Source organism: Maribrevibacterium harenarium, assembly GCF_006385675.1.
GTDB classification, from domain to species: domain Bacteria; phylum Pseudomonadota; class Gammaproteobacteria; order Pseudomonadales; family Marinomonadaceae; genus Marinomonas; species Marinomonas harenarium.
The window spans coordinates 1-48,774 of record NZ_VFRR01000024.1 but is presented as its reverse complement, the minus strand read 5'-3'; the positions used below and the strand labels follow the sequence as shown (position 1 = coordinate 48,774).

Below are 48,774 nucleotides of genomic sequence, written 5' to 3'. Positions count from 1 at the left end.
ACAAGGTTCTTGTTGAATGAAGAATTCTAGTACTTTGGAGCGTTTAATGGTCTTCCTAATTAATACTTTTTCATCCTGATCAACAGCAAACACTTCAAAGACATTTTTTGCTAAATCCAAGCCGATACGCATACTTTTCATGGTGGACTCCCGCTATTTAATTTATTATCTCGCCTTCAATATGGCACAAGATGCTGGGATTGGGGGAGTCCATCCCATTTTCTTAGGTGGGATGACACTACTATTCGGCTGCAAAATTCTGCCTACCAAGCGCAGTTAAATCTTCCCACCGGAAACGATCTTGCCAAGTAGTTTCATAATGCTCCTCGGGGAAGTCATCCGGTGAACGACCAGCTTTGAAATCGTCAGCACACCGTTTGGCATACTGGCTGTTTTTCTCACACCCTGGTGCCGCCGGAATGTACATCACATTGCCCCAGCCTTGTTGATGTTCGACTGGGTCCACCCCATGAATCAAATCACAGTGCCACCACACTGAGTCCCCTGCGTTAAGATCTGGAATCAAAGCTTTAGCCCTTAATAAAAGGCTGTGCCATTGCTCATCAATCGGCAGGACTTTACGGGGCGCGACACCACACAACGCCTCGTCAGCAACATCATCAAGCAAAGGACGAATCAAGAGGTACGCCATGGCCGCTGGCAATGGAATCGTGAACAATACCCCTTGATCACGTTTTATATTGCACAGCGCCGTCCAACCTTGGAAAGTTCTAAACGCCGAGCATTTGGTAGTGCCTCCCACGTACTCATCCACATCAGGACGATAAGCGGCATCCCACGGATCATATTTTTGAAAATCTCCGTTTAATATATGGCGAAAGACTTTCTGATAAGCGGGCAATAACCAACGCTCCAAGGCGCCAGAATCCGTATGGGGGCCTAAGCCATTTGAAGTGGTACCCGGTGGGCGTCGGCGCACACGATCGGGGTAAATATAATTGATGCTCGGATCAAACCACTGTTTGCCTTCGGACTCTACTTTCCAAAAGCTGTTGAGAAAGCACTGCACATGATGCATGCGCTCGCTTTGACGCGCTTCCATCTGTGGTTTTGACCAATAAATAGGAAAAATTTCAGGTCGTGATGCGTTTAACGTACCAAAGAAATCGTCCCCTGGGCCGCGGTACTGGTTGTCAAAGTCGTTGCGCTCCACATATTCCACCAGCTCCCTATCCCATTGCTTTGCTTGTTCTGAAGAGAAATGCTCTCTGACCACCACACAGCCACGGCGCTTAATCAACGCCACGGTCTCTGATGAAACCATTCCATTGGCGATATCGTGATAGGAGACCTCAGGCCAAGCACTTTTGCCCGCTTTTTGAGTGGCTTCGATGTCTTGTATGTCTTTTTCTAACGCCGAAACAATCTGCGCCATCAATTCAGGTACATCGCCAATTGATTCACGCCACTGCGCTTTCATCTCAATGATGGCCTGGGAGACGTCCTCTGGCAAAGTGTGTTTTGAAAGATGGTTTGTTGTTGTCATTGTGACCTCCAAATTAAATAAGTAAAGTTTCCTAACTTGTTAATTCAGATTAATCTCAGAGCACTATCTTGTAAAGTCATTTATTGAAAGGAATTCTTCTGTGCCGAAACACTCAGCTCATAAACCCAGTAGTTTGGCGGTCAATACGGATCGTGCGTTTGTGGCCTGTTTGCGTGAACACAGGGCTTTATCCAGAGCGGCAATTGCCACACAAACAGGCATTTCTAAGCCCACTGTTTCAGAATCGGCCCAACGTTTATTAGCTCGCGAATTGATTACTGAATGCGCTGTGAAAGATACGCAGACCTCAAAACGTCCTGCGGTTCTTTATGAGGTCAATAAAGATCGTGGCATCTCCATTGCTATCGTTCTAGAGGAAAACCGCAGCCAACTCTGTGCAACAGACTTGCAAGGCAATATTCGCCTGCTTGAGAGCAAAGCCTTTCCTAAAGGACGATCCGTGGCACAGTTTTCTGATGACTTAGTCGAGTTCATTCACTCTACAATTGAACAAACAGGTTTATCGTTGCTAGCGATCGGGCTATCCATTGCTGACCCTGTACATCCTCGTACCGGCCGTGTTGTACCAATGCCCCACTCGCCTTTTCCTACCGCGCAACATATTGATTTTATTGAACTGCTGACATCAAAATTTCAATGCTCATTAACCATCGATAACGATGTGAATTGGGCCACATTACACGAGCAACAAACGACCGGGTTAAATAATTTTCTCTACGTCTTTATGGGGCGAGGCATCGGCTGTGGTTTGTATTTTGATCAAACATTGATACGTGGCCACAACGGTATGGCCGGCGAGATCGGCTACCTAACCCTTCACAACGGTCAGAATTTGCTCGAGAGTGTCTACACTGAAGCCTTTTACGAATTGGCAAAAAACCAGCCCGAGCAGGTTCATCAAAGTGACCTCGCGGACATTGTTAAAGCGCTGCGCTCAGTATGTGAGATCACTGCACCGCAGACGATTGTTTTGGGAGGTGAGCTGTCTCAAAATGAGTGTTTTAACCAGACCCTGATCACAACAGCTCAGGCTTTCTTACCCAACACGTCCATCAAAACAAGTTACAGCCCTGAAGCAGCGTCTCTTCATGGTACCGCTCATGCTGCTCATGCATTGGCATTGATTTCACTCGGTTTGTTAGACGAACTATCCGCTTCGTCGCTTTTAGGCTTCTATAACATGATCCAAGTAAAGGATGCTGTGTAGCATGATTCAACCGACTATTTCACTGGGTGGCCTGTTTAGCGAAACGTATTTTGGTTATGTAAAATACCCCGCAGACAGCAGTTTGGGGCCACGGATTCAGCGCGGCATCGAGTTCGTTTATTTGATTTCAGGTCACATTGACATCACGGTCGATGGGAAGAAACACCGCTTGCTGCCGGGCCATATGGCGCTGATGCTACCTGGACGGCAAGAGCACTATCAATTTCACAAAGAGCAACCAACGATTCATGCTTGGTGCCAATTAGACTTTGATAAGTGTCCCAGTGACATTGTAGAGGTGTTTGCCAAACTGCCCGCGACGCTGCCCATGCCCAAAGATGTGGAAGAGTTGATGAATGTGGGACTTGGCATCACGAACTCCCAAAATTTCGCCAATCAATCAGTGTTGTTAAGACTTGCCGAAACTCTGGCGCAATATTATGTCGACATGGCAGAGCTGCCCGATCAGCGTCGACCGCAGCCTACCTCTCGTATTGTTCGTAATGCTATCCACTGCATGCAAAATCGCCTGGCTGATAACTTGCAGCTAGAGGATTTAGCCGCAGCCAGTCACTGTTCCGTCAACCACCTCATCAATCAATTCAAAGCGACGGTTGGTACGACCCCAATGCGTTATCTATGGCGCCTCAGACTTGACCGTGCTGAAAGCCTACTGCGCCACACCCCACTCTCCATCACACTCATTTCAGAGCAATGTGGCTTCGCCTCACCCTTTCATTTTTCACGTTTATTTAAACAAAGGCACGACCTCTCGCCCCGCCAATATCGCGATAGCATTTCTAAACCTGTGTGATTTCAGATAGGTTTTAATCAATATCAGCTATGTACCCTTAAGCCTGTTTCTTAGGACAATCTCCCTATGAGATTCGCCAATGACTGCCTTTGAGGTTGGCGTTTCGATACTAAAAATAACAACGACAAATTGGCCATATGCTGGCCCATTATCATTCATAGGACCATTATGACTATGCGAGATTACAGCTTAACGGGCGCATCCAGCCGCCTTGCGCAAGAACAAGGCCTGGCATCCGCCACTTGGTATCAAACCGATATTCCACGTAAAACGATGAAGGCGCTGATGAAGCGTTCGGATGGCCCCGCCATTCGCGACACGGCGATTTGGTTGCTCTGCCTCGTCTCATTCGCTGCGGCACTGTATCTGACATGGGGAACATTTTGGGCAGTTCCTGTGTTCCTATGCTACGCCTTGCTATACGGCACGGCGTCCGATTCCCGTTGGCACGAATGCAGTCATGGTACTGCGTTTAAAACCCCATGGATGAACAACAGTGTGTATTACCTTGCCAGCTTTATGGTGATACGTGAGCCCAAGGTATGGAAGTGGAGTCATGCCCGTCATCACACCGATACAATTATCGTTGGACGAGACTATGAAATAATGGGACATCGTCCAACGCGAGTATTACGCCATATCTTAGCCATGGTTGGACTGCCACAAACGTGGGGCACCTTAAAAAGTCTCGTGCGTCATGCAAGCGGACGTTTGTCCCCGGATGAGCAGAGCTTTATTCCTGAGATGGAGCACAATTCCGTATTTCGGACCGCACGTATCATGCTAGCGCTTTATGGGTTGAGTATTGGCTTAGCGGTAGGGTTTCAATCATGGTATTTAGCACTGATCATTGGCCCTCTTCCCGCTATGGCTGGTGTTTGGTTAGCCTATGTCTTTGGCCTAACTCAGCATGCTGGTCTCGCGGAAAATGTGCTCGATCATCGTCAAAACTGCCGCACTATTTATATGAATCCGGTGTTTCGTTTCTTGTACTGGAACATGAATTACCACATCGAGCATCACATGTTTCCGATGGTGCCCTATCACCAGCTACCGGCATTGCATCAATTAATGAAGGAAGATTGCCCACCGGTATACCACAGCACTTGGTCGGCATTCAAAGAAGTAGTAGCAGCCATGTGGCAACAGCGAAAAGACCCTGAACACTATGTACGTCGCGAGCTACCTCAGACACCAACAGCTGATACTGAAACCACGACCATGGCGGCTCAAACCGCTTAACCACTTACAACTCAATAGACACGTACTATTACAATAATAAGGGAGACTATTATGTCGAATTGGATCGAAGTTTGCGCCCTAGATGAAATTGACGAAGAAGATGTGGTGCCGTTTGATCACGCGGGTCACACCTATGCCATTTACCGTTGTCCGGAAGGCAATGTGTTTGCCACCAGCGGACTGTGTACCCATGAACGTATTCATCTTGCAGATGGTTTAGTGATGGATGACATCATTGAATGCCCGAAACACAATGGCCGCTTTAACTATAAAAATGGCCAAGCCCAAGGGGCGCCAGTATGCGAGCATTTAAAAACCTTTGCGACAAAAGTAGAAAACGACACCATCTACATTGAGGTAGCGCCATGAGTCAGACAATGATCATCATTGGCGCAGGGGAAGCGGGCGTTAGAGCCGCCCGTACCCTACGTCAACATAATTCGGAAATTGCGATTCACCTGTTTGAAGGTGAGCAAGGCTTGCCTTACGAACGCCCACCGCTTTCAAAAAACGCCTTATTGGATGACGCGTTCTCACGCAAGTTGATCATTTCTGCAGAGGAGTTAGCACAGCTTTCGATTCACTATCATAGTGATACCTGTGTAGAAGCGCTGTTAGCGGAGACGAAACAAATACGCTTAACGAATGGTAAGCTGTTCGGGTTTGATAAGTTACTGATCGCCACCGGTGCCAAAGCACGGACATTGCCTTTGCTGCAACAAAAGGGCTTGGATCAACACCCTTTACTGTTTTCATTGCGAAGCGCTGCTGACTGTCAGCGTATTCGTAATCAAGCCTCAGCGGGACAACATGTGGTCTTAGTCGGTGCAGGATTTATTGGTTTAGAGCTTGCGGCCAGTCTTCGCAGCAAGGGCTTAAAAGTCACTGTCCTTGAGTCTCAAGCACGTATTCTACAACGTGCCGTACCCGCCCCCATCGCAGAAGTGTTGGCGCAGTCCCATGCAGAGCACGGTGTAGATATCCGCTTAAACTGTCAGATTGAAGATATTCGGCTCAACAATGAGGTTGAAATCGACCTTGCTGGACAAACCAGCCTAAAAGCCGACTGGCTGGTGGTAGGCATTGGTGCAGAGCCAAATATTCACTTAGCCAACCACGCAGGTTTGGCCCTTGAAAATGGCATACAAGTAGATGCTGCAATGCAAACTTCCCACCCCGATATCTTCGCTGCTGGGGATGTCTGTAACTTTCTGCTCTCCCGTTATGGCACTCAAGTGCGACTGGAATCATGGCGTTGTGCCCAAGAACAGGCGGAAGTTGCTGCCCTCAACATGTTGGGAGGCGCCGTTCAATATGTGCAAGCCCCTTGGTTTTGGTCCGATCAATACGATTTAGGACTTCAATCTGTTGGCTTATCGATTAATCCGGTTACTAAGATAGAGCGTCGTTACGATGAGCAAACACGCCTGTATATTGAACTGGATTCACAACAACGAATTCTATGCGCCTGTGCCATTGGCCTAGGCAACAGTGTCGCCAAGGATATTAAGGTCATCGAGCGCCTCATTAACCAAAACAGCATAGTCGATATCACCACTTTGGGGGATGTAAACGTGCCACTTAAAAGCTTATTAAAGCGAGCTAAGGAGTGCGTATGAGTTTAGTTATATTGCAGTCCATGTGGGCAATGGAAAATATCCTGCCCAACAGTGAAACACTGCCTATGCCTGACGCCATTGCACAGATTAAAGCGCACGGCTTTCATGGTGTCACAGATCATATGATGCAACGACAGCAGGTACTGCCACTGATACGAGAATTAAAAGCCCATGGGCTAACGATGGAGGGCCAATGTTTCCCAACCAGCGTGGACGCGTTACAACCCACGCTGGATCTGGCGGCAGAATTTCGCCCCCACCATGTGACCATTCAACCGAATGTACGCACCCATGATCTCAAACAAGCTATGGATCTATTGGAAGGCTGGCAACGGTTAGCGGAGCAAATTGATGTGCCAGTTTATATTGAAACCCATCGTTACCGCTTAACCAATGATCTGCTGTTTACCCTAGAAATCCTGAAAGAACTGCCAAATTTACAGCTGCTCGGGGATCTCTCCCATTATGTGGTCGGCTATGAAATCCCCTTTGATGAAGGTGCCGATGAGGAAATCAAGCAACTGCAAAGCATTATGCGTCATTGTCATGCCTACCATGGTCGTGTTGCCAGCCGCGAGCAAGTGCAAATCCCACTCGGCTTCCCGCAGCACCAAGTATGGGTTGAGGCGTTTCGCGCCCTGTGGCGTTGGGGCTTTCAAAACTGGCTTGAACGTGCGAACAAAAATGACACTCTGTCCTTTACCTGTGAACTGGGCACACGTCCCTACGCCATCACCGGAGCAGACGGCCACGATATCAACGATCGCTGGCAAGACTCATTGCGCCTCAAGCAGATGGCGGAAGAGATCTGGCAGGAAGTGACTTCTTGAAGACTGGATACACAGAAACTGGAGGACTTTCATCTTCTTAAAGCATTTTTGCAGTCGCACAAGAATGAATAATAAGCTTATAAAGGTACAGTAAACTTTGCTTTATAAGCTTTTTAAAACACCAGCTATTTAATGTAAGAATCTATTACTTTCAAGATGACTTGCATGTCCTGTTCGCGTTCTTGAGCATCTTCTTGCTCGGCGATGTGTTCTACTAAATGCCCTTTAATCAGCTCGCGCATCACGCCATTCACCGCACCTTTTACTGCGGCCACTTGTTGTAATACGGCTTCACATTCGCCGTCTTCCTCTAGCATTTTTTTCAAACCATTCATTTGGCCTTGGATCTTACTAACACGTGCAAGCAACTTCTTTTTGTCTTTTATCGTATGCGACATAGCCAAACCTATTGATGAATGAACAGTGCCTATTGTACTGGCAAAGATAGCAGGATAATTATACTCCCCCATAGTATTTTATACTAAGAGGGAGTATAGTTTTCTCAACATTTACTTTAAAAGACTTTTCTATGGACTTTGTTTCACTTCTACAAAATGGCAATGCATGGCTCTATATCCCTAGCGCGATCCTGTTGGGGGCTTTGCATGGCTTAGAGCCTGGCCACTCAAAAACTATGATGGCGGCTTTCATTGTCGCGATTCACGGCACCGTCAAACAAGCCATTATGCTCGGATTGGCGGCGACGATTTCACATACATTGGTAGTTTGGTTGATTGCTTTAGGCGGTTTATATGTCAGTAATCAACTCACCGCCACCCATGTTGAACCATGGATTCAGTTGCTCTCAGGAGGGATTGTGTTGATCATGGGTAGCTGGATGATTTGGCGGACTCAGCGCAGTCACGCACATCATCATCATGACCATGACCATGACCATGACCACCACGATCATAGCCATGAGCCAGAAGAACTCTACTTTGATGAGCATGAGCGTGCCCATGCAATGGAAATCAAACAGCGTTTTGAAAATAAACCTGCCACTAACCTGCAGATCCTTATTTTTGGCCTAACGGGTGGGCTTATTCCATGCCCTGCCGCGGTGACAGTGCTTTTGATCTGTCTTCAATTGAAAGAAGTAGCCCTTGGTTCAACCATGGTTTTGTCTTTCAGCATAGGACTGGCTCTGACATTAGTATCGGTCGGAGTCATTGCTGCGATTGGCGCTCGTAAAGCCCAGCAACGCTGGTCAGGGCTTAATAGCATTGCAACCCGTGCGCCCTATCTATCGGGCGCACTGATCTGTGTTGTCGGCGTTTACATGTGCTGGCATGGAGCCAGCGTACTATTTTTCTAATGCGTCTTTGACTTGCTCTGCTGGTGCTTCGATCAAGGCTTTTTTACGCTTTGGTCGAAGTTCACTAAGCAATAGTCCAATCACTACCAATACGCCGCCTAGTAGTGCCATCGCAGGTAGTCGCTCCCCCGCTATACGTCCAATGATGCCAGCCCAGACAGGCTCACCCGCATAAATAATGGCAGCAGTAGAAGAATCCACACTGCGTTGTGCCCAGTTCATGGTGAGCTGAATAATGGCGCTGGCCATACTCAACCCGCCAATAATGCCCACTAACGCCCAAGAGAACTCAGGAAGCTCTGTTTCCCCGACGATTGGCATGCAGATAAAGGCAAACACCGCTGCAAAGAACAATTGTAAGATCGTGACGTTTTTAAGGTTCACGTTGGGGGCAAAGTGACTAATTAAAATAATCTCAATCGCCAGCGCGATGGTGCTGAGCGCCGTGATGATGTGACCAATATTCATAGTTTGAGAACTGGAGCCGCCGCCAGATAACACTACCAATCCCATAAATGCGACCAAGGCACCGATACAGGTCATGTAATGGGGGACCTTTTTGAACACCAGAAACAAGATAAATGGCACCAAAGGAACATACAGAGCCGTAATAAACGCCGACTCACTACTAGTAATGTATTGCATACCCACAGTCTGTGCGCCGTAGCCCCCAGTAATGGACAAACCAATGGCCATGGCCGCTATTAAGTCGGCTTTGGTGGTGCGTTTTAGCGACTGATAGGACAACAGCCCAATCGCCAAAGCGGCTACAAGAAATCGGCACGCCACAAAAAACATGGGAGAGCTTAAAGTCAGACCAAATTTCACCACCACAAACGTCCCACCCCAGACCACTGTTACCATAAGCAAAGCGGTTTTAGGGCCTATCCAACGGGCCAACCATGGCAATACTGTGTTTTGAAACATAGCTGTTCACTCTTATTGATTTGTGTAATATAGTGCACAAATTAACACTCATTCGCTTATTGTGCAATATAATGCACATGCAATTTTATGGAGTTTGCTTTGTCCGACTCACACCCTGCCGAAACTCCTGCTGTCTTGGAGTTCGTGGCTGAAAATGTAAAGCGCCTTCGTAACGAGCGCCAATTGACCCAGCAACAACTGGCCGACCAAGCTGAGGTTAGCCGCAGAATGGTGGCTTCCATTGAAAATGGTCAAGCCAACATCAGCCTCGCAAAATTAAACCAATTGGCCATGGTGCTTGGGGTAACGTTCTCTGAAATTGTTCGCCCTGCTATCGACAACACGACTCAGCCAGAGCAGATTTTGACTTGGAAAGGTGCGAAAGCGGGCAGCGAAGCCTATTTAGGTTGCTCAGTTATTGCTCAAAATGAAGTGGAATTGTGGTCTTGGAAACTTGCTGCTGGCGACTTCTACCAAGCAGAACCGGATCCGACAGGATTTTTTGAAATGCTCTACATCATTGAAGGTGTTTTGCATCTAGAGCTTAGCGATAAAACCCATGTTCTTCAGGCGGGTCAATCTATCAGCTACCCGAGTGATCAACGCTACCGCTATGTTAATCAGCAAACGTCCCCAGTTCGCTTCATTCGTAATGCGATAGTCAACCGTTAAAAAGAAAACCACCCTCACTGGTGAGAATGTGAGGGTGGTTTTTGAGTCATCCAAGAGGGCTGCCTATCGCGCTAGGCAACGTATTTTCAATCATCCTTGCCAGTATTCTGAATAAAGTCGGAGAACTTTATCCAGCATTAAGTGGTCAAGGTAATATCATGCCCGGCGTTAAGATCGAGGAACAAAAGCAGGAGCTTAGTTTACAAAAAATGGGCATTGGATTAGTTATCGCCATCGTATTTTATCTTGTCGGTGCGATACTTAGCCATTTCATCAACCTACACACTTACGCATTAATGATAATTGTAGTCGCGTTAGTCAAAGTGACAAATATCGCTCCTAAGATCATTTCAGACTCCTCCGCGCAATGGTTTAGTTTTGTGGCCAAAAACCTAACGCTCGCACAACTGTTTGGCATTGGCATCGCTTACACCAACCTAGATACGGTAATCAACGCTCTCTCTATCCATTACGTATTAATTGTTGCAGCAGTTGTTTTTGGGGCAGCCATCGGCGCCGGGCTCATTGGTCGTTTAGTCGGCTTCTACCCAATCGAGTCTGCCATCACCGCCGGTCTTTGTATGGCGAATATGGGAGGTACAGGCGATGTCGCAGTGTTATCCGCTTCTAAGCGCATGAAACTTATGCCCTTTGCGCAAATAAGCTCACGCTTAGGCGGAGCATTCGTATTGTTAATCTCCGGAGTGATTGTATCCATTCTGGTATAGCTAGCGAGCAGCACAAGCCTACGGATTCTCGTAGGCTTCTTAGCCCTCTTTTGAGGGCTCTTTTGCCAGAAAGCACGATGACATTTATGCCTATTATCTATCTTACCTGCTCAATGTTAACAATGTATGCTTGGTTTTTTATAAGCAGTCACTGGTTGTTTGGACCTTAGCCTATTATTGATAATCTGGCTTATGTACGAATTAATCTAAGCAAGGTTCGAAAGGTGTTCGGATGACTATGCTGCCTGGAAATACCTGACATTTGAATCCACTCACTAACAAGATACTTAGATAGAGCCTCAACATTTTTGCAATTTGGACTTCCCAGCATTTGCTAGACAGTAGTCTTGTCTAAAAAGTACTTTTCTTCGAACTTTGCAGGTGAAGGCCACCTATATGCTACCTAAGTCGATCAGCGCCTTGACGCTTTATCAGCGAGCATTACAGCAACGCATTCTAATTATGCCTGGCATCGTATGCTCACCTAACCCTCACTGTAAAAACTGCATTAGGGTAGCGGCCTGCTGTGAATTCAATGACAAATTTATCCATGCCTTAAAAACAATAGGCACATTAGCGTATGAACAACAGGTGTAAAGAAATCACTAATTCTAGTTCTGCGTCATTAAGAGCTTTAACATATGAAAAATCAAGATGACATTTGCAAAACATATCCCTATTGAACTCAGACATATTCGCTACTTTTTGGCGGTAGCCGATAAAAAAAACATGACCCGTGCTGCGGCTAATTTAGGCATCAAACAACCGCCGTTAAGTTAGCAAATCAAGGATTTAGAACGAGAAGTGGGCGCGGCTTTATTTCATTGCATCCCGCAAGGGGTGGAACTAACATAAGTCGGAGAAGTGTTTTACCAAGCCGTTAAAGATCTACCCACCGCAGCTCAGCATGCATTACGCATGAGTCAAAGAGCGGCAAAAGGCTTATCCGGTAGTTTACATCTCGGCTTCACTGGAACCGCTGCTCTGAATCCTAAAATCCCAGACTCCATCAAAGCCTTTCAAGCGGTGTATCCAGAGGTCGAGTTGGTAATCAAGGAAGCCATTACCTTGCAGAAGCTAGCCGCTTCCTCCTTTATCATGACCGCAAGAGAAGATGCCATCAGTCTGCATGATACGGTACTGGAAAAATGTAGGATTGCAGGATTTGATCCCTCAATCAGCCCCGCCGCGCCACAAGTCGCCTCCATACTCTCCCTTGTCGCAGCGAACCTAGGCGTGTCTCTTTTGCCTGATGCCATGCGATAGCTATCTATTGCAGGCGTTACGTTCCGATCCATTGTTGCCCCGACACCAAAGATCTGCATCGCTTTGGCTTATCGTCAACGCCAGCCAACTCCAACGACCTTAAATTTTGCGTCGATCCTTCGAAAGCTCAGCTCAGATTAATGATTAAACAGCTGCTCTAGCTCTCGTAATAACCATTGTCCGGCTTCACCAAAGTGCTGATCACGTCGCTTTATCACACCCACTTCCACAATAGTAGACTGCGGGATGTTTTGCGTGGATAAGCTAATCAGAGAATCACGATACCAAGGGGAAAGCGCTATGTGTTCTGGCACCAGCGCCCAACCGAGCCCCATGGCCACCATTTCAGAGATTTGATAATAACTGTCAATGTGCCAGTAGTTAGACGTCAGCGGTGCCGCTCGGTTTTCTCCTAATCGGTCACAAATCACCAACTGACGAAATGCTTGCAGCTGGGACAAATTAGGTTCAGCGTTTCTGCTTAATGGATGATCTTTAGCCACAATTAGGGTTTGTCTAAAATGCCCAACTGAGTGAAATTCTATTTCATCGTCTAACTGACTTGATCGGAACAATACCCCCATAGTGGCTCTACTAGATAGAACCGCGGCAGCGATATCGTTTCTGGAACCATGCGTGAGCGTTAGTTTTAAATTTGGAAATTGCTCAGCCAATCGCGCAAAAATGGTTTGAAAGCCAACGAGTGGGACCGCTTCATCTCCTGCGATGACTAGTTCAATATCTTGACCTGACGCTGCAGCCATGGCCCTAGCATTCAGTCTATCTCGCTGAGCCAGTACAAACCGAGCCTCTGTTAACATTTCCTGGCCAAAAGGCGTTAATGTCGGAGTATGCAGCGAGCGGTCGAATAATTCAGCCCCAAGATCTAACTCTAGATCAGCGATCGCAGTACTCACCCGGGATTGGGCTTTCCCAAGTTTCCGTGCTGCGGCTGAAAATGAACCTTCTGATGCGGCCATTTCAAAGATCTTTAGTTGATCAATTGTCCAATTCAAACTCTTACTCCTGCTTCACTCCATCTCTTTTTAAGATGAATGCTAACTTTGGTTCATCTTATTTTCATTTAATAATAAATGGATATCAACTTCAGGTGACAACATGGAACACGCATCTCTTTCCATCACAGGCTCTGTTCAGCGAACTTTTTGGCGGTTTGCCATCCCATCGGTAGCGGGCATGCTGGTTAATGGTCTTTATCAAGTCATTGACGGCTTGTTTGTTGGACACTTTGTCGGAGCAAGTGGACTTGCAGCCATGAATTTGGCTTGGCCAATCCTTGGTCTAATCATTGGTTTTGGGATTTTAGTGGGCATGGGGGGCGGTGCCATCATGTCTCAACAACGTGGTGCAGGTGACAACGCAAAAGCGTCCAGTAGTCTAACCGCTTCTTTATGGCTGATCCTATTACTTTCCATCGTTTCCAGTGGCTACTTAGCATTTAGTGGCAGCTATCTACTTTCCTTACAAGGCGCTGAGGCAACAGCTTATCAATGGGCGCTTGATTACATTAATGTTTTTCAATGGGGAGCCATCATGACCATTGCATCAGGGGCTCTGCCCATGCTGGTTCGCAATGATGATCGCCCCAACCTAGCTACGTTATTGCTAGGGATAGGTGCGCTACTCAATATCGTTTTAGATTATTTAATGCTCGGCTACTGGAATCTAGGCTTAAAAGGTGCGGCGATAGCTACGGTAATCTCTCAAGCCACTGTTGCTGTGTTTACTATGCTTTATTTTTGTTCAAACAAAGCCAGCATTCGCTTAGTGCTGGAGTTTATTAATTTTAAACATCTGATGCAGGTACTGAAAACAGGCAGCTCTGGACTGGTGATGTTTCTATACTTTAGTTTTATTGTTGCTGCCCACAACACATTATTACTTAAATACGGCTCCGTTGAGTATGTGAGTGCCTTCGCGATTATTAATTACATTGCCCTGCTCTATTACTTGATTGCAGAAGGATTAGCGAATGGTATTCAGCCTCCTATCAGTTATTACTATGGGGCAAAGCAGCCTAAGCACATAAAAACCACTATGACATTGGCTTTAAAAATCGTCTTAGGTCTAGGCTTATGCACCACGCTGATCGCCAACGTCTTTTCGGAGCAGTTAATCGGATTTTTTACTACTCAGCAAACTGGGCTGGTTCAAATTACGATTGAAGGCATGCGACTGCATTTGTTTGCTTTGTGCTTGGATGGTTTTCTATTTGTCGCATCGGTGTATTTCTTATCAGTTGGACAAAACCGTGAAGCCATGCTCGTCGCATTGGGAAATATCGTGATTCAAATCCCATTCCTGTTGGCCTTTCCTACAGTGTTGGGGACACAAGGAATATGGTTGGCGCTGCCACTATCCAACGTCGTGCTTAGTATTATTGTCGCACCAATATTGATAAGGTCTTTAAGTCACCGTACGGAGCCGGTCGTCGAAATCAAAACCAAACATGGACTACCCTTCTTTTAAACATCATGATTCAGAAAAGTCCAAGGAATATATGAACAAGTCAGAGAAATTTGGTCTGACTTGATTCACTCACCTGCAACGCTTTAAAAAGGTTAATTGGTAACAGTTTCCCACATTCATGGTGCTTCAAGCATTATAAACCTGTTATTTCGAGGTATTAACCTCGTGCGAACGTATCGTCTGATCACCTTGTAACAAATTTCCAAGCGTAAACAGCATCGCAAGTTTTTTGTCATTTTTAGACTGGCCTTTGTAGATAACTTTTCCGAATCCAAACTGGCATTTCAAAATTCTAAATAGGTGTTCCACTTTCGCTCTAATGCTCGCTATTATAAATTCCGTCCGGATGGGTTGCGTGTTATTACTCGGAGCTTTTCCAAGCGTTTATAAATAAAAAAAAACATCAAATATTCATGTTTAAGCTACTCCTTAGTTCCCTAAATTGCCTTATTTATTCGCATAATACTAAACACTTAATGACTTGATTATTAGTCTCTATTACAGTGCCAATTCCAACCCAACTTTGGCTTTGGACATGGCGACGAGGGTTTTAAAGCGCTTGACGTTGGGCTTTTGGAAAAACAGTTCGCGAGTTAAGTCGTTGTATTGATCCATGCTTTTGACGGCAAAAATCAGCACAAAATCCCACTCGCCAGTTACGTAGTAGCATTGCTGCACATAGGGACAATTTTCAAAATCCCGGCGGGTGGCGTCTAACTCGTGAATCTGCTCGGATTCGACTTCGATATTGGTAATAATGGTGAGACCAAAGCCTAGCGATTCTTGGTTCAGCAAGGCGGTGTATTGTTTGATCACGCCATTCTCTTTTAGCTTCTTTAAACGCCGATTGACCGCTGCTGTTGATAAATTCACCACTTCCCCCAACTCACTTTGGGGGATACGCGCATCCTTCTGAATGGCCCGCAATATCTGAAAATCAAAATTATCCACTTCAAACATAAATTTTTCCAGAAAATCGGCATAACAACGCAACAAATTTGCGTTAAGCATACCGCTTTAGAGAATTTATACCTAGTAGCTTCTTTATACTGATCCTATCGAGATCGTTTTTAAGAACAACAGAATTCTCAAGTAATAGGACGGTGAACATGACAACCCTCTCTCTGGATGCAGCAACACTGTTGCAACACATCGAAGCGCTCGGTCAAATTGGTGCTGACGCCGTACATGGCGGTCGCTCACGAATTGCTTTGACCGATGCCGAAAAGCTCGGCCGCGACCAAGTGGTGGCATGGATGACAGAGTTAGACCTCACCATTCAAATCGATGAGATCGGCAATATCTTTGGTATTTTGCCGGATCAAGAGGGCAACACGCAGCATAACGCCTTGATGATGGGCTCTCATATCGACAGTGTTTACAACGCTGGCGCGTTAGATGGTTGCTATGGAGTATTGGCAGGATTGGCGGTCACTAAAGCTTTCCGCGACCAAGGTATTCTGCCGACACGCCCTATCATTGTCGCTGCCTTTACCAACGAAGAAGGCGTGCGTTACCAACCGGATATGATGGGTTCCTTAGCTCATGCTGGCGGCCTTAGCGCCCTGCAAGTGCTCAACACCATTGGCACAGACGGCACCCGCCTTGGAGATGAATTAGCGCGCATTGGCTATCACGGCGATATGCCGTTAGGCACTTTAAAGCCAAGCCAATACCTTGAATTGCATATTGAACAGGGGCCGATTCTCGACAAAGAAGGCATTCAGATCGGTGCCGTGGCGAATCTTCAAGGCATCTCGTGGCAGAAAATCTACATCAAAGGCAAGGCCAACCATGCGGGTACGACCCCAATGTCCATGCGCCACGATGCGGGCTATGCCGCCGCGTCGATCATAACGTTTTTGCGTGAGCACACTCAGCAAAGCCCCGGCACTCTTGCCACGGTGGGCAGCATTCAATTTGAACCAAACGCTATCAATGTGATTCCCCGCGCGGCAACCATCACAGTGGATTTACGAAACCCTGATAACAAGAGCCTTTGCACAGCGGAACAAGCCCTAGCGGAACACTTAGATACGCTACGCCAAAGCGAAGGCGTAACCATTGAAAGCGAAGTCCTCGCACGCTTTGACCCCGTCATTTTCGACGAACAGTTGGTCAATGTCGTCGAACAAGCAGCCAACTCGTTGAGTATTGCCCATAAGCGTATGACCTCAGGCGCTGGACATGATGCACAGATGATCGCACGCATCGCACCATCGGCAATGATTTTCGTACCGAGCAAGGACGGCATCAGCCATAACCCGCGCGAGTTCACCAAAGACGAAGACTTGATTCAAGGGGCCAAGGTACTGCTGGCAACAGTTGAGTCACTTTTGAGCCACTAATCCCTACCCCCTATTTTTACCTTGTGATTGTATTGAGAGAAAACATGTTATTGAAAAACCCAAACGCCGCCTTTACCGCGTACCCAACGGAACTTGCCAAAGTACTGAACCAAGAAACCGCACAACAAAGTAAACAATGGCTATCAAGCTGGCCGTTGCTAAATCCACAAGGCACGCCGTTTTGGGATATGACAGGCACCGCCAAAGCGCTTGGCATTCAGTCACTTTGGATTAAAGACGAGTCGAAACGCTCGGATCTGGGTAGCTTTAAAGCACTTGGCGCACCGAATGCTCTGATCAACTTAATCTTAAAGCACTTCCCTACCCTTGATCCTAAAAAGATCTTCTTGGGTGAATACCGCGATCAGCTCGCCGAGTTTGCGGTGGTCAGCGCCACCGATGGCAACCATGGCCGAGCATTGGCCGCAGCGGCACAGGCCAGTGGTTGTCCATGTACCATCGTGATTCATGCTCAAGTGAGTCAGGAGCGCGAAGAGGCCATCGCCGCTTACGGTGCCAACATGGTGCGCATTACTGGAAACTATGACAAGTCCGTCGAAGAAGCCGATCGCATCGCCAAACAACATGGCTGGACGGTGGTATCGGATACGTCTTATGAAGGTTACACCGAGATCCCTCGCGATGTAATGCAAGGCTATGGGGTCATGGCTGCGGAAACGGTGGCACAATTGGACGCCCAACAGCAAATACCAACCCATATTATTCTTCAAGGTGGGGTTGGCGGCTTAGCAGCCGGAGTATTCAGCTACTTTTGGGAGCAATATGGCGCGAATCGCCCCATGTTTATTGTGGTCGAGCCAAGCCAAGCAGACTGCTTGTACCAAAGTGCTATTCAGGGCAAACCAGCGTCAGCGACCGGCTCAGTGGATTCAGTGATGGCAGGATTGGCCTGCGGTGAAACCTCTCAGATTGCTTGGGAGTTTTTGCAACCCAGTGTCGACTTCTTTGCCTTGATTGACGACCAAGATGCCATTGAGGCCATGAAGCAACTGGCCCATGGCGAACACGGCGACACGCCAATTGTTGGGGGTGAATCTGGTGTGGCGGGATTGGCGCTATTGAACCAACTTGCTAAACAAGATCAACTGCAAGCAATCGGTATCAACAGCGACTCTCGGGTGCTGATTTTTAACACCGAAGGTGCCACAGCCCCAGCGCTATTCCAAGAATTCACAGGCCTTACGGCACAAGAGATCGTCGCGAAACAAGTAAAGTAAATCATTGAATTAGACCATTATCCATAGGGGGATATGACATGTTTGGCATAGAAAACCTAATGCTTTTCATCATTTCTGGGCTCTTGTTAAACATGCCCCCCGGATCTGACGTTCTATATATTCTGAGTCGTTCAGCTTCAAATGGCTTCAAAGGCGGTGCCGTTGCAGCCTTAGGTATCGGCGCAGGCTGTGGTGTTCATGTGATCGGCGCAACCGTCGGTATTTCAGCGCTTATCGCTTCGTCTGCGACATTGTTCACCGTCGTAAAATGGCTGGGCGGCGCCTATCTGGTTTATATCGGTTTCAAAATGATTTTTTCTCGACAGAAGAATCTACAACAAGCGAATGTGGTTGCTGAAACCAGCCTTAAGAACATTTTTTGGCAGGGCTTTATGACGAATGCTCTGAATCCCAAAGTAGCCATTTTCTTTATTGCTTTTCTACCGCAGTTTATTTCCGCCAGTACCGATAGCTATCCACTGGCGATGCTAACTCTAGGCATTATTTTTAATGTTAATGCCACACTCTGGAACCTATGTGTTGCTTGGACGGCATCAGCCATCGCAAGCAAACTTAACCACTCAGGAATCATTAAAACTTGGCTAAATCGCTTTGCTGGATCCCTCTTCCTTTATTTTGGACTTTCTTTAGCCATTACAGAGCGTTAAGTAATCACAGATCGCAATAAGGAGTTGTGAATGTTACAGGAACAAACTTTGAAAACGCAGACGAAAGAGTGGCGTCATTATTTATAGTCAATTTAATCAAGCTAACTACGCTCATATTTGTTCAGACGCTCCGTCGTCCACCAAAGGATCAAAGCGAAGAAAAACAGCAGGTAAGGAAAGGCCGCAAACGAGATGCCTTTCAACACGATCCCCATAGTGGGTGGCACAAGGGTATTGCCAATATAAGCGGTCGCCATAGAAACGCTAATGATCGCTTGGGATGCCCGTTTGCCAAACCGAGCCGGTGTTAAATGTAGTGTGTTTGGGAACACCGGCGCACAACCTAAACCAATCAGCAATAACCCTAGATTTGGCAATAATCCCCCGATGGGCAGGAGTAATAAAACCGCACCGGCGAGGATCAACAAGGCACCGACTCGAATCATAAGGGCCTCGTTTAATCGATCTGCGATCGCCCCGCACAAAAAGCGCCCCGCGGTGATACCACCGTAATAAATGGCAACCCAAAGGGCAGCCACATCGGCGAAAGCCCCCTTTTCCGCGATCAAGAAACTGGCCGCCCATAGCCCCGCGCCAAGTTCAATGGCGCAATAGCAAAAGAACATCAGCATTTGGATTTTTACACCGGCAATAGATAAAACTGCACGGTTGCCTAGAGGGGCTGTCGATTCATCGGAATCATCTACCGTCACATCGACGGCTTTTTTCCACAGTGGTAATGCCGCGAATAAGACCACGACTAACGTGAATTGAATACCGCCTAGTAGCTGATAGCCATCGCGCCAGCCTTCTTGTATCAGAAGATAGTTCGCCATCAACAATGGACCAGACGTTGCCCCAACGCCCCAGAACGAATGCAAATAGTTCATGTGCTTTGACTCATAGTGAGTCGCCACAAAGTTGTTTAATGCAGAATCGACAGCGCCGGCACCTAAGCCCAATGGGATCGAGAGAAGCATCAATCCCAGCAGTCCGTGGCTCTGAGAAAAACCTATCAGTGCCATGGCTGTCAGCGCGACACTCCCAGCAACCACTAACCCGACTCCAAAACGTTTGATTAGCGTTACCGTCAACAGACTGGAGAGAACGGTTCCCACACTGATCAACAGCGCCACAGCGCCGGCGTACTCAACACCAACGCCCAAGTCTTGATGCATCATCGGCCACGATGCACCCAATACCGCATCCGGCAAACCCAGACTAATAAACGCAAAATAGATGATGACCAACAGTAACAACATAACTACACTCACTTCATAGAATACTAAAACGATACTCTATTTTATTAATTTCAATTATGGCCATCCCGTCAATTTCTATAATGATTCTATCGAAACCACATGCAGATTTATAAAATTGAAACAGATGAACTGGGGCGCGAAGTCACCACCCACGGCAGCCCAGATTTTCCCTGTGGCACGTATAATGAGTGGTTTTCGCTGTTTTTTAATCATGAAGTGCCGTGGCATTGGCATGAAGAGATCGAAGTGGTGCTGGTGGTATCCGGCGCAACACGGGTGCAAACCACTACCCAAGAAACCATCGTTCGTGCCGGGGAAGCGGTTTTTGTGAATAGTAATATCCTTCACCGTCTGACGAAATCTGGCGAAGAGGATTGCCATATTCTTAATGCCGTTTTTCACCCGACTTTGCTCTCTGGGCAAAGCTATAATCTAGTCTATAAAAAGCAAGTTCTGCCGCTTACACAGCACCCTGAACGTGCTCTTTTTCATTTCAAAGCAGATCAACCATGGCAGCAAGTGGTGATCTCCACACTGGGCAATGCCTTCTCTGACTGGGAGCAAAACACCGCAGATAAGGAAATGGTGTTGACCATGGCGCTCATGTTCCTGTGGCAGCAACTTTCCCGTCACACCGCGCCGGTGACAGCGCCCCAAAAGCAAAGCACCAAACAGGAACATCGCCTACATAAGGCCTTAAACTATCTGCACCAACACTTCGCCGAACCCTTATCCGTCAAAGCCGTGGCCGACGCCGCCAATATGAGTGAAAGCGAGTGTTACCGGCTCTTTCGTTCCCTACTCAATACCACTCCGATCGGCTACCTCACTGAGCACCGATTACGCCTTGCAGCGGAAACCATCAGCACCACCGACTTACCTATCGCCATGATCGCCGACAACACTGGATTCACCTGCCCGGCGTACTTTGCAAAGAAGTTTAAACAGCAGTTTGGCGTAACGCCGAAGGGGTTTAGAGCTAAATGCTAAGACGGCATATGTGCCATCAATTCGGCCATCATTTCCTGCATATTGGCGTTGCCACCCATGTCTTTGGTAAGTGCTTTACCCGCTTTTAAGGTGCTTTCTACTGCCCCCATCATAACGTCATGGATATCATCATGCCCTAAGTGTTGCACCATCATAGCCGCCGACCAGATCGCGCCGATAGGATTGGCAATGCCAAGCCCTGCAATGTCTGGTGCTGACCCATGTACGGGTTCGAACATGGACGGAAATTGACGCTCAGGGTTGATATTGGCACTTGGCGCAATGGCAATAGTGCCAGTACAGGCAGGACCAAGATCGGACAAAATATCACCAAATAGGTTAGAGCCCACTACCACGTCAAAGTGTTCCGGCTTCAACACAAAATTCGCCGTCAAAATGTCGATGTGATATTGATCCGTCTGAATCTCGGGATAATGGTTTGCCATGTTTGCAAAGCGTTTATCCCAGTATGGCATGGAATGGTAAATGCCATTGGATTTGGTTGCCGACGTGACGTGCTTTTTCTCACGCTTCATGGCCAACTCAAAAGCGTATTTCAAAATTCGGTCGGTGCCGGTACGCGTAAAGATATTCTGCTGAGTAACGATCTCGCGCTCTGTTCCTTCAAATTGAATGCCACCAATGGCGGAATACTCCCCTTCAACGTTTTCACGCACCACATAAAAATCAATATCGCCGGGCTCTTTGTGTGCAAGCGGGCACGCAATCCCGTCAAATAAACGTACTGGACGTAGGCTTACATACTGATCAAATTGACGACGAATCGGTAACAACAATCCCCAAAGAGAAACGTGATCTGGTACACCGGGGTAACCTACTGCCCCAAGGTAAATCGCGTCAAATTTTGCCAGTTGTTCAATACCGTCTTCAGGCATCATGGCGCCTTCTCGATGATAACGCTCGCATGACCAATCAAATTCTACCCACTCAAAGGTGACGTCAAAGGGCTTTGCCGCCGCTTCGACCATTTTGATCCCTTCGGGGATCACTTCCTGACCAATTCCATCTCCTGGAATAACCGCAATTCGATAATGTGACATGGCGACGACCTCAATTTAATTAGCGACAGCCCATAGTAACCTTTACAATTTGAGTTAACAGATAGCAAATTATAGTCTTGAGATTTACGAATCGTGAACAGTATTCCCCCTATTGATGATCTAAAGGTCTTTTTGGCTTTAACGCAGCAGCAATCATTTAGCAAAACAGCCAGACAAATCGGCATGTCACCAGCGTATGTGACCAAGCGCATCAAGCTGTTAGAACAACAACTGGGCGTGACGTTGCTGACGCGCACCAGCAAAATCGTGTCGCTCACACCAGAAGGTCGTATTGCAGAGAAATGGGCACGAAGTCTATTGGAGCAATCAAATCAATTTTTAGCCGAGTTAAAAAATCAGCAAAGTGAGCCAGAAGGCACGTTGCGAGTCGTGACCAGTAGTGGCTTTGGTACGCAGAAACTCGCCCCAGTTCTTTCAAAGTTGGCGCGTGATTTTCCAGCACTGTCGATTGAACTGGATCTGCTTGATCGGCCAGTGGATATTCTGGCGGAAGGCTATGACCTAGAAATCAAAGTCGGAGGCAACCCGGCGAATCACCTTATCGCCAAGCCACTGATGAAAAATCAACGCATTCTCTGTGCATCACCTGATTATCTGGCACGCCATGGCGAACCAACGACACTGGCTGAGCTGAGTCAGCACCCGCTTATCGTGATCAAAGAGCGCGACCAATTTTATCAACGCTGGAAGTTACAGCACCGAGGACACATCATCAGCCATCCGGTGTCAGGCCAACTCACCACCAACAATGGTGAAGTGGCCAAACGTTGGTGCCTTGAGGGCCACGGCATACTGTTGAGGTCAAAATGGAATGTGGAAGACGAACTTCGCGCCGGGGATCTCATTCATATCCTGCCGGATTACGACCAAGCCGCCGATGTGGTCGCGGTCTATTCCCAACGAATTGAAACATCCGCTAAGTTACGAGTGCTGATTGAGGCGTGCATTGCGTCTTGGGGGAATGGGCGCGACTTGTTAAGCACAGATAAACATTTTTAACCGATGTAATTCCATCTTAAGTGTTTCTAACCATGTATAAAGTTGTAGTACATAAGCGTGCAACCATTTATAACCGATCATGCTCTCGCCGTAGTAAGTTGGTTAAAAAGCGATTTAAGCGGTCAACAGCGAGCTGCCCTTTTGAGGACTGGCTCCGGTATAACACTACATCAACGGATTCGATTGGGCTTAGATGATGTTCAATACCAAGAATCTGGAGCGAGTCAGGGACACAGCTCTTGGTTAAAGCCGCGATGGCAAGTCCACTCTCTACCGCCGCAATTTGACCTGCCAGACTAGAGCTTTGATAAACCACCTTATAGCGTCGCCCTTGATGTGCCAAAGAGTTGATTGCCAAGGTTCGTGCAAGGCTAGTTTCATCGTAAAATGCCACGGGTAGTGGGTCAGACGACCATAGTTCGAATTTTGCTGACCCTGCCCAGACCATGGGTTCACGAAATAACGTCACGCCCCGCTTTTTTTGATCCCGCGAGACGAGTGCCAAATCCAGTTCACCACTTTCTACTCGGGGAATGAGTACATTAGACTGTTCGCACTGGAGTTCAATCTCGACTCCCGTGTGACGAGGGATAAAGCGCCTTAATGCCGGTGTTAAATACTTCGCCACGTAGTCCTCTGCCACACCCAACCGAATACGACCGGTAAGCTGTTCATTGAAGGCCGCTTGCGTTTCCGCATGCAGTGCCAACATCTGCCGAGCGTACCCTAAGAGCATTTGCCCATCCGACGTTAATTCGAGACGATGGGGAGAGCGAATAATTAAGGTTCTACCTATTGCTTGCTCCAGCTTTTTTAGCTGCATACTAATTGCCGATTGGGAGCGGTTCACTTCAGCACCCGCATTTGAAATCGAGCCCGTATCCACGACTGCGACAAAGCATTTTAGCCAATCAATTTGCAAATCACGCAATGCCATTTTTTCTTCCAACTTACATTTGAATATCGAATATTAAAACGCAGTTAAATGCGTTTGCCTAATATTTTTATACCCATTAAATTCAAGCGTATACAGCAAAACATGGGCGACTACGGAGGCCAGTCATGCCATTCGATACTTGGTTAGTTTTTCTTATCACCTGCGTTGGTATCGCCGTCGTCCCCGGCCCTAATGCATTTTTAGCGCTTTCCCACGGTGCTTTACATGGCCGGAAAATGGCACTTTATACGATTGCTGGAGGCGTATCGGGATTGAGTTTGGTAATGGGAGTTTTTGTTCTAGGAGTCGGCGCGATTATTCAATCTTCTGCCACCATACTGACTTTTTTAAAGGCGTTTGGTGCGGTATATCTGATTTGGATTGGCTACAATCTATGGCGCCCCGACGCCTTAACCATGGATATTGAAAACTTAGCCCATCCTTCCGGCGGGGCGATGTTTACTCAGGGGCTCTTCGCCGCCCTATCTAACCCGAAGGCACTGTTACTTTACACCGCATTTTTACCGCCTTTTATCAACCCGGAAGCGAACCTACTGATACAAGCGCTCATCATTGCCTTGACCTATGCCGTCGTTGAGTTTTGCGTCGAGTTCCTCGTTGCCGTTGCAGCACACATAGTAAAACCTTGGCTGGCAAAGGCCGGCAAGCGTTTCAATATGGCCTGTGGCGGCTTCTTCATCACCTTTGGTATTATGATTCCATTTCAATAGGGGCAAGTCATTTGCTGGCTCGCCCCAGCTATAACCATTAAAGTGAAGTGGAGTGAAAACCCATCTAGACAGTAATCTCTCCCTTCACTACCGTCACCGCGCCGCCGCCCACTTTTATCTGATCTGGCGAGATTGACAACGAAATTCGTCCTGCTCGTCCAACACTCTGCCCTTGTGCTGAGGAAAACCGGTCTTCATCAATAGAGAGACACTGCTGCAAGTAGGCAGCAACGGCACCATTTCCACTTCCGCATACAGGGTCTTCATTCACCCCACATGATGGAGCAAAAGTACGAACCTCAAAATCACATGCAGAGCCTTCCATGTATCGGGCGAAAAGTGTTACGCCGGTAACCCCCAAGCCTTGTTCGAAACAAGCAAGCTGGGCAAAATCTGGAGTAATCGCCAGCAAGGCATCAAAATCAGCAACTTCACCGACGATCCATTTTGGGCCAACATCAACGATAGCAACGGGCTGAGTTTGAACACACGAGCAACCCAACACACTCTCCAACGACTGGCGCTGATCCACACTTAACTCAGTAATATGCGCGGCCGGTAACACAAACTCAATACGTTCCACGCTCTGGTCTTTATTTGTGGATACAGAAAGCTCAATTAACCCTGCCCTACACTCTTGGATCAACCGCCCCTGATTTGCCGCCACTCGCCCGGCTTCTAGCAACGCGAATGCGGTGCCGATTGTTGGATGACCTGCGAAAGGTAGCTCATTCCCAGGCGTAAAAATTCGCACATGATAATCCGCATCAGGGTGACTGGCACGAGACACGAAGGTCGTCTCCGATAGATTTGTCCACCGGGCAATCGACTGCATTTGATCCGATGTCAGGTTATCGGCATCAAAAACCACAGCCACCGGGTTACCTTGAAACGGCATGTGAGTAAAAACATCAACTTGTTTAAACGGGAAATTAGGCATCTAGAGCTCCAAAAGTTGGGTTTCTTTAATGCCATCATATAGTAGTGTTTCGAGATCGTAAGGAGGCAAGATAAACTCATTTTGTCAGTACAGATTGATGTAACGATACAGATTGAGCTAGGTAACGCCATACAACTAAGAATAATCAAATCTACGCAGAATCCCGCAGAATGAGTTTGGCATCGAGCCGAACGTTGTCAGGGCCGCATAAAAAATGCCCATCAAACAAAGATTTGATGGGCATGGTTGTTTCGATGGATAAAGAATTATTACTTAATCGCAGCCAGTAATCGACGCGTTGCTTCCTCGACCGTGCTACGTGGGCAACCTAAGTTAATACGCATGTACCCGTGACCTTCTACACCAAATTTTTGCCCTTTATCCAACCACAAACGTGCTTGGGTTAGCATAAAGTGGTCAAGATCCTGTGCAGTCATGCCAAGCGCTCGGCAATCCATCCAACTTAAATATAAAGAGTCGGCTGGCAACACTTTAATCTTATCGGTTGCTGAGTTGATGGTTTGTTCAAGATAACGATGATTACTACGTAAGTATTCCAGCATTTCTTCGAGCCATTGCTCGCCGTGTGCATAGGCCGCTTCTGCGGCAACCATGCCAAGAGTATTTACTAATGGGAACATGTTGCGCTCGTATTGACGCTGGAACTCAGCACGTAATTTGGCATTTGGAATGATTAAGGTTGCGCTTTGAAGGCCCGGCAAGTTAAACGTCTTGCTTGGCGCGGTGCAGGTGATGCTATTCTCTGCAAAGCGATCTCCCAATGATGCGAAAGGAACATGCTTTTTAGTTGGGTTAATAATTAAATCCTGATGAATTTCATCAGCAATGACTAAAACACCATGTCGCTCACAGATTTCCCCCATGGTTCGAAGCTCAGCCTCGGTCCACACGTTTCCCGTTGGGTTGTGTGGGTTACTCATGATAAAGACTTTGGTATTGGGTTGAATCGCATCCTCAAATACTTGAGCGTCAAACGCATAGCCAGTTTCCGTTCGAACCAGTGGCGCAAAGGCTAAATGACGACCATTCATTAACATGTCATTGTGAAAATGCGCGTAGACAGGTGGCTGAATGAGAATGCTATCCCCTGGGTTGGAGAACGCTTGAGCAGCTGTTTTTAAGCTGGTAATGATACCTGAGGCTTGCACTAGCCATTCAGGCTGAACCGACCAACCAAAACGCTTCTTCTGCCAGTTAATGACAGCTTGCTGGTAACTTTCCGTCGCGCCACCAGGATAACCAAAGACGCCCTCATCAACCGCCTCATGCAACGCATCAATCACCGCTTGAGGTGCTTTAAAGTCCATATCCGCTACCCACATCGGTAACGGGTTAGCGGCTGCTTCGTCTGCTTTCAGTAACTGCTTACTATAAGCCCATTTCATGGAATTGGTTTTGGTGCGATCAATAACTTCATCAAAAATTGACGCGCCTAGGGTGGTTTGAGTCATGTTTACTCCAATGATGCGATACGCTGCATTATTCAATCAAAGCCCGTTGCGTTGGGCTGTAAAAACTGATGTATTTGTAACACGGCCCACTTAATGAAATTAAATGCTTTATTCTCATAGAACGATGATCTCAACTCATCAATTAAGCCCCTAAATTATGATCGACAGTAAATATCTAACCATCTTGCGTGAAGTTCACCGTCAAAACAGTGTCACAGCGGCCGCTGAAAAGCTTAATGTCAGTCAATCCGCTTTGTCCCATATGGTAAGGAAGTTTGAAGAGCGCCATGACATCAAAGTCTGGATTAAAAAAGGGCGTGGACTGCAGTTCACTCACTCAGGGCGTTTCCTATTAGAGATGGCTGAGCGAGTTCTACCGCAATTAGAGTACGCCGAAACCGTTCTGTCGGAGCATGCTCGAGGCTCCGTTGGCGAGTTGCGAGTGGGTATGGAATGCCACCCCTGCCAACAATGGTTAATGCAAGTAGCCGCTCCTTTTTTATCGCAATGGCCAGATGTGAGTTTTGAAGTTCGCACAGCATTCAGCTTTGATGGCGTAAAAGCCTTACAAGATTTTGAAATTGATATGCTGGTAACGCCTGATCCTGTTAATGTAAAGGATCTTCGCTTTGAACCTGTATTCGACTACGAATTAGTGCTTGTTGTCAGTGATCATCACCCGCTAAGCAGTCAGTCGGTCGTTACACCGCAAGAGCTCATCGATCAGGATTTAATCACCATTCCAGTGGATACTGATCGCCTGGATGTGTTTACTCGCTTTCTCATTCCAAACGACTGTCGCCCAAAACGACACATTACCGTTGAGACCGTCGGGTTGATTCTCCAATTCGTAGCGGCCAACCGTGGAATTACTGTGCTGCCCGATTGGCTTGTTGCATTAGAGGGCGCTGCACTTCCCATCAAAACCCTAAAACTTGGCAACCAAGGTTTGTTCAAAAGCATTCATTTGGGTGTCCGACAAGGCGATGAGGCCATCTCTTACGTTTCAGGATTTATTGATTTAGCACGTCAGACTTATGCATAGAGGACAGAGTACATCAGGAAAGTTTTTGTTTAGCGTTATGCAAGAAAACCTTACTTGCTGCCTAACCCACTAGTGTGAACAATCTTAATCATTCATTTTATGACGAGATAGGTTCAATTATGCCAGCTATGACTCGCCGTCACTTCCTAACATTATCAGCCCTAGCCGGAGGCGCAACCGCCACTGGTGGGCTGTTACTCTCCTCTTCGAGTCATGCTGGAGCAAATCCACTTTTAATACCGCCACTGATTAGCAAAATAGTCCAATAGAATTAACAGCCCAAGCTGGACAAACCTATTTTTACCCAAACACTCTCAGTTCAACTGCGGGCTTCAACGGTCATTTTTTGGGCCCTACCATTCGTGTGCATAACGGGGAGGATGTCAATACTTACCTTTCATTTTCTACCTGAACAAAGAGCGTCAAGCTCCTGAAGAAATGTATCTAGTACTAAGTTCGATACGCCAGTAGAACGAGTGATGGCAGAAAATTTGGTCTGATAACTCATTTTATCGGGAAGTAATGCCTTCATTTCGTTAGCATCTACCCAACGTTTTGCATAGTGATCCGGCAAGTATCCAATATACTTGCCCGTTAAAATTAAAAATGCCACGCCTTCCCGATCGGTTGCGCTGGCGGAGCCTTTAAGTTGCTGCTGTCTAATCTTAGTTTCTGCAGCCTGGGCATAGGCTGGCACAACAGCGTCATGAGTTGATATTAATGTTTGCCAGTCGTCTCCAAACTCAATATCAAAAAAGGGATGCTGCGCACTGCAATATAAGTTTGAGCGCTCATCGTAAAGTGGACGATACAGCAGACCATCCAAGATTTTTAATGCAGGGATGATACCAACATGCAATTTACCATCTAGTATTCCACGTTCCACTTCATTTGGCGGAATCATTCGAATATTGATGCGTACATCTGGACCTTTTTCTTTTAACTTAGCCAAGGCCTGTGTAACTAACATGTGTGGCATTGAAACTAAGTTATCGGTGATACCAATGGTCAGCTCGCCTTTTAAATTGGCATGTAAAGCGTTGACCTGAGTACGAAAATTTTCAATAGAAGAAAGTAACTGCAAGGTGTAGTCATAGACCTGCTGACCTTCAATGGTGAGGGCAAAACCCGCACGTCCTCTCTGTGCCAGCTTAAAGCCAAGACGGGTTTCTAGATCTGACATGGCGATACTAATAGCGGCACGAGAAATGTTTAACTCTACTTCAGAAGCAGCAAATCCGCCGCATTCCACTACGGTACGGAATATCCGCAATGTCCGAATGTCTGTATCACTAACTTGGCCAAGACTCTTAACCATTAAGGTATCTCATGCATAAAGAAGGTTTACTTAGGCGTAACACTAAAACCAGACATAAAGCCTTGCTGTAAGAAACGCAGAAAGCGATCACGAAATAGAGTTGTATGATCATGTGCTGCCTGCTCTGCCGCTTCAATATCTTTGGCGACAATTGCATCGGTCATGCGACCATGCTCATTTTGATTTAACGACGCTTCTGGCGATTCCATAATGTACTCAAAGTGCAAGTGCAGCATGCGCTGCCCCTCATCCAACAAGCGACGATAGAAATCGGTTAGATAAGGGTTTTTACTCGCGGCCGCGATAGCCATATGGTAAGCCTTATTGGTCTCCGACATGGCCAAATAATTCTTTGGCCCGACTGACTGCTCATAGGCAAGCTGAGTTTCTTTGATTCGCTCTATATCAGTATCGTTCCTGAGTTGGGCAGCAAGACGACATACCATACGTTGCGCCACATCGAGGGTTTCAATGTATTTAGGAAATTGGGAAATATCTAACGGAGCGACTTGGCTTGCCCGATTGGAGGTACCGATAACAAGCCCATCACCGGATAATCGAATCAAGGCCTCTCGTACCGGGGAACGAGACAGTTTGAAACGATCCGCTAGTTGGTTCTCATCAAGAAATGACCCCGGCGGCAATTCCAACGTCAAGATTTCACGTCTCAGGGTAGAATACACCTGCTGTGCACCGGAGCCTTTGACGATTTTTCGAGTGGAAGATTTTTGTTGAGATTTAGAAACCGCCATGAATTTTTCTCGTTCAATAATCGGATAAAAGAGAGCGAATTGAGAATCCGCTCACTCGTTGCTACCGAAGATTATAGGGGAAGCAACCTATAGTGGCTATGCACCAAAGTAAGGTGCTTAGTCCAAGTACCAACCCCAAGGCTCATCACTATTAAAATCCGTGATTTGTTTCACGGTTAAGTAGTTATGCAATCCCCAGTATCCCAATTCACGACCGATACCACTTTTCTTGCGACCACCCCACGGTGCTTCTACAAACGTTGGTTGTGAGCAGTTTGTCCAAATAATGCCCGCATCCAGATTACGAGCAACGCGATCAAGTCGCTCACGATCTTTAGACATAACAGCACCTGCTAAACCAAACTCAGAATCGTTGGCCAGTTTAACGGCCTCTTCTTCGGTGCTGAAAGCTCTGACACACACTACAGGACCAAAGATCTCTTCTTTCCATAGGGCAGAATCAGTCGGCACGTCAGCAAAGACTGTTGGTTCAATAAAGTAACCTTTATCAAACCCGGCTGGGCGTTTGCCACCAGTGAGTAGTCGTAAACCTTCGGCTTTACCCTTTTCAATGTAAGACATCACATCGCTGTATTGTTTAGCACTCACGGCTGGGCCCATTTTGACACCAGACTCTAAACCATTACCGATGGAAATTTTCTGTGTTTCTTCCACCAAACGCGCTAGGAAAGCATCATAAATACCTTCGTGAACCAACACGCGAGACGTCGCCGAACACACTTCACCTTTATTCCAGAAAATACCAAACATAGTCCATTCGACTGCTGCATCGATATCAGTATCATCAAAAATAATCAGGGCAGACTTGCCACCGAGCTCTAGCGTCACCGGCTTAATACCTGCTGCCGCAGCTTTCATTACCGTACTGCCGGTTTCCACACTACCAGTGAAGGCCAGCTTATCAACCAATGGGCTTGAGGTAATCGCGGAGCCACCGCCTGTGATGATATTTAATACGCCTTTTGGTAGGCCCGCTTCATGAGCGATTTTTGCTAGCCACAAAGCCGTCATAGGCGTTTGAGTAGAAGGCTTCAATACTGCCGTACAGCCAGCAGCAAGTGCTGGTGCCACTTTCCAAGCAGCCATTAATAGAGGAAAGTTAAATGGCACAATCAAACCCGCTACGCCAATCGGTTGACGAATCGCTTTACTAGTGAAACGCGCATCACCAAGTTTCACTTCCTCTTCAGGGTTTTGATCAAGTTCTTCGGCCAGCTTGCCGTAAAATGTAAAACAATCCGCCGCGTCGGTAATGTCCCATTCTGCTTCAGGATATGGCTTGCCATTATCCATGGTTTCCATTTCACTAATGGCTTTAAAGTTTGCACGAATCCCATCCGCAATAGCATAAAGGTATTGGGCGCGCTGTGTTCCAGTTAAACTGGGCCACTCGCCATGATCAAAGGCATGACGCGCAGCTTCAACAGCACTTTGCGCATCCGCTGAACTGGAATTGGCAATCGTCGCCAGTACGGTTTCATCGGCTGGGTTAATCACGTCTAGGGTTGCGCCGTTTTCAGCGTCTAGAAATTCCCCGTTGATGTAGAGTTTCGTTTGCATAGCGTCTCCTGAAGTTGACAACGAGGCGAAGATCAATAGAGTTGCTCTTCGCCTCTGTAGTAAGTGGGAAAGTCGAATTAGATCGCTTGAGCAATCGCAAATGCTGCGCGCATATCTGCTTTTTCAGCGTCTGTCAGTGGTAACAAAGGAGCACGACACTCACCACCAGGAACACCGGCTAGCTCAGCGCCATATTTCAATTTTTGAATGAACTTAGACTCTTCAAGGCAAGCCATAACAGGGAACAAACCTTCAATGATGCGCTTCGCTTCAAGGATGTCTCCGGCTTCAAAGGCATTGTAGAAGCGCACAACTTGTGGCGCTAGGAAGTTAGCAGGCCCACAGATCCAGCTAGTTGCACCCCAAAGGAAGAAGTCCAACGCTTGATCATCACTACCGCAAGACAAATCGATTTTGCCGGAAAAACGGGCGTTGATGTCTAATGCACGCAACAAACTACCGCTGCTTTCTTTGATCGCAATAACACGCTCGTTGTCTTTAAACTCTTCCATGATTTCAAGACCAACATCCACACCTGAACGGATTGGGTAGTTGTAAAGCACAAGCTCAACATCTACTGCATCAAGAACTTTGTGGAAGTGTGCAATCAACTCTTCATTAGATGGCAACGCGTAAAAAGGTGCTGACAAAAGCACAGTATCGTAGCCGATCTCTTTTGCCGTTTTGGTTAACTCGATCACTTCACGAGTAGAAGGCGCATTCGTACCCGCAATTAGAGGTACACGACCATTAACTTGCTCTTTTACAAATTTAAGGACTTGCGCACGTTCTTCGTGGTTCATTGCGTAGTATTCACCGGAAGTACCTAGCACAGCAAAACCGTGTACACCGTCAGCAAGTTGCTTTTCGATAATTTTCGCCAATGCATCAAAGTCGATGTTCTCGTCTTTGTCGAATGGGGTAATTAAAGCCGGAAGAATGCCTTTTAGTTTCATGTTGTCACTCCTAGTAGTTCGTTAAATAGAAACTCAATATATATTTAATAAATACACAATGTACACATTAATTTTTATCAACAGTAAATACAAGTCTGTCAATGACAGACTCACTGTTCACAAAAAGGAGTTAATGAGCGGTTAGCTCATCAATAAATCGCCCCCACGTATCTGAGAGGGTAAAGCCTTCATTGAAGGGGTCTGTCGGATCAAGTAACAGTTGCTGAGTAGCGTAAATCCAGGCTCGCCCCGTTACCTTGGGAAGTACTGCAGTTTTGTCACCTATAGTAGTAGTGCCGGACAGTGTAACCCTAAATTGACTACCGATAATGGATTGAGACGTGAGCGTGTCCTGTTCCTTGACTAGTCCCCTAGCATACATGGTAGCCAGGTTAGCCGAGCTACCAGTCCCGCAAGGTGAACGATCACAACGTCCAGGCTTTAGAGTTGTACAGGTCTGCACTAGGCTGCCATCAATATTGCGAAACATTACGTAGGACAACTTGTTGAGTGTCGGGTACTCAGGATGCTGCACTTGGTAACGTTCGTTTAAGGAATTTACCAACTCAATACCAATATCAAAGAGAATATGGGCGTTGTGAGGAGCGATCTCTAACCCCAGCTGGTCAATATCAACGATGCCATAGTAGTCACCCCCAAACGCAATGTCAGCGTGAATCATTTGCCCTTGGTAAGGTACAGGTACCGCCAACTCTTCTACAAACGACGGCACCATAGATAAAGTCACATCCACACACTTCCCTTGCTCACATCGGGCGACGGCAGTCACTAATCCCGCTGCGGTGTCCAACCGTACAATGGTTTCAGGCTCGGTCATGGGGATCATCCCGGTTTCCAACAACACGGTGGTAACACAAATAGCGTTGGATCCAGACATAGGATGGGCTCCGTCGGGTTGTAAGATGATAAAAGCGGCATCAGCATCGTCACGACAAGGGGGCATTACCAGATTAACCGAGCCATGAGGTACGCCACGAGGTTCAAAGCATAGGAAGCGTTGTAAACTTCGCCCCTCACCATTCAAGTACTGGTACTTTTCCTGCATCGTGGCCCCTGGTATGGATAAAATTCCACCAACCACAACACTACCGTTTTCACCTTCACAATGAGCATTGACTACTTGAACATATTTTGCTGTTTGCATGACTTTTAACTCGCTTAGAAACGATCACTTCGGTAGTAGGAAAGATCCAATTTACTGTTTGCTCCTTGCACTAAGTCTGCCACTAATTCACCCGTTATCGCTCCGTAGGTGATACCTAGCTGCCCATGTCCACAGGCATAGACCACATTGCGCACACGGTGAGAATAATCAATCACGGGCAAAGTATCTGGCATCATAGGTCGATAACCAACCCATTCCGTTTTGTTATGTCCCGACAGATTCGGTAGAATCTTTTTCGCCTTGCTCACAATAGTTCGAGCACGGTTGAAGTCTGGTTCACTATCTAAGCCACCCAACTCTAATGTTCCACCTACCCGAAGTCCCATTTCCATTGGCGTAATCACAAACCCTCCGTTATGGTGCAAGAGCGGATGATTGACCTTAACCCCGGCATCAGCAATGGTCGTGTTATAACCAGCCATCGCCTCTACAGGTAGATTATCCCCTAACTGCTGTGACAATTGCGCTGCCCAAGCACCGGCCGCAATAACGAAATGATCTGCCATTATTCGTTCACCTGTTGCTAAAACCACCGCATCCATCGAATGATCTTTAAACTCAAACTGTCTGACCTCGCCAATTAATATATTTCCTCCGAGGGATACAAACAGATTGGCCAACGATTTCGTAAGACGCGCTGGATCCGAGAAATAATCCCACCCCTTCATCAGCATTGAACAAGCAATGTCTTTTGAAATTTCTGGCTCAGCTTCTCGAGTTTGATCTCCGGTTAGAAATTCATACTCAAAATTGCAGCTAGAGCGTAAATCCCAATCATATTGTCCGTGAGAAATTTCGGATTGATCGTCAAACAGGTACATAACCTCATAAGGCTGCAACAGATCTTCTATACCAGCCTCTTTTAACAGGGGCTGGTATGAGGCGGCGGCGGCATTTGACAATTGCGTCAAACCTTGAGCGATGCGTTGAACGTTTTCTTTCGAACCAGCCTTCAAGAACTTGAAAAACCAAGTTGACATAGTCATGGCATGCCAAGGACGAATACGTACCGGTCCGGAAGGGTCCATCAGCCAACCAGGCACTTGAGCGAGTACTCCCGGCTTAGAAATTGGCACGATTTCGCCGACGGCCATTAATCCGCAATTGCCTGTTGAAGCCCCAGCAGCGATTTCTGCCTTTTCGATCAACGTTACCTGAAAACCACGCTTCACCAAATTGATGGCACTTGTGACACCGATAATACCGCCACCAACAACCACAACCGAAGGACTACCAGCTAAACCCAAAGAGTTATCACTCATTATGCGATCTCACGAAAAACTAAAGGGAAATTTTATGAATCAACTTGCGTTCGAGTAGACTCACGGAGCGAGTCAACGGGAAAGCAATCAAGAAATAAATCACGGCTACCGCCGTTAACATTTCAACCGGCTTAAAGGTAATACTGGAAATGTTCTGGCCGATGTACATCAAGTCAGACATCCCTACCGCAGATACCAGCGCGCTTTCTTTAAATAAACTTACCGAGTTAGATAGTAGCGTTGGTATGGCACGAAGGATTGCTTGGGGCAAAATCACGTATATGACTTTGGTGAAGCCGCCGATCCCCAAGGCAACACAGGCATCCATTTGGTCCTTTTCAATCGCGCGTAATGACGAGCGAAACGTTTCCGATACAATCGCTCCCATGTACAGAGTTAGGGCGATCACCGCCGACATGAAATTACCAATTTCAATTCCTAGCACTAACGGCAAACAGAAGAAGATCCAAAACAGCTGAATTAGCACCGGCGTTCCGCGAAAAAACTCAACATAGACAGTACTAACAGAACGAACAACCACGTTTTGTGACAAACGCATCAAGGCCACAACGAAGCCCAGACCAAGGCCTAGTACTAAACACAGCCCTGTGATCCCTAATGTGGTCATCAAGCCATTCAGCAAAGCATCCCAGTAGTTCGCCAAGAACAAAAAATCCACAGTATAAGACATAGTTATTTCCCCTTAAGCGACTTTCAAGCGTTTTTCGAGACGATTACTGATGAACATCGCCGGTAATGCGATGGCGAAATAAATCAACGCTACTAGGGTAAATGTCTCGATTGGCCTATAGGTTTCGGTGGACAACATCTTGCCCATGTACATTAGGTCTTCAATTGCCACGATCGCCACCAAAGCACTTTGCTGGAAGATACTAATCCCATTAGTAACCAGAACAGGTAACGCCAGGCGGACAGCCTGAGGCAAAATGACGTAAAGCTGCGTCTGCAATGGCGAGAGCCCGAGTGCGACGGAGGCATCTAAATGTGCCTTAGGAATAGACTGAATCGCTGCTCGATAGGCCTCGGCATTAAAGGCAATCAAGTTCAAGGACAGGGCAAGAATCCCCATCACGATTGGGTCTAAGAAGACATTAAATAGCATTGGCACACAGTAGAATATCCAAACGATCTGAATAAGCGCCGGTGTGCAACGGAATATTTCGATAAAGGTCATTGCTGGGAAGCTAAGGAGTCGACTTCTACTCATTAAGAGTAAACACACAACAAAACCTAGCGTTACACCAATAATAATGGAGACGGCACTAAGGGTTAGAGTTATCTTAAGCCCCTCTAGTAACTGATCTATGCCTCTTAGGGCGTAGAAAAAATCGATGTCATAACTCATGCCGCACTCTCCGTGGTATGGAGGATTTTTTCTAGGAAATCACGTGTGCGCTGTTCCTTAGGATTGGTAAATATTTGCTCGGGAGTACCGTCTTCAACCACCACTCCACCGGCACAGAAAACAACGCGAGTTGCAATATTTTTGGCAAACCACATGTCATGCGTGACGATCATCATAGGCATCTGCTGTTCAGCCAGTTGCATCATTACCGACTCCACCTCATTGACCAATTCGGGGTCAAGGGCCGAGGTGACCTCATCAAATAACATAAGGTTAGGAGACAGCATTAATGCACGGGCGATAGCAACGCGTTGTTTTTGCCCGCCAGATAATTGACTTGGCTGTGCACCGGCTTTATCGGCCAAGCCTAGACGTTTCAATAAACCGCGTGCCTTGTCTTCGGCCTCACTTCTCGGGATACCACGAGACTTAATCGGAGCTAAAGTCAGATTTTGCAAAATGGTTAAATGTGGGAACAAGGTATAATGTTGGAACACCATTCCAACCTGTTTCTGGACGCTTTTGTTGATGTCGTTCATCTTGCCGACACCTTTACCAGCGATATACATTTTTGAGTCAAATTCGATGGTGCCGGCGTCAATATTTTCCAGCCCCATCATGCATCGCAGCAAAGTACTCTTGCCACCACCACTTGGACCAATCACAACAATTCGATCACCGGGGTACATGTCGAGGTCAAGCCCCTTCAACACTTGAATTTCTGGACTGTAGCTTTTCTTCAGGCCACGAATTTTGATGAATGGTGCCTTGTCTGTCATTGCTCTGTTCCTCTTGCTCTTTTAATGCGCAGCGCCCACTGTTATGGGCGCTGCGATACTGCGGTGTAATCAATTATTTACTAGCGTTCGCAATGGCTTGTTCGGTGTACATTTCAACAAGACGTTCAACATCACCTTTAGCGATTTTCTCTTCTAAATAGATGTTAAATGCCTCAACATCGGACCAGCTAACGCCTTTACGAAGACCGTTCGCAATACCTTGTTTAAGCAAAGCAGGTTGTGGGTAAACAGTTTGCGCCCACTCTTTATTAGACGCCGCGAAGATACGGTTGGTATCTGCCATATCTACTAACACGTCCGCACGACGAGAAAGCAAGGCTAGACGAGTTTCATCCACCGCTGGTAGACGCAAAATCTTGGCATTTTTAATGACATCAGAGACAGCTTGGTCCTGTACGGTGCCAGACATAACAGCGAGGGTGATGCCCTTTTTATCGAAATCCGCCAAGTTAGACGTACCGGAAGGCACTTTTGAGTTCTGGTTGTTGTATACGAATGATACTTCACCGTACATTGGGGAAATTGAGAAAGAGATTGCCATTGCACGCTTTGGCTTGCGGTTCAGAGCTAATGAGATATCCCACTTACCTGCTTGTAGGCCAGCAATAATGTTGTCCCAAGTAGTGTCCATAAACTCCGCTTTAACACCTAAGTGTTGTTCAGCGAACTCCCGGCATAGGTCAACATAGATACCGCTGTATTCACCCGTTTTTGGATCACGGATAACATACGGAGGCGCTACCGCAGCACCACAACGTAGTGATCCGCGATCTTGAACGTCTTGCCATAGTGGCTCGGATTCTGCTGCTGCTTGCCCTGCAAACAGTGCGGAAGCCGTCATTGCACCAACTAAACACGCTTTTGAGAATACTTTTTTCAACATGGTTTTCATGTATTGGGTTCCTTGTTCTGAGTATTGTTATTCGAGTACTTCTACCAAACGTCATCGTGACACATCACAAATCAGTCATAATACACTTTGCATACACAAAACATTCTGGTCAATTTATTTTGCGAAAATATTGGTTAATTAAAATTAATGAAATGATTAACTAAAGTGTTGCAAGAAAAATATCTATTAATTATCAATGACTTATTAAAATAAAAAACAAATATTCATGTATATAATATAAATACACAGTTGACACAGAGAATAGAAATGACCACTAATGAGCTAAGTTGCAAGAACAACATTGAACAAGATAGTTACTTATGGAGAGACAAATGTGTACGCGATTCAAAAATAAAGTAGCAGTCGTAACAGGCGCAGCGGGCGGCATTGGCGGAGCGATCGCAGAACGCTTAGCCAGCGATGGTGCTAAAGTAGTGCTAGTAGACTTGAATGAGAAGGGACTTAACGAGCAAGCCACAACAATGCGTACAGCTGGGTACGAAGTCATTGCCGTGACCGCAGACATTAGTACGAAGGACGGTTGCCAAATGGTTATCGAGCAAACGTTAAGCACCTTTGGCGCGGTAGATATGTTGGCTAATAACGCTGGTATCAACCGACGTGGCGCTCTGCTTGACCTGAGCGATGAAGACTGGATGGTATCATTTGATGTCAACCTTCACTCTATGTATTACCTCACGAAAGCCGCTTTACCGCACATGATTGCTGCTGGTGGAGGAGCCATAGTCAATACGGCTTCCCAGTGGGGCTTATACCCAGCGCCAAATCACATTGCCTACAACACAACCAAAGCGGCAGTTGCAGCTTTTACTCAAAACCTTGCCCGCGACTATGCGCCTAGCAAAGTCCGCGTCAATGCTGTGTGCCCCGGTGAAGTTCACACGCCGATGCTTGAAGCTGGTGTTAAACGAGCTGGCAAAACCATTGCTGACTTAGACGCTTTAGTTCCATTCGGCCGCATTGGTAAACCAGAAGAAATTGCTGCATTAGTCGCGTTTCTTATGTCGGATGAAGCGGCCTTTATGTGCGGCTCATTAGTAGAAATTACTGGCGCACAAGCCGTCGCATAGTCTAAGGAGTCAACATGCTAACTAATAAAATCATAGTCGTTACCGGTGCCTCCCGCGGAATTGGTCTTTGTATCACTGAAACACTCTTGCGCGAAGGGGCGTTAGTAGTCGCTCAAGCCCGTAACCAGACACCTGAACTGACTCAACTAAATCGACAGTACCCAGGCAGGCTCCTATTTGTAGCTGCCGATCTGACGGTGAGCAGTGAGATTGACCAACTATGGCAAAGTGCAGAGGCTTGGCAAGGAAACGTAGATGTGCTGGTGAACAACGCCGGGCTCTATGTGGATTCCCCTATTGACGACACCGATAAATGGCAACAGGGTTGGGCAATCAACCTACAGGTTAACCTCTTAGCCGCAGCGGATCTGACTCGTCATGCTCTGTTGCATTTCAAAGCTCGTAAGCAAGGCATTATTGTCAATATGGCTAGTCGCTCTTCTCACCGAGGTGACGATGCAGAGCATCTTGCCTACGGCGCCGCGAAAGGTGGTCTACTTGCCTTAACAAAAGGTATTGCTCGCGGTTATGGCGAGTTCGGCATTCTAGCCTACGCCCTCGCCCCAGGTTGGGTTCGTACCAATATGGCAGAAGCTTTCATCGCCGAAGTAGGTGAAGAGGAAGTCTGCAAGAACTTGCCTCTAAGGGAAGTGACGCCGCCCCAAGACGTCGCCGAGTTGGTCGCCTTCCTCTCATCAGGCCGTTGCCGTCACGCGACAGGTAGCACCATCGATATTACTGGTGCGGACTACGTTCGTTAAGTTTTTATAAATATTCCACAGAGAGGCACTATGACGATACTCACACCAGCTATTTCGGTAATGAATCGCCTACCTTATGCGGGCAAGTTCATACTGCTCAGTACATTGATTAGTCTGCCTCTACTGTGGCTTTCCAGTAGCAAAATTCTATCCATCTTGGAAGCGCAATCCCTAGTAGGGACCAAACGCTCAGGGATTCAATCTCTTCAGTTTAGCTGGCAATATTTACAAAAACTTCAACTAGCGGAGCATGCTGCTTTCATGCATCTTGCACGAAATCAAGATGACTCCAGTGAATTATTACAGTCGCAACTCGCTGCGTTAGAGCAAGTTAGCAATCTCTGGAGTAATGCCAACTCCCAATCTGAAACACCCAAATCTCTCGCTGAGTTTGAGCTTATCGAACTCGATGGCGAGAGCATGTCACAGCAATGGCAAAAGATCACAGTAGCTACCAATACGCTGTTGCAGATAATTAAGTCCGATTTGGTGAAAAGCCAGCTGTTCCAAGACCGTGATAACGAAGTATTTAAGTCGATTGACGAAATTTTTTATCAGGACATTCCAAGCTATGTGTTGCTCGGAAAAGTCGCGGCATACAATGGCTACATTAGTGCGTTTGGTTACGTTGAATCCACTGCAAAAGCCGACATTGAGCTAGTTCACACAGATATAGTGGAACGTAAAACTGCGTCTCCTGAGATAGCCGATTTACTCGAGCCCAGTCGAGTGCGCTACCAACAACAAGTCATCGACACCTATCTCGGCCCCAACCAACGTTTTGACCCAGATGCTATGGCACAATGGATGACTAAGTGGCGCTCATACGAGCCAGAGAGACAACTTCTCGTTGAGCGAATCAACCAACAGTTGGCAAATGTCGATCACCATTTAGGCTTACGCCACCAAAGTCTGCAGATAGAGTTAACTAGTGTAATGACAATTGTCGCCCTAAGTTTGTTTGGTTTGCTCTATTTCCTAATGGGATTATACCGCTCCCTTAAACAGAGCATTGATGCTTTGGTACTGAGCTCGAATAAACTAGCAGATGGTAACTTTTCACTCCCAATCCAGGTTTTTTCAAGAGATGAGCTGGGGGCACTAAGCCATAAATTCGAAGCCATGAGGCAAAACATCTCATCGCTGATTCAAGCGGTTGCCACGCAAGCCGAGCAAACAGTAACTCATACAAAAACGGTTTACGACAACAGCCAACGAAATACTAAAACGACCCAATTGCAGTCAGAAAATATTACCGCCAGTGTGGCTCCGGTAACACAACTGGCCAATGGCGTCCAAGAGATTGCTGGACTCGCTAAGCAAGCCGATAGCGCCATATCTCAGATGCAAGCAGATACCCAACAGGGACGCACACAACTGCAATCCTTGTTGGACAAATCCCAAGCACTCAACTCGGCTGTAGATGCTGGCCATAAAGCGGTCACGGAGGTTGCCGAGGTCACCAACGCAATCAGTCATGTACTCGATGTGATCAATGGTATCGCGGAAAAAACTAATTTACTTGCACTAAACGCCGCCATAGAGGCTGCTCGCGCAGGTGAACAGGGTCGGGGCTTTGCCGTAGTGGCTGATGAAGTTCGCGGCCTGGCCCAGCGCGTCCAAGAGTCTACGGACGAAATCGAGCGGAGCATCAACCAATTAACCCAACAAGTAGAACGAGCTGTAGTAGAAATGGCCAACAGTCAAAGACTCGTCAACGATAGTGCCGAAAGTAACGAGCACCTTAAGCTTGCCATTGCTCGCATTGATGATTCTCTGATTGCTTCTGTTAGTACAGTCGCAGATATCAGTTCGGCAGCTGGAGAACAAGCCACTGCCGCAGAACAGATTGGAAATACGATTCACCAGATAGATAGCGCAGGTAGCGAAATTCGTGACCTCGCGATAAATACAGCTTCCGCTTGTACCTCACTCATGACATCTATGGAGCACCTACAGAAGGAGCTATCCAAATTCACACCATGAACCAGCGTATTTAAGCAAACCCTTTTTAGTATAGCGTGAGCCTCCCACTCACCCTTTCGTTGGCCGAAGTGCTAACAAGCCGAGTAGACCCCTGCCAACATAAACCGCTCTCTACTCGGTTTTTTTTATTTCTATTGTTCATTTTTATGAACAGACAATCTTAAAAATCGGGGTTCTCTACATTTGGCGTAAACACTAGGCTTAATTGGATCTATCATTTGAGAGGTGAAAAAAAGTGAGAATTTTGATTGTTGGGGCACAAGGAACTATAGGCAAGGCTGTTGTAGAGGAACTCGCTACACGACACGAGATTATTACCGCAGGCCGCACCACCGGAACAGTGCACGTGGATTTAATGGATCAAGATAGTATTCGCACCATGTATGAGCAAATTGGCATAGTCGATGCTGTGATCGCTTGCACTGGGCACACTAAGTGGTCCTACTTTCCAGACATGAGTCATGAGGATTACATTTTTGGCATCGAAGATAAACTAATGGGGCAAGTAAATTTGGTTAGAATCGGGCTCGAATACGTGTCACCTGGTGGTAGCTTTACACTAACCTCCGGTGTCACCGACGATGTAGCGGTACCGATGGGGTCCTCGGCATCCATGGTGGCCGGTGCACTACGTAGTTTTGTAATGGCTGCAGCGACTGAAATGCCAAATGGATTACGCCTTAATTTAGTTAGCCCAGGAGTGATTCTTGAGGCGATGGACAAATACGCACCGTTTTTTCGAGGCCATCAACCTGTTCCAGCAGCGCGGGCCGCGCTTGCTTATGCCATGAGTGTCGAATCACGGCAAAACGGCCAAACTTATAAAATTGTTTTATAACTCATAAGGGGAGTCTTCCTTGCAAGATTATGCACAAGAAATGCTGACCTTTGCCAAGGTCGCACAAGTACAAAGCTTTACTGGTGCCGCTGCCGCTCTTGGTAAATCAAAGGCTTTTGTCAGCAATCAAATCAATCGCTTGGAAGAACACCTCGGCTTTAAACTACTCTATCGATCCACACGCCATGTCTCGCTGACGGACTCTGGTAAGCTGTTCCTGCCATATTGTGAACGCCTACAAGCTAACCTCAGTGAAGCACAGCATTTACTTGATGATCGTCAAAACGACCAAGGAGGTGATATTCGCTTAACTATTCCCCTCTCTTTAGGGCGTTGCATTATCGAGTCATGGCTGCCTGAGTTTCAGCGTGAATTTCCGAATATTCGCTTTTGCCTAAATCTGTCGAACACTCCAATCAATCTTCTATCTGGAAACTATGATTTAGCAATTCGTGCGACGAATTTACTCTCAAACCAGGACTACGTCGCCATTCACCTAACTGAATTTCGCTACGCCCTGTTTGCCTCCGATGACTATCTGTCTCGCTATGGCAAACCTGCTCATCCCCTAGATATAAGCAAACATCGCGGCATCTTGCATTCGGATGTCGATACCGACAATAAATGGTACTTCCGTACCGATGCTTCTGATGAGCCGCTCGGTATCGCTCCACTAACAACCATGATGATTGATAGTTCAGAGGGCATCCTCCATGCTGTCAAGCAAGGTCTAGGAATAGGTAGGCTACCTGAGTATGTAGTATATGACCAACCGGTACAGAGACTTTTAAGCGCGTTTGAGCTACCACCTGTCGCCATACAGCTTATCTATCCGTATCAGGGAACTCTGCCGCGACGACTACGCCTTTTCGTCGACTATTTAAAACAACGGCGTAATGAAAACTCGCTATCAATATCATCCCATGACTAACCTATCTAACATACCCAAGAGGCAAATATGAAACTAGGCATAATTGGAACCGGAGTGATTAGTGCAGCCTGTGTAAATGGGCTCATGAAAAGCAATGCTCCTTTTGAACAAATCCTAGTTAGCAAACGTAGCGAGAGCATATCTTTTGCTCTCGCAAAGGAATATTCAACCGTAGAGATACTAGACAACAATCAAGAAATTATTGATAAGTCAGATATCGTAATGTTGGCCGTACGGCCACAAGATGCTGAGTACGCGCTCGCGCCACTTTGCTTTACACCTGACAAGCAGATCATCAGTCTTATCGCCACATTCCATCACCAAAAATTAAAGAACCTGCTTGGGAATGATCTCACCATTTGCCGTGCTATTCCGCTACCATTCGTTGCAGAAAGAGTCGGAGTGACGGCCTTATATCCCTCTAACGAAATAGCTGAAAAAATATTCAACTATTTGGGTGAGGTAGTAGTAGCAGAAAATGAAGAAGAATTTGATCGTTACGCTATCGCTAGCTCAACAATGGGAATCTACTTTGAGACCCTATCCACTCTGAGTGACTGGATTATTGCACAGGGAACTCCATCTCAAAACGCCCAAAAATACTTTGCCGGACTGTTTAACGGACTAACTAAAACCGCATTAAAAAATTCTAACCTACCCTTTGATTCACAGATATCAAAACACTGTACGCCAGGGGGGCTAAATGAACAAGCAGTCACGGTCTTCCGTGAAAATGGAGGACATGAGGCGTTAAAGCAATCTCTGTTATCTATACAAAAGCGGCTTAGTAACACTTAATGATCATCTAGTTCTATACTAATATTTACCCGAAATGGCATAAAGCCCCGCGGCTTGCTGCGTGAGGGTTGTCAATAAACAAGCATTATTCGACGATTCCATGACGCTTTTCAAAAAGGCAAATGTAAGAAAGCATAACTATCGGAACGAGGATGTTGCTTAGGAAATTCCTTAAGAATTTATGTCATCAAAAGAGATTTTTAGGGCTTAAGTGAATCGGAATAGTAGAGGATGCTACGAAAAAGTCAGATAATTCCGCTCTGGTTTGCTCCGCATCTAACATACTGGTAGCTCTATTCTTTCCTATTTAGAGATTTTGTACGTTAGAACTCGAACCAAGGGATTTGTTGGCCTCTACCACCTTATTTTGAATCCTTACCAGTGGCAAAGCCTATCTGGGGCTGGGGACACCAGATAGCGTTCATCCAAAGGTCATAGAGACTTCATCCATTAATATGTTGCGTAAACATACAAAACTATTTGCCAGCTATCCCTTTAAAACAAGATGCGCATAAGCCGAACATTTGTTCGGCCCAGCGCGTCGATAAACCCCAGCTTTTTACTGGTTTTTTTTATGGCGCTGAATTTTATAAGCAAGCTCTCGATCGTCGGAGTTGCTTGGAGCCATTCGTTATGGGCTTTTGGGGATATTTTTAACGGCTTTTAAGTAAGATTACTTCCTAGCTGAGCATTAAAGCGATCTTTTTCATATTCTGGGCAGCAGCTGTCAGTAGACTCTGTGAAGAGACCTTGTCTATTCCTCTAAACCTCGCGTAACGATACCCATGTAGTTTCTTGGCGTCCGCAAAACTTCGTTCTACCGTTTCTTTCCGACTTGCATAAATAATTTTCCCGCCGGTGTTAAACGATGCGCATTCACTCGCTCTTTGCTGTCTTCCCAAACATGTCGGGTGAGGGTTTTTACAGAGTTTGTATTGGTTGTGCAGCGATTTTTCTCTGGGCAACTTTGACAGATTTGGCTGTCTGAGTCGTAATGGCGATAGCCTTCTCGTGACGTGGTTTTGTAAATCAATGACTGGCCTTGTGGGAGATATACACGTCATTCGCGACATCGTATTGATACTCTCGTTTATAGAAGAAGTCCTTTTTATGAGTAGGCCGTCGATAGTCCATCACCGCATAGATGTGTCTTTCTTCTAGCCCATGACAGACCGCAGCTGTGAAGTAGCCGACATCCAGACCAACCGATGTGACGTGGTACTTAAATCGATCTCTCATTCGATCCAGTCGTTCTAAATACGGCACGGCATTGTGCACGTTGCCGGCAGTGACATGGATATCGGTAATGATGTTGCAGCGTGCATCGACAGTACGATGATCAAGATAGAAGAATCCTTTCGGCTTGGTGTCTCGCACCATGTAACCACTTTTAGGATCGGTTGTACTCTGTTTTATTTCTCGTGTTTTATCTTTGACCTTTTCAGGCGGTAAAGGCATTTTTCCACGGAGTATTCGATCCTCCTCAACCGCTTGATCCAGTTCATCCATATACGCCTGACGAGATTGCTCAACCAACACTATTTGAAAATGCTTTTTGTTTGCATTGGCTAATAGATGCGTGGAGTCAGTGTAGAAGGTATGTCCGCTGATGAGTTTTTTCTTCATGGCTTGAAGAACGATCTCATCAAAAATCCTCTGATACACATCGGACTCTTTAAAGCGCCGAGTTCGATTCGCACTCAGGGTTGAAGAATCGGGTGCTTTGTCCGTTAGGCCTAAACCAAGGAACCAGCGATAAGCCACATTGTCTTGAACATAAGAGTGGGATCAAGGGCAGGACGACCATTGTCTGAACATTAAAAACCCTTCACTTCACGAAGTCATGCAAGAAAGTAAAGTCGATGGTTTGATCAATCTTACGAAGAAGATGGTCACTTGGGACGAGTTCATCAATGGAGACGAACTCTAGAGTCGATTAGGTTTGGGGGCGTTCTTTAGCATAAGGCTATTATAAAAAGTCCCCCCACGAAGGCGAGGACTTTATCAGCAGTCTGAGCCGAACATTTGTTCGGCCTATTGGTCGCCATTCCTAATTGTATAGAAAAATATTCCATGTCGTCGGGCGAACAATATTCCCGACTGTGATTGACCGAAGCTATATCAATGCCACTTACTCCCAAGGTATTGGACACTATCTTAGATTCTGTGCCTTCTTATTGCGCAACAAACCTAGATCGCTTTCGCTTCGATAGTAGCGTTGCGGTTGTCGAGCCACCTTCCTCCAATAAGACCATACGTGTTCTTGAGGTTTCCCTACAGGTGTCCATAAAGCGGTTTGACCCTCAAGATTGGGTTGCTCACGATAGATCTTTGAGCGCCGAGCAATTGATTAGGGGTTAGGCCATAGGGTACAGAGAATTTTTGTTTTCCAATCTGGCTGGTGTACGCCTGATTGACTTCCTTTACTTCTATACCATGATCTAAACACCTTGCCTTGATCACTTCGATAATTTTACGGTAAGCGAATTAGCTGATCATACGGTTGTAGCGTAGAGCATTTAAGGTCTCGCTTCTTCCGCGTAAAGTCCAACTCCTCCAAATTTAAGGGCAGTTAGCGCAGTGGCGATGGGTGTCTTGACGACATCCCCAATTACCGCCATACGTTGATGCGTGATTTAACCGCTGGTCTGAACGTTGATTCGATGCTTGTTGATTGGATTTTTTTTGCTCACCATCTCAACGACAGCGAGAAGGTGTGCGTTGATGTCCACGCCAATCGCGCGTTGAGCTTCGATTATCTCTATCTTAGACTCTTGCACCTCAGTAGAGATATAGACACGCCAACCTTTTTTATCACGCAGAAAACGGTAGCATAGATGGACCAAGGGATTTTGTGGCCTCTACTACTTTATGAATCCTTACTAGTAACAGATGTCTATCTGGTGACACCAGATTGCGTTCATCTAAAGGACATAGAAACTTCATTAATTTTTTGCGTAAACGTACGAAACTATTTGCCAGCTCATCCCTTTAATACAAGTAGCGCTTAAGCCGAACATTTGTTCGACATATTCTCAGGCTAGAAATATGCTACGCAGTAAGAAGGGCAGCATTAAGTCTTTTGCAAATGCTTAGCTTTCCATACCGCACAGCAAACTGTTGGGATTTACACCATTTTCGATAAATTTCTATGAGTTACTAATCGAGACTTCATATAATCCCGTCAATGATTTCATTTCCTTCCAGATAACCATCCATTGATCATTAATTAGAAAAAACCTTATATACTTTCAGTACTACGCAATACAGATTGACAATATTTTTAAATATAGATACAGAATAGGGATTTTGTATAACCGATAGTTCAAGTACGACAAACTTGTTGTGATACAGTAAAAGAGTTTGCGAAAAACTTTGATCAACACGTAGACCGAACAAATGTTCGACCTAGGCAAGATTGGGTATGGATAAACCATACACAAGTATGAAAATTTCATTGGGTGGACAAATATCCAGCTATACGCTTGAGCCATACTTAGCTAGTGATACAGATGGATAGGGCAGATGATTTCATAATCATCTAACCAACAGCAGTTATGTACAAACCATATTGTTAAAAGAGTAAATACACAAAAATATTTTTAGCTGATAGACACCTACTGAGACGAACAAATGTTCGGCCCAGAGAGTCGATAACCCCCAGCTTTTTACTGGTATTTGTTTTTAGGACTCAGTATTTCAAAATGTGCACTGCACCGATCTTTTTGTTCAGGACTCATCTCTTACAATCTGTTTTAATCCCTTTCAATAGAGTTTTTAAGTGCTTTTTGGCTAATTTCAGCTACTAGCTAAGGAACATGCGATTAAGTCGGCAACATGAGACAATCTTGCCGACTTAAATTAACTGTGACTCCTACCCGCAATGAACCAGCTTTCCTTCGCCGA

At 46.4% G+C, this 48,774-nt stretch carries 46 protein-coding genes and 2 pseudogenes; 26 read left to right on the top strand and 22 right to left on the bottom strand.

Features of this window, described 5'->3' with window-relative positions; translation table 11 throughout:
- Positions 1-241: 241 nt before the first annotated feature.
- The gene (locus FJM67_RS11940; protein ID WP_140589579.1) at positions 242-1,507 is read right to left on the bottom strand and encodes a YbiU family protein; all 1,266 of its coding nucleotides are present in this window, start codon (positions 1,505-1,507) and stop codon (positions 242-244) included.
- A gap of 100 nt (positions 1,508-1,607) precedes the next feature.
- Here FJM67_RS11940 and FJM67_RS11935 point away from each other — a divergent pair, with 100 nt between their 5' ends.
- The 6 genes from FJM67_RS11935 (at position 1,608) to FJM67_RS11910 (ending at position 7,240) form a co-directional block, all read left to right on the top strand.
- Entirely contained in the window at positions 1,608-2,735 is a 1,128-nt protein-coding gene (locus FJM67_RS11935) for an ROK family transcriptional regulator (protein WP_181161490.1), read from the top strand.
- A 1-nt stretch (position 2,736) separates the two neighbouring features.
- Complete coding sequence (locus FJM67_RS11930; RefSeq protein ID WP_181161489.1) at positions 2,737-3,549, top strand: AraC family transcriptional regulator; 813 nt, start codon at positions 2,737-2,739, stop codon at positions 3,547-3,549.
- A gap of 168 nt (positions 3,550-3,717) precedes the next feature.
- The gene (locus tag FJM67_RS11925) at positions 3,718-4,791 is read left to right on the top strand and encodes a fatty acid desaturase family protein (protein WP_140589574.1); all 1,074 of its coding nucleotides are present in this window, start codon (positions 3,718-3,720) and stop codon (positions 4,789-4,791) included.
- A gap of 51 nt (positions 4,792-4,842) precedes the next feature.
- A complete protein-coding gene (locus FJM67_RS11920; RefSeq protein ID WP_235890046.1) occupies positions 4,843-5,160 on the top strand; it encodes a MocE family 2Fe-2S type ferredoxin in 318 nt (105 codons plus the stop codon).
- Positions 5,157-6,410: an NAD(P)/FAD-dependent oxidoreductase gene (locus tag FJM67_RS11915; protein ID WP_140589571.1), complete on the top strand. Its 1,254-nt coding sequence runs from the start codon at positions 5,157-5,159 to the stop codon at positions 6,408-6,410. Before FJM67_RS11920 ends, FJM67_RS11915 begins: the two co-directional genes overlap by 4 nt.
- Positions 6,407-7,240, top strand: a complete 834-nt coding sequence (locus tag FJM67_RS11910; RefSeq protein ID WP_140589569.1) for a sugar phosphate isomerase/epimerase family protein — start codon at positions 6,407-6,409, stop codon at positions 7,238-7,240. The genes FJM67_RS11915 and FJM67_RS11910 overlap by 4 nt, the downstream gene beginning before the upstream one ends.
- A 125-nt stretch (positions 7,241-7,365) precedes the next feature.
- Here the strand turns inward: FJM67_RS11910 and rcnR are convergent, their stop codons facing one another.
- Positions 7,366-7,638, bottom strand: coding sequence for a Ni(II)/Co(II)-binding transcriptional repressor RcnR (rcnR, locus tag FJM67_RS11905; protein ID WP_140589567.1), 273 nt, complete (start codon positions 7,636-7,638; stop codon positions 7,366-7,368).
- A gap of 131 nt (positions 7,639-7,769) precedes the next feature.
- Between rcnR and FJM67_RS11900 the strand changes: the two genes are divergently transcribed.
- Positions 7,770-8,555, top strand: a complete 786-nt coding sequence (locus FJM67_RS11900) for a nickel/cobalt efflux transporter (protein WP_140589565.1) — start codon at positions 7,770-7,772, stop codon at positions 8,553-8,555.
- Here FJM67_RS11900 and FJM67_RS11895 read toward each other — a convergent pair.
- The gene (locus FJM67_RS11895) at positions 8,544-9,482 is read right to left on the bottom strand and encodes a DMT family transporter (RefSeq protein WP_140589564.1); all 939 of its coding nucleotides are present in this window, start codon (positions 9,480-9,482) and stop codon (positions 8,544-8,546) included. The two genes, FJM67_RS11900 and FJM67_RS11895, sit on opposite strands and share 12 nt — an antisense overlap.
- 99 nt (positions 9,483-9,581) lie before the next feature.
- Here FJM67_RS11895 and FJM67_RS11890 point away from each other — a divergent pair, with 99 nt between their 5' ends.
- The 4 genes from FJM67_RS11890 to FJM67_RS17660 all read left to right on the top strand — a co-directional run bounded on the left by FJM67_RS11890 (position 9,582) and on the right by FJM67_RS17660 (position 12,148).
- Positions 9,582-10,154 (top strand): helix-turn-helix domain-containing protein, encoded by a 573-nt coding sequence (locus FJM67_RS11890; protein WP_181161488.1) that lies wholly within the window; start codon positions 9,582-9,584, stop codon positions 10,152-10,154.
- Between the two features lie 41 nt (positions 10,155-10,195).
- Positions 10,196-10,882: a 2-hydroxycarboxylate transporter family protein gene (locus FJM67_RS11885; protein WP_140589561.1), complete on the top strand. Its 687-nt coding sequence runs from the start codon at positions 10,196-10,198 to the stop codon at positions 10,880-10,882.
- Between the two features lie 654 nt (positions 10,883-11,536).
- Positions 11,537-11,662: a LysR family transcriptional regulator gene (locus tag FJM67_RS17665; protein WP_235890045.1), complete on the top strand. Its 126-nt coding sequence runs from the start codon at positions 11,537-11,539 to the stop codon at positions 11,660-11,662.
- A gap of 84 nt (positions 11,663-11,746) precedes the next feature.
- Positions 11,747-12,148 carry a LysR substrate-binding domain-containing protein gene (locus FJM67_RS17660; protein ID WP_219845972.1) on the top strand — a complete coding sequence of 134 codons (402 nt, stop codon included), beginning with the start codon at positions 11,747-11,749 and terminating at the stop codon, positions 12,146-12,148.
- A 137-nt stretch (positions 12,149-12,285) separates the two neighbouring features.
- On the opposite strand, the gene FJM67_RS11875 is transcribed toward FJM67_RS17660, so the two are convergent.
- Entirely contained in the window at positions 12,286-13,164 is an 879-nt protein-coding gene (locus FJM67_RS11875) for a LysR family transcriptional regulator (RefSeq protein ID WP_140589559.1), read from the bottom strand.
- Positions 13,165-13,267: 103 nt separating this feature from the next.
- Here FJM67_RS11875 and FJM67_RS11870 point away from each other — a divergent pair, with 103 nt between their 5' ends.
- The gene (locus FJM67_RS11870; protein ID WP_140589557.1) at positions 13,268-14,638 is read left to right on the top strand and encodes an MATE family efflux transporter; all 1,371 of its coding nucleotides are present in this window, start codon (positions 13,268-13,270) and stop codon (positions 14,636-14,638) included.
- Positions 14,639-14,782: 144 nt separating this feature from the next.
- Here FJM67_RS11870 and FJM67_RS17760 read toward each other — a convergent pair.
- Together FJM67_RS17760 and FJM67_RS11860 are read right to left on the bottom strand one after the other, a co-directional pair.
- Positions 14,783-14,971, bottom strand: a pseudogene (locus tag FJM67_RS17760) (transposase); the annotation flags it as partial.
- Between the two features lie 165 nt (positions 14,972-15,136).
- Positions 15,137-15,598, bottom strand: a complete 462-nt coding sequence (locus tag FJM67_RS11860; protein ID WP_140589555.1) for an Lrp/AsnC family transcriptional regulator — start codon at positions 15,596-15,598, stop codon at positions 15,137-15,139.
- A gap of 149 nt (positions 15,599-15,747) precedes the next feature.
- On the opposite strand from FJM67_RS11860, the gene FJM67_RS11855 reads away from it, so the two are divergent.
- From FJM67_RS11855 to FJM67_RS11845, 3 genes are read left to right on the top strand one after another with little or no spacing between them, the layout of a single operon-like run.
- On the top strand, positions 15,748-16,986 hold the full coding sequence (locus FJM67_RS11855; RefSeq protein WP_140589554.1) for a Zn-dependent hydrolase: 1,239 nt from the start codon (positions 15,748-15,750) through the stop codon (positions 16,984-16,986).
- Between the two features lie 44 nt (positions 16,987-17,030).
- A complete protein-coding gene (locus FJM67_RS11850; protein WP_140589552.1) occupies positions 17,031-18,224 on the top strand; it encodes a diaminopropionate ammonia-lyase in 1,194 nt (397 codons plus the stop codon).
- 38 nt (positions 18,225-18,262) lie between these two features.
- Positions 18,263-18,892, top strand: a complete 630-nt coding sequence (locus tag FJM67_RS11845; RefSeq protein ID WP_140589550.1) for a LysE family translocator — start codon at positions 18,263-18,265, stop codon at positions 18,890-18,892.
- A 101-nt stretch (positions 18,893-18,993) separates the two neighbouring features.
- Here FJM67_RS11845 and FJM67_RS11840 read toward each other — a convergent pair whose 3' ends face one another.
- Positions 18,994-20,154: an MFS transporter gene (locus tag FJM67_RS11840; RefSeq protein ID WP_140589548.1), complete on the bottom strand. Its 1,161-nt coding sequence runs from the start codon at positions 20,152-20,154 to the stop codon at positions 18,994-18,996.
- A gap of 99 nt (positions 20,155-20,253) precedes the next feature.
- On the opposite strand from FJM67_RS11840, the gene FJM67_RS11835 reads away from it, so the two are divergent.
- Positions 20,254-21,144 (top strand): AraC family transcriptional regulator, encoded by an 891-nt coding sequence (locus tag FJM67_RS11835; protein ID WP_140589547.1) that lies wholly within the window; start codon positions 20,254-20,256, stop codon positions 21,142-21,144.
- Here FJM67_RS11835 and FJM67_RS11830 read toward each other — a convergent pair.
- Complete coding sequence (locus FJM67_RS11830) at positions 21,141-22,205, bottom strand: tartrate dehydrogenase (RefSeq protein WP_140589545.1); 1,065 nt, start codon at positions 22,203-22,205, stop codon at positions 21,141-21,143. The two genes, FJM67_RS11835 and FJM67_RS11830, sit on opposite strands and share 4 nt — an antisense overlap.
- A 93-nt stretch (positions 22,206-22,298) precedes the next feature.
- Here FJM67_RS11830 and FJM67_RS11825 point away from each other — a divergent pair, with 93 nt between their 5' ends.
- Positions 22,299-23,225, top strand: a complete 927-nt coding sequence (locus FJM67_RS11825) for a LysR family transcriptional regulator (protein ID WP_140589543.1) — start codon at positions 22,299-22,301, stop codon at positions 23,223-23,225.
- Positions 23,226-23,292: 67 nt separating this feature from the next.
- Here the strand turns inward: FJM67_RS11825 and FJM67_RS11820 are convergent, their stop codons facing one another.
- On the bottom strand, positions 23,293-24,162 hold the full coding sequence (locus tag FJM67_RS11820; protein ID WP_140589541.1) for a LysR family transcriptional regulator: 870 nt from the start codon (positions 24,160-24,162) through the stop codon (positions 23,293-23,295).
- A 125-nt stretch (positions 24,163-24,287) separates the two neighbouring features.
- On the opposite strand from FJM67_RS11820, the gene FJM67_RS11815 reads away from it, so the two are divergent.
- The gene (locus FJM67_RS11815; protein WP_140589539.1) at positions 24,288-24,893 is read left to right on the top strand and encodes a LysE family translocator; all 606 of its coding nucleotides are present in this window, start codon (positions 24,288-24,290) and stop codon (positions 24,891-24,893) included.
- 64 nt (positions 24,894-24,957) lie between these two features.
- On the opposite strand, the gene FJM67_RS11810 is transcribed toward FJM67_RS11815, so the two are convergent.
- Both FJM67_RS11810 and FJM67_RS11805 read right to left on the bottom strand, forming a co-directional pair.
- Positions 24,958-25,833, bottom strand: a complete 876-nt coding sequence (locus tag FJM67_RS11810) for a PhzF family phenazine biosynthesis protein (RefSeq protein WP_140589538.1) — start codon at positions 25,831-25,833, stop codon at positions 24,958-24,960.
- Between the two features lie 269 nt (positions 25,834-26,102).
- A complete protein-coding gene (locus tag FJM67_RS11805) occupies positions 26,103-27,305 on the bottom strand; it encodes a MalY/PatB family protein (RefSeq protein ID WP_140589536.1) in 1,203 nt (400 codons plus the stop codon).
- Positions 27,306-27,462: 157 nt separating this feature from the next.
- On the opposite strand from FJM67_RS11805, the gene FJM67_RS11800 reads away from it, so the two are divergent.
- Both FJM67_RS11800 and FJM67_RS17980 read left to right on the top strand, forming a co-directional pair.
- On the top strand, positions 27,463-28,350 hold the full coding sequence (locus tag FJM67_RS11800; protein ID WP_140589534.1) for a LysR family transcriptional regulator: 888 nt from the start codon (positions 27,463-27,465) through the stop codon (positions 28,348-28,350).
- Between the two features lie 119 nt (positions 28,351-28,469).
- Positions 28,470-28,619 (top strand): twin-arginine translocation signal domain-containing protein, encoded by a 150-nt coding sequence (locus tag FJM67_RS17980; RefSeq protein ID WP_140589532.1) that lies wholly within the window; start codon positions 28,470-28,472, stop codon positions 28,617-28,619.
- Between the two features lie 128 nt (positions 28,620-28,747).
- Here the strand turns inward: FJM67_RS17980 and FJM67_RS11790 are convergent, their stop codons facing one another.
- The 10 genes from FJM67_RS11790 to FJM67_RS11745 form a co-directional block, all read right to left on the bottom strand.
- Entirely contained in the window at positions 28,748-29,668 is a 921-nt protein-coding gene (locus FJM67_RS11790) for a LysR family transcriptional regulator (RefSeq protein ID WP_140589530.1), read from the bottom strand.
- A gap of 26 nt (positions 29,669-29,694) precedes the next feature.
- Positions 29,695-30,420, bottom strand: a complete 726-nt coding sequence (locus tag FJM67_RS11785; RefSeq protein WP_140589529.1) for a GntR family transcriptional regulator — start codon at positions 30,418-30,420, stop codon at positions 29,695-29,697.
- Positions 30,421-30,537: 117 nt separating this feature from the next.
- The gene (locus tag FJM67_RS11780) at positions 30,538-32,001 is read right to left on the bottom strand and encodes an aldehyde dehydrogenase family protein (RefSeq protein WP_140589527.1); all 1,464 of its coding nucleotides are present in this window, start codon (positions 31,999-32,001) and stop codon (positions 30,538-30,540) included.
- 77 nt (positions 32,002-32,078) lie between these two features.
- Entirely contained in the window at positions 32,079-32,957 is an 879-nt protein-coding gene (gene dapA / locus FJM67_RS11775; protein WP_140589525.1) for a 4-hydroxy-tetrahydrodipicolinate synthase, read from the bottom strand.
- A gap of 130 nt (positions 32,958-33,087) precedes the next feature.
- Positions 33,088-34,122: a proline racemase family protein gene (locus FJM67_RS11770; RefSeq protein ID WP_140589523.1), complete on the bottom strand. Its 1,035-nt coding sequence runs from the start codon at positions 34,120-34,122 to the stop codon at positions 33,088-33,090.
- 14 nt (positions 34,123-34,136) lie between these two features.
- Positions 34,137-35,405, bottom strand: a complete 1,269-nt coding sequence (locus tag FJM67_RS11765; protein WP_140589521.1) for an NAD(P)/FAD-dependent oxidoreductase — start codon at positions 35,403-35,405, stop codon at positions 34,137-34,139.
- Between the two features lie 19 nt (positions 35,406-35,424).
- Complete coding sequence (locus tag FJM67_RS11760) at positions 35,425-36,096, bottom strand: amino acid ABC transporter permease (RefSeq protein WP_140589519.1); 672 nt, start codon at positions 36,094-36,096, stop codon at positions 35,425-35,427.
- A gap of 12 nt (positions 36,097-36,108) precedes the next feature.
- On the bottom strand, positions 36,109-36,771 hold the full coding sequence (locus FJM67_RS11755; RefSeq protein WP_140589518.1) for an amino acid ABC transporter permease: 663 nt from the start codon (positions 36,769-36,771) through the stop codon (positions 36,109-36,111).
- Positions 36,768-37,550 (bottom strand): amino acid ABC transporter ATP-binding protein, encoded by a 783-nt coding sequence (locus FJM67_RS11750; RefSeq protein WP_140589516.1) that lies wholly within the window; start codon positions 37,548-37,550, stop codon positions 36,768-36,770. The genes FJM67_RS11755 and FJM67_RS11750 overlap by 4 nt, the downstream gene beginning before the upstream one ends.
- Before the next feature lie 73 nt (positions 37,551-37,623).
- Complete coding sequence (locus FJM67_RS11745; protein WP_219845970.1) at positions 37,624-38,463, bottom strand: substrate-binding periplasmic protein; 840 nt, start codon at positions 38,461-38,463, stop codon at positions 37,624-37,626.
- 332 nt (positions 38,464-38,795) lie between these two features.
- Here FJM67_RS11745 and FJM67_RS11740 point away from each other — a divergent pair, with 332 nt between their 5' ends.
- From FJM67_RS11740 to FJM67_RS11715, 6 genes are all read left to right on the top strand, one after another.
- Entirely contained in the window at positions 38,796-39,554 is a 759-nt protein-coding gene (locus FJM67_RS11740; RefSeq protein ID WP_140589514.1) for an SDR family NAD(P)-dependent oxidoreductase, read from the top strand.
- A 14-nt stretch (positions 39,555-39,568) separates the two neighbouring features.
- On the top strand, positions 39,569-40,315 hold the full coding sequence (locus FJM67_RS11735; protein ID WP_140589513.1) for an SDR family NAD(P)-dependent oxidoreductase: 747 nt from the start codon (positions 39,569-39,571) through the stop codon (positions 40,313-40,315).
- A 30-nt stretch (positions 40,316-40,345) separates the two neighbouring features.
- A complete protein-coding gene (locus tag FJM67_RS17535; protein WP_181161487.1) occupies positions 40,346-42,301 on the top strand; it encodes a methyl-accepting chemotaxis protein in 1,956 nt (651 codons plus the stop codon).
- Positions 42,302-42,536: 235 nt separating this feature from the next.
- Positions 42,537-43,139 carry a short chain dehydrogenase gene (locus tag FJM67_RS11725; RefSeq protein ID WP_140589511.1) on the top strand — a complete coding sequence of 201 codons (603 nt, stop codon included), beginning with the start codon at positions 42,537-42,539 and terminating at the stop codon, positions 43,137-43,139.
- A 19-nt stretch (positions 43,140-43,158) separates the two neighbouring features.
- Positions 43,159-44,070 (top strand): LysR family transcriptional regulator, encoded by a 912-nt coding sequence (locus tag FJM67_RS11720; protein WP_140589509.1) that lies wholly within the window; start codon positions 43,159-43,161, stop codon positions 44,068-44,070.
- A 27-nt stretch (positions 44,071-44,097) separates the two neighbouring features.
- Entirely contained in the window at positions 44,098-44,868 is a 771-nt protein-coding gene (locus tag FJM67_RS11715; RefSeq protein ID WP_140589507.1) for a pyrroline-5-carboxylate reductase, read from the top strand.
- A gap of 680 nt (positions 44,869-45,548) precedes the next feature.
- Here FJM67_RS11715 and FJM67_RS11710 read toward each other — a convergent pair.
- Positions 45,549-46,783 (bottom strand): annotated as a pseudogene (locus tag FJM67_RS11710) (IS1182 family transposase).
- Positions 46,784-48,774 lie beyond the last annotated feature (1,991 nt).

Excerpts from the sequence above, each read along its gene's own strand:
- FJM67_RS11940 (WP_140589579.1), bottom strand. The coding sequence starts at position 1,507 with ATGACAACAACAAACCATCTTTCAAAACACACTTTGCCAGAGGACGTC.
- FJM67_RS11930 (WP_181161489.1), top strand. The coding sequence starts at position 2,737 with ATGATTCAACCGACTATTTCACTGGGTGGCCTGTTTAGCGAAACGTAT.
- FJM67_RS11925 (WP_140589574.1), top strand. The coding sequence starts at position 3,718 with ATGACTATGCGAGATTACAGCTTAACGGGCGCATCCAGCCGCCTTGCG.
- FJM67_RS11920 (WP_235890046.1), top strand. The coding sequence starts at position 4,843 with ATGTCGAATTGGATCGAAGTTTGCGCCCTAGATGAAATTGACGAAGAA.
- FJM67_RS11915 (WP_140589571.1), top strand. The coding sequence starts at position 5,157 with ATGAGTCAGACAATGATCATCATTGGCGCAGGGGAAGCGGGCGTTAGA.
- FJM67_RS11910 (WP_140589569.1), top strand. The coding sequence starts at position 6,407 with ATGAGTTTAGTTATATTGCAGTCCATGTGGGCAATGGAAAATATCCTG.
- rcnR (WP_140589567.1), bottom strand. The coding sequence starts at position 7,638 with ATGTCGCATACGATAAAAGACAAAAAGAAGTTGCTTGCACGTGTTAGT.
- FJM67_RS11900 (WP_140589565.1), top strand. The coding sequence starts at position 7,770 with ATGGACTTTGTTTCACTTCTACAAAATGGCAATGCATGGCTCTATATC.
- FJM67_RS11895 (WP_140589564.1), bottom strand. The coding sequence starts at position 9,482 with ATGTTTCAAAACACAGTATTGCCATGGTTGGCCCGTTGGATAGGCCCT.
- FJM67_RS17665 (WP_235890045.1), top strand. The coding sequence starts at position 11,537 with ATGACATTTGCAAAACATATCCCTATTGAACTCAGACATATTCGCTAC.
- FJM67_RS11870 (WP_140589557.1), top strand. The coding sequence starts at position 13,268 with ATGGAACACGCATCTCTTTCCATCACAGGCTCTGTTCAGCGAACTTTT.
- FJM67_RS11860 (WP_140589555.1), bottom strand. The coding sequence starts at position 15,598 with ATGTTTGAAGTGGATAATTTTGATTTTCAGATATTGCGGGCCATTCAG.
- FJM67_RS11855 (WP_140589554.1), top strand. The coding sequence starts at position 15,748 with ATGACAACCCTCTCTCTGGATGCAGCAACACTGTTGCAACACATCGAA.
- FJM67_RS11850 (WP_140589552.1), top strand. The coding sequence starts at position 17,031 with ATGTTATTGAAAAACCCAAACGCCGCCTTTACCGCGTACCCAACGGAA.
- FJM67_RS11845 (WP_140589550.1), top strand. The coding sequence starts at position 18,263 with ATGTTTGGCATAGAAAACCTAATGCTTTTCATCATTTCTGGGCTCTTG.
- FJM67_RS11840 (WP_140589548.1), bottom strand. The coding sequence starts at position 20,154 with ATGTTGTTACTGTTGGTCATCATCTATTTTGCGTTTATTAGTCTGGGT.
- FJM67_RS11835 (WP_140589547.1), top strand. The coding sequence starts at position 20,254 with ATGCAGATTTATAAAATTGAAACAGATGAACTGGGGCGCGAAGTCACC.
- FJM67_RS11830 (WP_140589545.1), bottom strand. The coding sequence starts at position 22,205 with ATGTCACATTATCGAATTGCGGTTATTCCAGGAGATGGAATTGGTCAG.
- FJM67_RS11820 (WP_140589541.1), bottom strand. The coding sequence starts at position 24,162 with ATGGCATTGCGTGATTTGCAAATTGATTGGCTAAAATGCTTTGTCGCA.
- FJM67_RS11815 (WP_140589539.1), top strand. The coding sequence starts at position 24,288 with ATGCCATTCGATACTTGGTTAGTTTTTCTTATCACCTGCGTTGGTATC.
- FJM67_RS11810 (WP_140589538.1), bottom strand. The coding sequence starts at position 25,833 with ATGCCTAATTTCCCGTTTAAACAAGTTGATGTTTTTACTCACATGCCG.
- FJM67_RS11805 (WP_140589536.1), bottom strand. The coding sequence starts at position 27,305 with ATGACTCAAACCACCCTAGGCGCGTCAATTTTTGATGAAGTTATTGAT.
- FJM67_RS11800 (WP_140589534.1), top strand. The coding sequence starts at position 27,463 with ATGATCGACAGTAAATATCTAACCATCTTGCGTGAAGTTCACCGTCAA.
- FJM67_RS17980 (WP_140589532.1), top strand. The coding sequence starts at position 28,470 with ATGCCAGCTATGACTCGCCGTCACTTCCTAACATTATCAGCCCTAGCC.
- FJM67_RS11790 (WP_140589530.1), bottom strand. The coding sequence starts at position 29,668 with ATGGTTAAGAGTCTTGGCCAAGTTAGTGATACAGACATTCGGACATTG.
- FJM67_RS11785 (WP_140589529.1), bottom strand. The coding sequence starts at position 30,420 with ATGGCGGTTTCTAAATCTCAACAAAAATCTTCCACTCGAAAAATCGTC.
- FJM67_RS11780 (WP_140589527.1), bottom strand. The coding sequence starts at position 32,001 with ATGCAAACGAAACTCTACATCAACGGGGAATTTCTAGACGCTGAAAAC.
- dapA (WP_140589525.1), bottom strand. The coding sequence starts at position 32,957 with ATGAAACTAAAAGGCATTCTTCCGGCTTTAATTACCCCATTCGACAAA.
- FJM67_RS11770 (WP_140589523.1), bottom strand. The coding sequence starts at position 34,122 with ATGCAAACAGCAAAATATGTTCAAGTAGTCAATGCTCATTGTGAAGGT.
- FJM67_RS11765 (WP_140589521.1), bottom strand. The coding sequence starts at position 35,405 with ATGAGTGATAACTCTTTGGGTTTAGCTGGTAGTCCTTCGGTTGTGGTT.
- FJM67_RS11760 (WP_140589519.1), bottom strand. The coding sequence starts at position 36,096 with ATGTCTTATACTGTGGATTTTTTGTTCTTGGCGAACTACTGGGATGCT.
- FJM67_RS11755 (WP_140589518.1), bottom strand. The coding sequence starts at position 36,771 with ATGAGTTATGACATCGATTTTTTCTACGCCCTAAGAGGCATAGATCAG.
- FJM67_RS11750 (WP_140589516.1), bottom strand. The coding sequence starts at position 37,550 with ATGACAGACAAGGCACCATTCATCAAAATTCGTGGCCTGAAGAAAAGC.
- FJM67_RS11745 (WP_219845970.1), bottom strand. The coding sequence starts at position 38,463 with ATGAAAACCATGTTGAAAAAAGTATTCTCAAAAGCGTGTTTAGTTGGT.
- FJM67_RS11740 (WP_140589514.1), top strand. The coding sequence starts at position 38,796 with ATGTGTACGCGATTCAAAAATAAAGTAGCAGTCGTAACAGGCGCAGCG.
- FJM67_RS11735 (WP_140589513.1), top strand. The coding sequence starts at position 39,569 with ATGCTAACTAATAAAATCATAGTCGTTACCGGTGCCTCCCGCGGAATT.
- FJM67_RS17535 (WP_181161487.1), top strand. The coding sequence starts at position 40,346 with ATGACGATACTCACACCAGCTATTTCGGTAATGAATCGCCTACCTTAT.
- FJM67_RS11715 (WP_140589507.1), top strand. The coding sequence starts at position 44,098 with ATGAAACTAGGCATAATTGGAACCGGAGTGATTAGTGCAGCCTGTGTA.